Annotated in this window: 54 protein-coding genes and 1 tRNA gene; 35 read left to right on the top strand and 20 right to left on the bottom strand. The window is 62.2% G+C overall.

Translation table 11 applies throughout. From position 1 onward, the window contains the following. Positions 1-149 precede the first annotated feature (149 nt). From AC1DLV_RS09510 to AC1DLV_RS09495, 4 genes are read right to left on the bottom strand one after another with little or no spacing between them, the layout of a single operon-like run. Complete coding sequence (locus AC1DLV_RS09510; protein ID WP_476799302.1) at positions 150-938, bottom strand: rhomboid family intramembrane serine protease; 789 nt, start codon at positions 936-938, stop codon at positions 150-152. Positions 939-967: 29 nt separating this feature from the next. Continuing rightward, a complete protein-coding gene (locus tag AC1DLV_RS09505) occupies positions 968-1,549 on the bottom strand; it encodes a cob(I)yrinic acid a,c-diamide adenosyltransferase (RefSeq protein ID WP_476799301.1) in 582 nt (193 codons plus the stop codon). Between the two features lie 6 nt (positions 1,550-1,555). Beyond that, a complete protein-coding gene (locus tag AC1DLV_RS09500; protein WP_476799300.1) occupies positions 1,556-1,750 on the bottom strand; it encodes a twin transmembrane helix small protein in 195 nt (64 codons plus the stop codon). Between the two features lie 32 nt (positions 1,751-1,782). After that, a complete protein-coding gene (locus AC1DLV_RS09495; protein ID WP_476799299.1) occupies positions 1,783-2,625 on the bottom strand; it encodes an SDR family oxidoreductase in 843 nt (280 codons plus the stop codon). Between the two features lie 89 nt (positions 2,626-2,714). Here AC1DLV_RS09495 and AC1DLV_RS09490 point away from each other — a divergent pair, with 89 nt between their 5' ends. After that, positions 2,715-3,566 carry a YihY/virulence factor BrkB family protein gene (locus AC1DLV_RS09490; protein ID WP_476799298.1) on the top strand — a complete coding sequence of 284 codons (852 nt, stop codon included), beginning with the start codon at positions 2,715-2,717 and terminating at the stop codon, positions 3,564-3,566. On the opposite strand, the gene AC1DLV_RS09485 is transcribed toward AC1DLV_RS09490, so the two are convergent. Continuing rightward, entirely contained in the window at positions 3,533-4,426 is an 894-nt protein-coding gene (locus AC1DLV_RS09485; protein WP_476799297.1) for a DMT family transporter, read from the bottom strand. The genes AC1DLV_RS09490 and AC1DLV_RS09485 overlap by 34 nt on opposite strands. Before the next feature lie 212 nt (positions 4,427-4,638). On the opposite strand from AC1DLV_RS09485, the gene AC1DLV_RS09480 reads away from it, so the two are divergent. Then, positions 4,639-4,926 carry a hypothetical protein gene (locus AC1DLV_RS09480; protein WP_476799296.1) on the top strand — a complete coding sequence of 96 codons (288 nt, stop codon included), beginning with the start codon at positions 4,639-4,641 and terminating at the stop codon, positions 4,924-4,926. Between the two features lie 577 nt (positions 4,927-5,503). On the opposite strand, the gene gluQRS is transcribed toward AC1DLV_RS09480, so the two are convergent. Continuing rightward, positions 5,504-6,379 (bottom strand): tRNA glutamyl-Q(34) synthetase GluQRS, encoded by an 876-nt coding sequence (gene gluQRS, locus AC1DLV_RS09475; RefSeq protein ID WP_476799295.1) that lies wholly within the window; start codon positions 6,377-6,379, stop codon positions 5,504-5,506. Positions 6,380-6,454: 75 nt separating this feature from the next. Between gluQRS and AC1DLV_RS09470 the strand changes: the two genes are divergently transcribed. Beyond that, on the top strand, positions 6,455-7,108 hold the full coding sequence (locus AC1DLV_RS09470) for a DNA-3-methyladenine glycosylase family protein (protein WP_476799294.1): 654 nt from the start codon (positions 6,455-6,457) through the stop codon (positions 7,106-7,108). A 118-nt stretch (positions 7,109-7,226) separates the two neighbouring features. Continuing rightward, the gene (locus AC1DLV_RS09465) at positions 7,227-7,784 is read left to right on the top strand and encodes an HNH endonuclease (RefSeq protein ID WP_476784125.1); all 558 of its coding nucleotides are present in this window, start codon (positions 7,227-7,229) and stop codon (positions 7,782-7,784) included. 156 nt (positions 7,785-7,940) lie between these two features. On the opposite strand, the gene AC1DLV_RS09460 is transcribed toward AC1DLV_RS09465, so the two are convergent. After that, complete coding sequence (locus AC1DLV_RS09460; protein WP_476799293.1) at positions 7,941-8,456, bottom strand: disulfide bond formation protein B; 516 nt, start codon at positions 8,454-8,456, stop codon at positions 7,941-7,943. 22 nt (positions 8,457-8,478) lie between these two features. Then, on the bottom strand, positions 8,479-9,066 hold the full coding sequence (locus AC1DLV_RS09455) for a YqaA family protein (protein ID WP_476784127.1): 588 nt from the start codon (positions 9,064-9,066) through the stop codon (positions 8,479-8,481). 259 nt (positions 9,067-9,325) lie between these two features. Here AC1DLV_RS09455 and AC1DLV_RS09450 point away from each other — a divergent pair. From AC1DLV_RS09450 to AC1DLV_RS09440, 3 genes are all read left to right on the top strand, one after another. Then, positions 9,326-9,410: transfer RNA gene (locus AC1DLV_RS09450), tRNA-Leu, on the top strand. Between the two features lie 181 nt (positions 9,411-9,591). After that, on the top strand, positions 9,592-10,437 hold the full coding sequence (locus tag AC1DLV_RS09445; protein ID WP_476799292.1) for a rhamnan synthesis F family protein: 846 nt from the start codon (positions 9,592-9,594) through the stop codon (positions 10,435-10,437). Positions 10,438-11,019: 582 nt separating this feature from the next. Continuing rightward, positions 11,020-12,651: an AMP-binding protein gene (locus AC1DLV_RS09440; RefSeq protein ID WP_476799291.1), complete on the top strand. Its 1,632-nt coding sequence runs from the start codon at positions 11,020-11,022 to the stop codon at positions 12,649-12,651. Here AC1DLV_RS09440 and AC1DLV_RS09435 read toward each other — a convergent pair. Together AC1DLV_RS09435 and AC1DLV_RS09430 are read right to left on the bottom strand one after the other, a co-directional pair. Further along, a complete protein-coding gene (locus AC1DLV_RS09435) occupies positions 12,648-13,931 on the bottom strand; it encodes a GNAT family N-acetyltransferase (protein WP_476799290.1) in 1,284 nt (427 codons plus the stop codon). The genes AC1DLV_RS09440 and AC1DLV_RS09435 overlap by 4 nt on opposite strands. Continuing rightward, positions 13,931-15,340, bottom strand: coding sequence for an oligosaccharide flippase family protein (locus tag AC1DLV_RS09430; protein WP_476799289.1), 1,410 nt, complete (start codon positions 15,338-15,340; stop codon positions 13,931-13,933). The genes AC1DLV_RS09435 and AC1DLV_RS09430 overlap by 1 nt, the downstream gene beginning before the upstream one ends. Positions 15,341-15,435: 95 nt before the next feature. Between AC1DLV_RS09430 and AC1DLV_RS09425 the strand changes: the two genes are divergently transcribed. Both AC1DLV_RS09425 and AC1DLV_RS09420 read left to right on the top strand, forming a co-directional pair. After that, positions 15,436-15,666 (top strand): hypothetical protein, encoded by a 231-nt coding sequence (locus AC1DLV_RS09425; RefSeq protein ID WP_476799288.1) that lies wholly within the window; start codon positions 15,436-15,438, stop codon positions 15,664-15,666. Positions 15,667-15,768: 102 nt separating this feature from the next. Further along, positions 15,769-16,101, top strand: coding sequence for an antibiotic biosynthesis monooxygenase family protein (locus AC1DLV_RS09420; protein WP_476799287.1), 333 nt, complete (start codon positions 15,769-15,771; stop codon positions 16,099-16,101). A gap of 62 nt (positions 16,102-16,163) precedes the next feature. On the opposite strand, the gene secA is transcribed toward AC1DLV_RS09420, so the two are convergent. After that, positions 16,164-18,887, bottom strand: a complete 2,724-nt coding sequence (gene secA, locus AC1DLV_RS09415) for a preprotein translocase subunit SecA (RefSeq protein WP_476836156.1) — start codon at positions 18,885-18,887, stop codon at positions 16,164-16,166. Positions 18,888-19,124: 237 nt separating this feature from the next. Here secA and AC1DLV_RS09410 point away from each other — a divergent pair, with 237 nt between their 5' ends. Next, on the top strand, positions 19,125-20,039 hold the full coding sequence (locus AC1DLV_RS09410; protein ID WP_476799285.1) for a peptidylprolyl isomerase: 915 nt from the start codon (positions 19,125-19,127) through the stop codon (positions 20,037-20,039). Positions 20,040-20,128: 89 nt separating this feature from the next. Here AC1DLV_RS09410 and AC1DLV_RS09405 read toward each other — a convergent pair whose 3' ends face one another. Beyond that, the gene (locus AC1DLV_RS09405; RefSeq protein WP_476799284.1) at positions 20,129-20,734 is read right to left on the bottom strand and encodes a TetR/AcrR family transcriptional regulator; all 606 of its coding nucleotides are present in this window, start codon (positions 20,732-20,734) and stop codon (positions 20,129-20,131) included. Between the two features lie 97 nt (positions 20,735-20,831). Between AC1DLV_RS09405 and AC1DLV_RS09400 the strand changes: the two genes are divergently transcribed. The 6 genes from AC1DLV_RS09400 to AC1DLV_RS09375 all read left to right on the top strand — a co-directional run bounded on the left by AC1DLV_RS09400 (position 20,832) and on the right by AC1DLV_RS09375 (position 24,352). Next, positions 20,832-21,065, top strand: coding sequence for a hypothetical protein (locus tag AC1DLV_RS09400; RefSeq protein ID WP_476799283.1), 234 nt, complete (start codon positions 20,832-20,834; stop codon positions 21,063-21,065). A 102-nt stretch (positions 21,066-21,167) separates the two neighbouring features. Next, the gene (argJ, locus tag AC1DLV_RS09395; protein ID WP_476799282.1) at positions 21,168-22,409 is read left to right on the top strand and encodes a bifunctional glutamate N-acetyltransferase/amino-acid acetyltransferase ArgJ; all 1,242 of its coding nucleotides are present in this window, start codon (positions 21,168-21,170) and stop codon (positions 22,407-22,409) included. A gap of 8 nt (positions 22,410-22,417) precedes the next feature. After that, positions 22,418-23,191, top strand: coding sequence for a GNAT family N-acetyltransferase (locus AC1DLV_RS09390; protein ID WP_476799281.1), 774 nt, complete (start codon positions 22,418-22,420; stop codon positions 23,189-23,191). 1 nt (position 23,192) lies between these two features. Then, positions 23,193-23,606 carry a (deoxy)nucleoside triphosphate pyrophosphohydrolase gene (locus tag AC1DLV_RS09385; protein ID WP_476799280.1) on the top strand — a complete coding sequence of 138 codons (414 nt, stop codon included), beginning with the start codon at positions 23,193-23,195 and terminating at the stop codon, positions 23,604-23,606. Between the two features lie 109 nt (positions 23,607-23,715). Continuing rightward, positions 23,716-24,030 (top strand): hypothetical protein, encoded by a 315-nt coding sequence (locus AC1DLV_RS09380; protein WP_476799279.1) that lies wholly within the window; start codon positions 23,716-23,718, stop codon positions 24,028-24,030. 151 nt (positions 24,031-24,181) lie between these two features. After that, positions 24,182-24,352 (top strand): Flp family type IVb pilin, encoded by a 171-nt coding sequence (locus AC1DLV_RS09375; RefSeq protein ID WP_476799278.1) that lies wholly within the window; start codon positions 24,182-24,184, stop codon positions 24,350-24,352. A 9-nt stretch (positions 24,353-24,361) separates the two neighbouring features. Here the strand turns inward: AC1DLV_RS09375 and AC1DLV_RS09370 are convergent, their stop codons facing one another. Beyond that, complete coding sequence (locus AC1DLV_RS09370) at positions 24,362-25,234, bottom strand: methyltransferase domain-containing protein (protein WP_476799277.1); 873 nt, start codon at positions 25,232-25,234, stop codon at positions 24,362-24,364. A gap of 56 nt (positions 25,235-25,290) precedes the next feature. On the opposite strand from AC1DLV_RS09370, the gene AC1DLV_RS09365 reads away from it, so the two are divergent. Genes AC1DLV_RS09365 through AC1DLV_RS09345 form a run of 5 tightly spaced genes read left to right on the top strand, consistent with a single transcriptional unit; the run spans position 25,291 to position 28,377 of the window. Next, on the top strand, positions 25,291-26,076 hold the full coding sequence (locus AC1DLV_RS09365) for a ComF family protein (protein ID WP_476836168.1): 786 nt from the start codon (positions 25,291-25,293) through the stop codon (positions 26,074-26,076). A gap of 26 nt (positions 26,077-26,102) precedes the next feature. Continuing rightward, complete coding sequence (grxC, locus tag AC1DLV_RS09360) at positions 26,103-26,366, top strand: glutaredoxin 3 (protein ID WP_476799276.1); 264 nt, start codon at positions 26,103-26,105, stop codon at positions 26,364-26,366. Positions 26,367-26,381: 15 nt separating this feature from the next. After that, complete coding sequence (locus AC1DLV_RS09355) at positions 26,382-27,248, top strand: carbon-nitrogen hydrolase family protein (RefSeq protein WP_476799275.1); 867 nt, start codon at positions 26,382-26,384, stop codon at positions 27,246-27,248. Beyond that, the gene (locus AC1DLV_RS09350) at positions 27,245-27,670 is read left to right on the top strand and encodes a DUF1178 family protein (RefSeq protein ID WP_476799274.1); all 426 of its coding nucleotides are present in this window, start codon (positions 27,245-27,247) and stop codon (positions 27,668-27,670) included. The genes AC1DLV_RS09355 and AC1DLV_RS09350 overlap by 4 nt, the downstream gene beginning before the upstream one ends. 5 nt (positions 27,671-27,675) lie before the next feature. Next, on the top strand, positions 27,676-28,377 hold the full coding sequence (locus AC1DLV_RS09345; RefSeq protein ID WP_476799273.1) for a hypothetical protein: 702 nt from the start codon (positions 27,676-27,678) through the stop codon (positions 28,375-28,377). Positions 28,378-28,441: 64 nt separating this feature from the next. Here the strand turns inward: AC1DLV_RS09345 and ubiG are convergent, their stop codons facing one another. Then, positions 28,442-29,188: a bifunctional 2-polyprenyl-6-hydroxyphenol methylase/3-demethylubiquinol 3-O-methyltransferase UbiG gene (ubiG, locus tag AC1DLV_RS09340; protein WP_476799272.1), complete on the bottom strand. Its 747-nt coding sequence runs from the start codon at positions 29,186-29,188 to the stop codon at positions 28,442-28,444. Positions 29,189-29,383: 195 nt separating this feature from the next. On the opposite strand from ubiG, the gene AC1DLV_RS09335 reads away from it, so the two are divergent. The 8 genes from AC1DLV_RS09335 to AC1DLV_RS09300 all read left to right on the top strand — a co-directional run bounded on the left by AC1DLV_RS09335 (position 29,384) and on the right by AC1DLV_RS09300 (position 40,888). Further along, positions 29,384-30,637 carry an aspartate kinase gene (locus tag AC1DLV_RS09335; RefSeq protein ID WP_476799271.1) on the top strand — a complete coding sequence of 418 codons (1,254 nt, stop codon included), beginning with the start codon at positions 29,384-29,386 and terminating at the stop codon, positions 30,635-30,637. Between the two features lie 76 nt (positions 30,638-30,713). Then, a complete protein-coding gene (gene ptsP / locus AC1DLV_RS09330; protein ID WP_476836155.1) occupies positions 30,714-32,990 on the top strand; it encodes a phosphoenolpyruvate--protein phosphotransferase in 2,277 nt (758 codons plus the stop codon). After that, positions 32,987-34,066, top strand: a complete 1,080-nt coding sequence (gene prfA / locus AC1DLV_RS09325) for a peptide chain release factor 1 (RefSeq protein WP_476799269.1) — start codon at positions 32,987-32,989, stop codon at positions 34,064-34,066. The genes ptsP and prfA overlap by 4 nt, the downstream gene beginning before the upstream one ends. Then, positions 34,059-34,913 carry a peptide chain release factor N(5)-glutamine methyltransferase gene (gene prmC, locus AC1DLV_RS09320; protein WP_476799268.1) on the top strand — a complete coding sequence of 285 codons (855 nt, stop codon included), beginning with the start codon at positions 34,059-34,061 and terminating at the stop codon, positions 34,911-34,913. The genes prfA and prmC overlap by 8 nt, the downstream gene beginning before the upstream one ends. 309 nt (positions 34,914-35,222) lie before the next feature. Then, the gene (locus AC1DLV_RS09315) at positions 35,223-36,056 is read left to right on the top strand and encodes a DUF4167 domain-containing protein (protein ID WP_476799267.1); all 834 of its coding nucleotides are present in this window, start codon (positions 35,223-35,225) and stop codon (positions 36,054-36,056) included. Between the two features lie 216 nt (positions 36,057-36,272). Beyond that, positions 36,273-38,876 (top strand): ATP-dependent chaperone ClpB, encoded by a 2,604-nt coding sequence (gene clpB, locus AC1DLV_RS09310; protein WP_476799266.1) that lies wholly within the window; start codon positions 36,273-36,275, stop codon positions 38,874-38,876. Positions 38,877-38,902: 26 nt separating this feature from the next. Beyond that, positions 38,903-39,265 carry an MmcQ/YjbR family DNA-binding protein gene (locus AC1DLV_RS09305; protein WP_476785083.1) on the top strand — a complete coding sequence of 121 codons (363 nt, stop codon included), beginning with the start codon at positions 38,903-38,905 and terminating at the stop codon, positions 39,263-39,265. Positions 39,266-39,496: 231 nt separating this feature from the next. Further along, positions 39,497-40,888: a L,D-transpeptidase family protein gene (locus AC1DLV_RS09300; protein WP_476799265.1), complete on the top strand. Its 1,392-nt coding sequence runs from the start codon at positions 39,497-39,499 to the stop codon at positions 40,886-40,888. Positions 40,889-41,228: 340 nt separating this feature from the next. On the opposite strand, the gene AC1DLV_RS09295 is transcribed toward AC1DLV_RS09300, so the two are convergent. Beyond that, on the bottom strand, positions 41,229-41,534 hold the full coding sequence (locus AC1DLV_RS09295) for a hypothetical protein (RefSeq protein ID WP_109578304.1): 306 nt from the start codon (positions 41,532-41,534) through the stop codon (positions 41,229-41,231). A 158-nt stretch (positions 41,535-41,692) separates the two neighbouring features. Between AC1DLV_RS09295 and AC1DLV_RS09290 the strand changes: the two genes are divergently transcribed. From AC1DLV_RS09290 to AC1DLV_RS09275, 4 genes are all read left to right on the top strand, one after another. Continuing rightward, positions 41,693-41,866 carry a hypothetical protein gene (locus tag AC1DLV_RS09290; protein ID WP_476799264.1) on the top strand — a complete coding sequence of 58 codons (174 nt, stop codon included), beginning with the start codon at positions 41,693-41,695 and terminating at the stop codon, positions 41,864-41,866. Between the two features lie 668 nt (positions 41,867-42,534). Next, entirely contained in the window at positions 42,535-43,014 is a 480-nt protein-coding gene (locus tag AC1DLV_RS09285; protein WP_476799542.1) for a hypothetical protein, read from the top strand. 3 nt (positions 43,015-43,017) lie between these two features. Then, positions 43,018-44,250 carry an HlyD family secretion protein gene (locus AC1DLV_RS09280; protein ID WP_476799263.1) on the top strand — a complete coding sequence of 411 codons (1,233 nt, stop codon included), beginning with the start codon at positions 43,018-43,020 and terminating at the stop codon, positions 44,248-44,250. Positions 44,251-44,365: 115 nt separating this feature from the next. Then, positions 44,366-45,709 (top strand): hemolysin family protein, encoded by a 1,344-nt coding sequence (locus AC1DLV_RS09275; RefSeq protein ID WP_476799262.1) that lies wholly within the window; start codon positions 44,366-44,368, stop codon positions 45,707-45,709. Here the strand turns inward: AC1DLV_RS09275 and AC1DLV_RS09270 are convergent. From AC1DLV_RS09270 to AC1DLV_RS09255, 4 genes are all read right to left on the bottom strand, one after another. Beyond that, a complete protein-coding gene (locus AC1DLV_RS09270) occupies positions 45,684-46,211 on the bottom strand; it encodes a DedA family protein (protein WP_476799261.1) in 528 nt (175 codons plus the stop codon). The two genes, AC1DLV_RS09275 and AC1DLV_RS09270, sit on opposite strands and share 26 nt — an antisense overlap. 205 nt (positions 46,212-46,416) lie before the next feature. Beyond that, complete coding sequence (locus AC1DLV_RS09265; RefSeq protein ID WP_476799260.1) at positions 46,417-46,980, bottom strand: hypothetical protein; 564 nt, start codon at positions 46,978-46,980, stop codon at positions 46,417-46,419. A 138-nt stretch (positions 46,981-47,118) separates the two neighbouring features. Beyond that, entirely contained in the window at positions 47,119-48,492 is a 1,374-nt protein-coding gene (locus tag AC1DLV_RS09260; protein WP_476799259.1) for a cation diffusion facilitator family transporter, read from the bottom strand. Between the two features lie 383 nt (positions 48,493-48,875). Continuing rightward, the gene (locus tag AC1DLV_RS09255) at positions 48,876-50,066 is read right to left on the bottom strand and encodes a DUF937 domain-containing protein (RefSeq protein WP_476799258.1); all 1,191 of its coding nucleotides are present in this window, start codon (positions 50,064-50,066) and stop codon (positions 48,876-48,878) included. 488 nt (positions 50,067-50,554) lie between these two features. On the opposite strand from AC1DLV_RS09255, the gene AC1DLV_RS09250 reads away from it, so the two are divergent. Further along, a complete protein-coding gene (locus tag AC1DLV_RS09250; protein ID WP_476803627.1) occupies positions 50,555-52,096 on the top strand; it encodes an MFS transporter in 1,542 nt (513 codons plus the stop codon). Between the two features lie 154 nt (positions 52,097-52,250). Continuing rightward, complete coding sequence (locus AC1DLV_RS09245; protein WP_476803626.1) at positions 52,251-53,000, top strand: diguanylate cyclase domain-containing protein; 750 nt, start codon at positions 52,251-52,253, stop codon at positions 52,998-53,000. 2 nt (positions 53,001-53,002) lie between these two features. Here the strand turns inward: AC1DLV_RS09245 and AC1DLV_RS09240 are convergent, their stop codons facing one another. Continuing rightward, the gene (locus AC1DLV_RS09240) at positions 53,003-54,970 is read right to left on the bottom strand and encodes a M23 family metallopeptidase (protein WP_476803628.1); all 1,968 of its coding nucleotides are present in this window, start codon (positions 54,968-54,970) and stop codon (positions 53,003-53,005) included. Positions 54,971-55,507 lie beyond the last annotated feature (537 nt).

Here is a 55,507-nt window from a genome sequence, read left to right as displayed (position 1 = left end):
GCCGACATATTGGGCGGAAAAACAGACTTGATCTCACGCTTTTGGTGGCGGGAGGCTGCCGCAAGCGGGCGGAACGTAGTTGCGGCTAACGTTAGCGTCAATATCTGCTTCAAGCTCAAATCGTTTGAAACGAACTGTGCTCACGAGCGCTATTGCCGGCCCCAGCGCGGCGCCGGTTGTGCAGCCGGTGGTTCGGGTGTCGCGGGTTCGGGCATGACAGCCGCCTCGGCCTTGTCATGGGGCGGGCTTGCGTCTTCCGCATCGGCAAACAACGGCACGTCGCGCCGCCGCAGGATGAGCACCAGAATGGCACCGGCGATGATACCGCCGACATGGGCGGCCCAGCTGACTTCGTCATCGCCGCCAATGGCGATCATCAGGAACTGGAAGCCGACCCACAGGACCAGCGGTATCCAGGCCGGGATGCGCAGCGGAATACGGGCGAAGGCCAGAACCCAGATCTTCACCCGGGGATAGAGGATCAGATAAGCGGTTACGATGCCGGCAATGGCGCCCGAGGCGCCGATCAGGGGCATTTCGGAGCCGGGCAGGATCAGCCCGTGCAGGAAGGCGCCGGCAACCGCGCAAAGCAGGTAGAACACCAGGAAGCGGAAATGGCCGAGCGCGTCTTCGACATTGTCACCAAACACCCACAAGAACAGCATGTTGCCGCCGAGATGGAAGATGTCGCCATGCAGGAAGGAATAGGTGAGATAGCTCAGGTCTTCGGGAATGACGACAAGATCGGGCGACAGGTCCGCAAGATCATGAACCACCGCGGGAATGTATCCCCATCCGAGTACGGTCGCCTGGGTAAATTCCTCGCCGCCAATCGTCGTCACCAGATAGACGATGACGTTGATCGCGATGAGCGCGAACGTCACATATTGCAGCCGGATGTGGCGCAGATGATTGGAATCGTAGAGCGGAATGAACATGCGGCTCGCTTCCGTCCTTCGGGGTCAAATCAGCGGTTCTTGCCGGGCACCCATAGCACATCGGCTTTTCCGTTGTCATTGACGACGCGGGCGGCAACAAACAACAGGTCGGAGACGCGATTGATGTAGCGGATGCCCTCGCGGTTGACGTGTTCGTCAGGGTCCTGGGCCAAAGCCACCATGTCACGCTCGGCGCGCCGCGCGACGGTGCGGGCGAGATGCAGCGCTGCGGCTGCCGGCGAGCCGCCATTCAGCACGAAAGATCTGAGCGGGGCGAGATCGGCATTGAGCCGGTCGATGTCGGCCTCGATGCGCGCGGTCTGGCTGGCGATGATGCGCAGTGGTTCGTAGCCCAGATCCTTGCTGGTGTCGGGCGCCGACAGGTCGGCACCAAGGTCGAACATGTCGTTTTGGATGCGGCCGAGCATGGCGTCGATTTCGGCATGCTCGGTCACCGTGTGCACGCGCGCCATGCCGATACAGGCATTGGCTTCGTCGACCGCGCCATAAGCCTCGACGCGCAGGTCCGACTTGAGCCGCCGTTCGCCGGTGCCGAGACCGGTGGTGCCGTCGTCGCCGGTGCGGGTGTAGATCTTGTTGAGCTTGACCATGTCCGACTAACCGCCGCGGGTGAAATAGAGCGTCAGCATGATGAACACCAGCGCCACCGCCTGCAGCAGAACGCGCGCCTGCATCAGCTTGTTGGAGGTGTTGGATGAACCGCCGCGCAGCATGTTGATGAGGCCGCGGATCAGAACGACCACGACGGCGAACATGAAGGCGATGGCGATGATGTGGAATACGGTTGCCATGTTAGGTTCCAGTTCTGTTGGCCGTTGCCGGCTCAGCCTTGCCGGGCCAAAATCTTGTAGAGCAGCGAGGCGGGCAAGATCCGCTTCAGCACGACGCCGATTCTCGCCGGGATCGTGACAACATAATGCGGACGCGGACGCGGCGACAGCAGGGCGTGTCGCAATACCGCATGAACCGCCTCGGGGCCAAGTTTCAGCCGCGATTTGGAGCCGCCGCTGGTCAGCCTGTCGAGCTGGGCGCGGTAGGCTTCGTGGTGGGCTGAGTTCTCGCGGTCGATGTAGCGCAGGAACCAGGTCAGCCCATTGGTGGCGATCTTCGACTTCACCGGTCCCGGCTCGATCATCGAGACATGGATGCCGGTGCCGTCAAGTTCCTGGCGCATGCACAGCATCAGGCCTTCGAGCGCGTGCTTGGAGGCGGAATAGGCGCCGCGGAAGGGCACGGGCGTCAGCCCGAGGATCGACGAGCAGTTGACGATGCGGCCATGCCCTTGCGCGCGCATGACAGGAACAATACGCCGGGTCAGGTCATGCCAGCCAAAGAAATTGGCCTCGAACTGGTCGCGCAGGGCCGCCATCGGCAGGTCTTCGACCGCGCCCGGTTGGGCATGCGCGCCATTGTTGAACAGCGCGTCGAGCCTGCCGCCGGTACGTTCCAGCACGGTTGCGACAAGCGCTTCGATCGACTGGGGTTCGGTGTAATCGAGATAGAGCGCTTCGAGACCGTCGGCCTCAAGGGCCGCCAGATCTTCGGCTTTGCGGGCGGTGGCAAATACGCGCCAGCCCTCGGCCTTCAGCGCACGCGCGCAATAAGCGCCGATACCCGACGATGCGCCGGTCACGATTATCGTGCGTAACTCCTTGATCGGGTTCACTTCGCTGCCGCCAACACTTGCCAACTGGGGCAAACCCTTCCCATATTCGCGCCCTGGAAACAATCGGACGGAGCGGTAATCTGGACCTGATGCGCAGGATCGTCGCCACAAGGCGGGTGCTCTTTGACGCAGCCGGCCATTTCCATGACGACGACGGCTGGGCGATGGCCAGTCATCTCGCTATCTCCTCGCTGATGGCGCTGTTTCCGTTCCTCATCTTCGCCACCACGCTTGCAAGCTTCCTCGGCGCCGACGCCTTTGCCGAAACCGCCGTGCATCTGGTCTTCGACACATGGCCCGACCAGATCGCCAAGCCCATCGCTCGCGAGGTGGTCAACGTGCTCACCGTGCAGCGCACCGACCTTTTGACCTACGGCGTGGTGCTTGCCGCCTTCTTCGCCTCCAACGGCGTCGAGGCGTTGCGCACCTCGCTCAATCGCGCCTACCGCGTCACCGAAACGCGCACGATCTGGTTTAGGCGCACCCAGAGCCTGTTTTTCGTGCTCATCGCCACGATCAGCTTCGTTGCCATATCGGTGCTGCTGGTCTTCGCACCGATCATCGCGCGCATCCTCGAAGCCAAGTTCGTATGGATCCAGCCCTATATGGGCACCATCACCGTGTGGCGCTTCACCATCGCCTCGGGTGTCATCGTCTTTGGCCTGTTTGCCGTGCATATGTGGCTGCCGGCAGGGCGCCGCCGTTTCCTCAGCATCATACCTGGCATCGTCTTCACGCTGATTGCCTGGCTCATCGGCTCGACGATCTTCGCAGCCTATCTCGACACCTTCGCGTCCTACGTCACCACCTATGCCGGCCTCGCCTCGATCATGATCGCGGTGGTGTTCCTCTACATCATCTCGGCAATCTTCATCCTGGGCGGCGAGCTTAACGCCGCGATCAGCCGTTACCTCGAAGCTCGCGCCCGCGTTCCGGGTTGAGCCGTCGCAAGGCCGACGCCCAGCGTGGCGATCGCCATGCCAACCAGCTGGACCAGTGTTAGCTGCTCGCCAAACAGCAGCCAGGCGATGACGGCCGTCACCGATGGCACGAGGTAAAACAACGATGCGACCTTCGACATCGCGCCGTCGCGGATCATCACCATCAACAAGAAGATGGCACCGATCGACAGCACGAAGACCAGCCAGGCCATGGCGAAGATCAGCTCGCCATTGATCGTCATCTGGCGTGTCTCGAAGATCATCGAGGCGGCCGCCATCAGGATTGCTGCACCGACATATTGCCAGAAGGTGCCGGTCACCAGGTCGCCGGTCGAGCCGACGCGCTTTTGCCAGATGGTGCCGGCGCTGATGCCAGCCATGGCGATGACGGAGGCGGTCAGCGTCTGCCACGTCACTCCGCCGCCGAGCGTGCCGAGCTTCGGCGACAGCACGATCATCACGCCGACGAAGCCGACAGCAAGTCCGACCCAATGGCGCGGTCGGATCTCTTCGCCGAGCAGCTTGCCGGCCAGCACCGCCGTTACCAATGGCTGGAGGCCGGCAATGAGTGCTGAAAGCCCCGCTGGCAGACCTTGGTGGATCGCCCAGAACACGCCGCCGAGATAGACCCCGTGCAGCAGCATGCCGATGAGCACGGCATGAAGGGCCGCGCGCCGCGAAAGCCGCCCGGAGCCCCGCACCAGCATCACCACGCCCAGCACCATGAAGGCCAGAACGAACCGCACGGCGAGGAAGGTGAACGGCTCCGCCCATGGCATGGCGTAGCGCGCGCCGATGAAGCCGGTCGCCCACAGCAGCACGAAGGTCGCCGGGATCAGCCGCTTTGTAGTGGAGGTCATGGATGCCCCGAGCGTCGCCGGACGCCGCGCCCGGAAAGGAAGTTTATCGAAATCGCTCTAATGCCGAATAATAGGACAAGCAAAATGAAACGATTGATCCATAGATTCACCGGACCTGATCTGACGACCCGATCCGGATGACGCGTGCCCCGGAAGCGGCCCGGTAGAACCGCCCCTTAGATCTGCATTGTCGGCCTGTGAAAGGACCGCGAATGTTGTGGAATCTGGATCCGGGCTGGTTGATGATGGCGGTCGCCTTCGTCGCCGTCATGGCGTTCTTCTTCGGCGCAGCCCTCGACGCCATCATGAAGGAGGACGGGTTCGGCCCGACCGGCAACATGGTGCTGTTCACCGCCGGCTTCTTCGGCGCGGTGCTGGCCGCCAACAGCTACGGCATCACTTTGCGCAATCTGAGCCTGGCGACCGCCTGGGGGCTTGGCGGCGCCTTCGTCTTCATCAGCGTTTTGGCTCTGCTCAAGGCAGCCGTTGCGCGGCTTTGAGCGGCCTGTTCCGAGGGGCCGGCTGAGGCGAGGTTGCTTGGCCGTGCGTCCTTCGACAAGCTCAGGATGAGGGATGTAGGCGCTGACATTCGCTTTGGGAGCATTTCGCCCCGGAACTGGCAACACCGACGGTCCTCATCCTGAGCTTGTCGAAGGACGCACGACCGAGCAACCGCGCCGCTCAGCTGAAGGCAGGTGTTCTGCGCTGCCACTGATATCTTCATCGTAACGGCATGGATCCCCGACACTCTCCGCTCGCTGTGCTCGCTGTGCTCGCTCTCGAGGTCGAGGTCGAGGATGACGGACTGCGGGGGGCGTTTCCGCTGAAATTGAGCGTCGGCGGCTGGGGAGGCGTAGGCCTTGGCGATTGACGGAAGCGCAGGCTTTGGCGATTGGCGGAAGCGCCGGCTTGCCGGTTGACCGAAGCGTCGACCTTGGCCATTGGCTGAAGCTGCCCATGAAGTCCGTCATCCTCGACCTCGTGAGCGAGCGAAGCGAGCGGAGAGTGTCGGGGATCCATGCCGTGACCTGGGTGAAGCCCATGTCGGTCCCATGCTGAAGCTAAAGCGCAGCCGAACTAAAATCCCAGCAGTTGCCTGACGCCCTCAGGCGTCTCGCCGGCCTCACGCAACGCGCTGAGGCCGGTGTCGCGTTGACTTTTCGACAACTTGCGTCCGTCCGGCCCAAGAACCAGCCTGTGGTGGAAATAGGTTGGCTGGGGCAGTTCGAGAACTTCCTGCAGCAAGCGCTGCACCGAAGTCGCGAAATAAAGATCTTGGCCACGCACGACGTGGCTCACCCCTTGAAGCGCGTCATCGATTACCACCGACAGGTGATAGCTGGTCGGAATCTCCCGCCGCGCGATGATGACGTCGCCCCATTGCCGGGGATCGGCGGCGACCTCGGACGATGCGCCCATGTTCTCGCTTGTCCATTCGCGCCAGCTCAATGGACCTTTCAGTCGCTTGAGCGCTGCCTCCGTGTCGAGCCGCCAGGCAAAGGGGGCGCCCACATCGATGCGCCGCTTGCGCTCGCGCGCCGACAGCGCCTTGTCATTGCCGGGATAGACCGGGGCGCCATCGGGATCGCGTGGCCAATCTTGCCCGGTGGCTTCATGATCCATGATCGCGCCACGAATGTCGCCGCGGCTCATGAAGGCGGGGTAGACCAGCCCCTCGCGTTGCAGCCGCTCCAGCGCTGCTTGATAACGCCCGAAATGCTCGGACTGGCGCCGCACCGGCTCTTCCCAGCCGAGCCCAAGCCAGGCGAGATCGCGAAAGATGCCGGCGTCGAATTCCGGCGTGCAGCGGGTCACGTCGATATCTTCGATGCGCAGCAACATCCGTCCGCCGGCTGCCTTGGCCATGCGCTGGTTGGTCAGGGCCGACAGCGCGTGGCCCAGATGCAGTTCGCCGTTCGGGCTCGGCGCGAAGCGAAAGACAGGAGCAGTCATGAGCGTTGCGGTTTCGGATTGAACGGTTGCGTTGCCGATTGCTACGTTGCCCGTCGCAACCTAACAAGTGACGCCATGCGCCGGATCTCCAATCTCGACGACGTCAATCTCGGTCTCGACGCGCTTTGCGCGCTCGATCCGCGGCTCGTGGCCGTGCGCGACATGGCCGGCGACGTGCCGCTCAGGCTGACCGAGCCAGGTTTTGCCAGCCTCGCTTCGATCATCGTTTCCCAGCAGGTGTCGACCGCGAGCGCCAGGGCGATCTTCGGCCGCTTCACCGCGCTTGTCGATCCACTGACACCGGAGGGGTTGCTCGCTGCTGGCGAAGATGTCTTCCGGGAGGCCGGACTGTCCAGGCCCAAGCAGCGGACATTGCTGGCAGTGGCCCAGGCTGCCAGCGACGGTCTCGACCTCGACGGGCTCTGCCGGCTCGACGCGCAGGAAGCGATGGCCGCGATGGTCGCCATATCAGGCATCGGGCCGTGGACGGCGGAGGTTTATCTGCTGTTTGCCGCTGGCCACCCCGACATTTTCCCCGCCCGCGACGTCGCGCTGCAATCGGCTGTCGGCCATGCGTTGGGCATCGATCCGCGCCCCGGCGAAAAGGCACTGATTCGGCTTGCCGAATCATGGGCGCCGTGGCGAGGGGTCGCTTCGCGGCTGTTCTGGGCGTATTATCGCGAGACCCGCGGTCGCGATGGTGCACCGCCGGCCGGAAATCCTGCTTAAATCCGCGAAATCGCGATTTTTTGACAGGCTTTATGACCGACTAGGCGCTTCACATTCCTGTCACCTCGGGCTTACAGTATTCGCACCGTTAGGTTCGAGGACCGAGGAGGTAGTGGAAGTGACGGTCGCCGTGTCTCCGGATGGGCTCCCAGCACTGGTGCTGAATGCGGATTACCGTCCGCTCAGCTACTACCCCTTGTCGCTCTGGTCCTGGCAGGACGCGATCAAGGCGGTCTTCCTCGACCGCGTCAATATCGTTGCCGAATACGATCACGCGGTCTCCTCGCCGACTTTTTCGATGAAGCTGCCCAGCGTCGTCAGCCTGAAGCACTATGTGAAGCCGTCGCGCTATCCCGCCTTCACGCGTTTCAACGTGTTCCTGCGCGATCGTTTCCAGTGCCAGTACTGCGGCACGCCGGAAGATCTGACCTTCGATCACGTCGTCCCGCGCCACAGCGGCGGGGCGACGACCTGGGAAAACGTCGTTGCCGCCTGCTCGCCCTGCAATCTCAGGAAGGGTGGGCTGATGCCGGCGCAGGCCAAGATGTGGCCGCTGCAAAAGCCGTTCCAGCCGACGGTGCACGATCTGCACAACAATGGCCGGCTGTTCCCCCCCAACCATCTGCACGAAAGCTGGATGGATTATCTCTACTGGGATGTCGAGCTGGAGCCTTAGAGTTCACCGACAATTCGCCGGGCTGGCCGACTGACGCGGTTTTCTGCGCTTCCGGTGCTCACGGACTTAATGTCCGCTGCGCTCCGGTTCTCGAAAACCACGCCATTCGACTCACCCTGACGAATTCTTGGCGAACTCCGAGCGGCGCTGTCTTATTCAAGCCTTCGCGAACGCGCCGCGGAAGGCGATCGCAGCCAGGAACGCACTGGCGAGCACGTTCCAGCCGGCGAAGGACAGGCCGAGCACGCGCAGGGCCGCATCTTCGCAGCGCGGCGGCACGACCTCGTTGAGAATGCCCAGCAGGCCCTTGCCGCCGGTGTCGATCACACCGCTGACCGCCGCGCAGTCGGTCGGGCCGGGCCACCAGCGCCATTCGACGCCGGCATGATAGCCGCCGAGATAGAGCCCGTAGAGCATCAGCAGCCCGCCGATGACCAGCAGGCCGCGCGTCAGCCACGCCGGCCCGCGCATGACCGACGACAGTGCCGCCACCGCCATCAGCGGCACGCCGACATAATAGGGCATGCGCTGCTCGAGGCAGAGCTTGCAGGGCATGTAGCCGCCGATGTGCTGGAAGCCGAGTGCCGTGCCGACAGTCGCTGCCATCGCAACCGCAAGGAAGGAGGCGGTCAACGTCTGGGTGCGGCCGGTTTCAGAGGCAAGCGAAGTCATGTCATTGGTCCGAACTGTTGTGTCAGTGCAGGTATCTGACGAGAAGATAGAGCAAAATAAGGGCAGCCGCCGCGAGGCCGGCCAGCAGGCCAAGGCGCTTTTCGATGAAGTTCCTGATCGGTTCGCCATAGGTCCTAAGCAGCCAGGCCAGGAACAGGAAACGTGCGCCACGCGCGATGATCGCCGAGACGATGAACCAGCCGAGCGGAAAGCCGATGACGCCCGACAGGATGGTGACCACCTTGATCGGCGGCAGATGCGAAAGGCCCGACGTCACCAGCATCAACAAGATGATGCCGGTGCCTGACGACAGCTTCAACGCTTCGAATTCGTCATATTTGCCATAGAATTCGAGCACCGGCTTGGCCACCGCCTCGAAGGCGTAGTGGCCGATATACCAGCCGGCTATGCCGCCAAGCACCGAGGCCACGGTTGCCACGATCGCATAGCGATAGGCGCGGTCCGGGCGCGACAGCGCCATCGGCAAATAGAGCACGTCGGCGGGCACGAGGAAGACCGAGCTTTCGACGAAGGCGATGAAGGCCAGCCACCATTCGGCGGATTTCCTTGCCGAGAGCGACAAGGTCCAGTCGTAGAGTCGGCGAAGCATCGGGCCCCCTTGAAATGTGCGCTGCCTGTTTAGGAAGAATTGCTGGGGCGCACAATGCTTGGGGCCTTCACGAATGCACAAGCTGGGGTAACCGGCACAATCTGTCGCATCACCGCACCCAATGGCACCGCTGCCACTGATGACGGCCTGGCTGAGGGCGGCGAGATTGTGACGTCAAGTTGAACAAAGACACGTTTGCCCAGTTGACGGAGGGCGGCTCAACCGTATAGTCCGCGACCATTCTGTCCATCTAGGACAGGCCCCTATGGCGGAATTGGTAGACGCGCTCGACTCAAAATCGAGTTCCGCAAGGAGTGCTGGTTCGATTCCGGCTAGGGGCACCATTTCCCACTACAACTTTCAACCGCATAAGCGTTTGCCGGCCAACGGCATTCGGGGCGTTTTACGATCCATGCTATTCCGCTCGTCTCTGGGGCAGATGGCGTGCACGTGCACCTGGCTTCTTGACGATGCCATCGCGGCACTGCATCGAGGGACGTATTGGCTAGGGACAAGGCGTCGCGCATGCATGACGAGCTCAAGGTTGCGATAGTCATCCATGCATTCCACATGGATACGTTCGACGAGATCCTCGACCTCGTGCGAGCTCTTCCTGTGCGACACAAGCTGTTTGTAACGACGGTACCTGGACGCGAGGCGGACGCACGTTTGCGGCTCGATGCAAGTGGCCGAGACTTTGCCATTCAAGTGACTGAGAATCGAGGTCGGGACGTTCTTCCTTTCCTCAGGATATTTCCGGCTGTCTGCGCCGAAGGTTTCGACCTTGTCGTCAAGGTTCACACCAAGAAATCCTCGCATCGGGCGGACGGGGATACTTGGCGCCGCGCCATGCTTGAAGCCCTCCTTCGTCCTGACGTACTGGAGCGCTCGATCGGCGCTTTCGCGAGCGACCCCTCCTTGGGGATAGTCGGGCCTGACGGCCATTTCCTGTCGATTGCCAAGTACATTGGCGGAAATCGAACTACGGTCTTGTCGATCGGCTCTCGCCTGGGATTGACCGAGCAACAGGTTCTTGAGGCGGGCTTTTTTGCCGGAACCATGTTCGTGGCTCGCGGCGATGCCCTCCAGCCGATCATCGATCTGAATTTCCAAGATGGCGATTTCGAAGCCGAAGACGGGCAAGTGGACTGCACGCTGGCGCACGCGCTGGAGCGCAGCATGATGCTGGGTGCCTTGGCGCGCGGACAAAGGATCGCTTCCAGCGCCGATCCGACTGGCAAAGCCATCCTCAACGATCACTACGATTTCGCGCGCAAGACCAGCTCAAGGGGGCTTATCGGTCGGTATCGAAGGCAAGCGCGGGACAAAATCGGAAGCGTTCTTCGTCGCATCCGCAGGCCGAAGCCGTAGATCTTTGGTTTTGATCTTGGCGGTCTCCGGCTACCAAGCTCGGCCCGTTGGTCGCTGTTTCCAGAATATTCCGCACAACCAAACCCACACCTCTTGGGTCACCACAAGAGGTGCACTTGCCTTCTTGGTCGACGGACAGCGAACTTACGTCAATTGGGCTTCGTAACCGTCATTGCCGCAGACGCCGGCCTCATCTCGGACGGCCAGTCGGCAACTCGGTCGACTGGCGACCCTGTGTTAGTGTGGACTGCCCGCGATCGGCGGCAGCGCGCCCCTTGTCGCCAGCGGGAGGATCCTTCTTCTTGCCGTTTCCAATGATCTTGAAGTCGGTAGTAGTACTACTACCTGCGCCCTGGGCCATCGCACGCGCGACAGGCGATAAAGTCTTCGACTTCATGGCGTTCCCCTTTTTCAGCAGATGAAGGGCAGTACTCTATCACGAAAGCCTCGCCGCGTCAGTCAGGGGCATGTTACTCGCGCCACTTGACGGGTCGTGGGGGCAGGGGCTACGCGACAAGCCTGTTCACCAAGGCATTGTGCCTGACGCCAAATCCACTCGCGGAGGAGCGGAGACGACCGTCCATGCTCGAACGGCGCGACACCTACGACGCCCTATACCGCGACTTCCGATGGAAAATCCCGCAAAAATTCAACATCGGCACCGCCGTCTCCGACCGCTGGGCATTAGTCGACCCTGAACGCACGGCTTTGCTCGACTACCGCGTAGACGGGGTGGCCGAGAAGCTTTCCTTTGGTGAACTGTCGCGCCGCTCCAATGCCTTTGCCAATGCTCTGCGCGCCAAGGGCGTGCGCCGTGGCGACCGCGTGGCCCTTTTGTTGCCGCAGAGTTTCGAGACGGCCATCGCCCATGTCGCGATCTACAAGCTTGGCGCCATTGCCGTGCCGCTGGCGTTGCTGTTCGGCGTTGAGGCGCTCGAATACCGGCTGCAAACCGCTGGCGTCCGGGCAATCGTCACCAATGAGGCCGGTTTCGCCAAGGTGAGCCAGATCGGCGGCCGGCTGCCCGAACTCGAGACCGTCGTTGTGGTTGGCGGTGGCAATATCGACGATTTCCATCGCCTGCTTGCCTCGCATTCGCCGGTCTTCGAGGCCGAAGGCACCGGCCCCGACGATCCTGCGATGATGATCTTCACCTCCGGCACCACCGGCCCGCCCAAGGGTGCGCTGCACGGCCACCGAGTGCTGCTTGGCCATCTGCCGGGTATCCAGATGGCGCATGAATTCCTGCCGCAGTCGGGCGATCTGATGTGGACGCCAGCCGATTGGGCCTGGGCCGGCGGGCTGCTCAATTTGCTGCTGCCCGGCCTCTATCTTGGCTTGCCGGTGGTTGCCGCCCGTTTTGACAAGTTCGATCCCGAAGCAGCGTTGCTGTTGATGGAGAAGATGAGGGTGCGCAACGCCTTCATCCCCCCAACTGCGCTGCGCATGCTCAAGGTGGTGCCCGACATCCGCAGACGCTTCCGGCTCGATCTGCGCAGCATAGGCTCGGCCGGCGAAGCGCTTGGCCGCGAGACATATGACTGGGCGGCCGCCGAGCTCGGGCTTGTGGTCAACGAGTTCTACGGCCAGACCGAATGCAACGCGGTGCTCGCCTCTTGTGCCGCACTTGGCGTCAGCCGTGGCGGTGCCATCGGCAAGGCCGTGCCTGGCCATCGCGTCGCGATCATCGACGGCGAGGGTCGCCGCGTGCCCGCAGGCGTCTCAGGCCAGATCGCCATTGCCCGGCCCAATCCGGTGATGTTCCTCGAATATTGGCAGAGCCCGGAGGCGACCGAGAAGAAGTTCATCGGCGAGTGGATGACGACAGGCGACCAGGGCATCGAAGACAAGGACGGCTATGTCGCCTTCTTTGGCCGCGACGACGACGTCATCACCTCGGCCGGCTTCCGCATCGGCCCAGGCGAGATCGAGGATTGCCTGACCGGCCATCCCGCTGTGGCGCTCGCGGCTGCCGTCGGCAAGCCCGACGTGCTGCGCACCGAGATCGTCAAGGCCTATGTCGTGCTCAAGGATGGCGTTTCGGGCGATGCTGCACTCGCCGAGGAGATCAAGCTTTGGGTGCGCGAGCGGCTGTCGGCGCATGAATACCCACGCGAGGTCGAGTTCGTCGATTCCATGCCATTGACCACCACCGGCAAGGTCATCCGCCGCATTTTTCGCGACCGGGCAAGGCGCGAAACGAGAAAAGCCTAGCGCTTCTTGAGCAGGCCGCGCACCCGGTCGCGCAGCTTGGCTGCTAGCTTGCGCGTCTCGCGATAGAGATGCAGCTGCGAGGCGGCCTGGCGCGTGGCGCGATCAGCGTCAGGCGTCAGCCCAACGACGAAGGTGCCCATCGGCTTGCGCTCGCTCCACATCTTGCCGACCATCGGGTGATCCGGCACCGCGCAGGAATCGGTCATCATGATGTTGGGGTCTTCGAGGTGCTGGGCGGTCACCGCCATCATCAGCAGCACACCCGGCGAATAGGCCGACAGCGCCTCGTCATAGGCGGTCTTCCAGGTGTAGGCAATGCCGGCCTCGACGAAGACGACAAGGCTGGCGATAGTGCGGCCGTCGAGCGTCAGCGAGTGGATGCGGCACATATCCTGTTCCGACATCCGGTGCACCGCCTCTCGCGCGAAGGCGGCGCGGTAGCGATCGATCGCCATGGCGGTGCGCTGGCGGCCTTTCCAGCCGGATGCCTCCAGCGTCAGGAACTGCTCGATGGCGTGGCGTACGTCGTCCTGGGTGCGCGCGACCTTGTGCTCGACCACGCCCTGCTCAGCCAGCCTGCGTCCAAGCCGGCGAAATTCCTTGTAGTGGCGGGTGCCGAGCGATGCCTTGAGATACTCCTCGCCCTCGGCCTCGCTTTCGAGGAAAGGGCGCTCGAACTGGCCGGTGACGACCAGCGGCAGCCCCCGGCTTTCGGCGGCAGCGCTCAGCAGGCGTGCCACAGCACCGTCGAGGCGCATGTCGGGCAGCACGAACACCTTCGGCAGCTTGAGATGGGGCCTCGCCAGCATGGCGAAGAAATCGGCGATCACGCCTTCGGGGTCATCACGGTCAAGGAGCGGGGTGCCGAGCGGGCCGAACGGGCTCGACCAGGTCCGCATCACCGGAACGCCGAGCGGTATCGCCGGGCGTTCGACCGAATAGGGCGCAAGCAGCCTGAGCCGGCTACGGAATTCGGTGCCGTCACGGATGACGGCAAGGCGCACCTCGCGGTCTTCGAGCCTGGGCATGGCTGGTGCCAGGAAGCGCGGATTGAAGAAGACGTTGGGCTCGATGGTGCGGGTGCAGAGGTGGTCGAGTTCCTCGACTAGGTCGAAGCCGGCGGACGCCGGATAGATCGCAAGCCGCCTGAGCGGCCGCTCGCTGGCGGTCAGTTCAAGATGGGCGAGATCGGCGACGTCGGCTGGAACGCCGGCGATGCCGGCAATCATCGACCCGGCTGGGCCGCCACTGGTCTCTTCGAGAAGCGGGATGGCCGCCATCAGGCTTTCTCCGGCGTGCGTCGGACAGGGATGAACAGGACCATGACGATGCCGAGCGCGCGCCATACGGTGAATGAAAGTGCCGTGGCCTCGAAGATCATTGCCGCCGAGGTGGCGATCGCAGCCCCCCACAGTCCGAGCGTGGGGATCAAGACGACGTTGAGGCCGATGTTGAGGGCAAGGGTTGCGGCATAGACCATGGCGCAGACATTCTGGTAACCGCTCATCGTCAACAGGCTTTCGCATGGCCCGACCGCCGAGCGCGCGACCACCGCTGCCACCAGCAGGAACAGCAGCGGATAACCTTCATCGAAGCCGGGCCCGAACATGCTAATCAGCGGCTGGCCAAGCAACAGCACCAGAATTCCCATCGCGAGCGACGGCCAGAACGTCCAGGCAACCGTCTCGCGGGCGAAGCCGGCCAGTTTTTCCGGCTCGCTATGGGCAATCTGCGCGTAACGCTGGGCAACGCCGGCCTTGACGGCGAAATAGACGAAATGGACCAGCGCCAGCGTCTTCACCGTCGCGAAATAGATCGCGACCTTGTCGGGGTCCATGTAGAAGCCGACCATCAGCACATCGGCATTGGTGAGCAGGAAAAAGAAGCTCTCGACCAGAAAGATCGGCAGCGAAATCTGGAGCCAATAGCCGAGCCGGATATTGCGCGGACCTGCCGGGATGCGCTTGTCGGCGCGCGTGGTGACACGGGCGAACTGGGCAAGCGTTGTGACGTAGGTCGCGGCGATCGAGGCGATGACAGCGGTTTCGGCCGTTGGCGCCAGGCCTGCCATTACGGCTGCCGCCATGAAGACGAGGATCAGCACGGGACGTATGATGTAGGTCGGCACCAGCGCCTGGAATGCCCAGGCATTGGCGCGCGCCAGCCCTTGCAGGACGTCCGACAGCGCCAGCATCGGCAGGCAGAACATGCCGAGGAAGAACGGCACGACGTAGTAGCTTTCGATCCTGCCGGAGAAAAGCCAGACGCCTGCGATGCCGATGGCTGCGATGACGGTCGAGGCAGCCAGCACGAAAAGCCGGCTGGCCAAAAGCACGCCGCGCAATTCGGCGAGCATGCCTTTTTCGCGGTATTCGGAGATGAAGCGGATGATCGAGGTGTGGAAGCCGAAGCACGACAGGGAGCCGACGATGACCATCGTCACCCAGACCAGCACGAAGATGCCGTATTCGAAACTGCCCATCCAGCGCGCCAGAAGCACCTGGCTGACGAAGGCGATGGCCGCGCTGACGATGCGCACGGCAAAGGCAATGAGCGACATGCGACCGGCTTCGCCGCGTCCGTCGGGGCTGAAAAGTATCGCATCGACGCGGCGCAACAACGGCGTGACGCGCGAGGCAATATGCCCCGGCAACCACCGCTCAGCCGTCATCGCTGCGGAAAAACGCACCCAAACACTCCATCTTCCGCGGTTTTCGCTGACAGCATGTAGTTGAGAGCCATTAAGAAACGGTTGGACGGCTGTTTTGGGGCAGGGGAGGTGACATGATTTCGCAAGACGAACGCAGATCGATGCTGCGCGCCCATTCGATCGGACCAACGATGATCCGCTATCTCGAAGAAATCGGCATCGAGCGGCTTGCCGACCTGCGCGGTGCTGATCCGCAGCAGATAGCCATGCGCATCGACATCGCCATCGGGCGCAAGCACATCAACAGCCTGGGCGTGGTTGCTCTGCGCAATCTCATCGAACTGGCAAATAACGAGCCGTTCTGAGCTGCTTCAAAAATTCTTCGGTGGCTTGCGAAATTGCTCTTGACCTCAACTTTGGTTGAGGTCGCACAAATCGTTCCCGTTGAAGCAAGGAGAGCAAGAAAGATGGATCAGAACGCAAGCAAGGCACAACGCGTCTACAGAGTCGACAGGTTCGCGGTCCCCGATCAGGCGCGCGCCGAATTTCTCGGCAAGGTCCAGCAGACGCACGAACTGCTGAGGGTGCAGCCGGGCTTCCTGCAGGACATGCTGCTGGAGCAGCCGTCAGTGCCAGGCGAACTCAACGTCATCACGATCGTCGAGTGGGAAAGCGAGGCCGCAATCGCGCCGGCCAAGGCGAAGGTCCAGGCCATGCACGCTGAAGCGAATTTCAACCCGCAGGAGTTGATCGCGCGGCTCGGCATCAAGGCCGACATCGCCAACTACAGGCACATCTAGAGCCCAGAAACAGCAACGGCGACCCGTTAGGTCGCCGCTGATTTTTTCAAGCCTGCCTGCGATCAGGCAAATGTGCCGTGGCAGTGCTTGTATTTCTTGCCCGAGCCGCAAGGGCAGGCTTCGTTGCGTGAAACCTTGCCCCAGGTCGAGGGGTTGTTGGGGTCGCGGTCTTCGGCAGCGACAACGCGAGTATCTTCCAGCACGGCAACCGAGCCTTCGCCGAAATCGTCCTCGCCGGTCGTGCCGTCGATATGATGACCGAACATTTCAGGCGCTTCGGGCGGCGGGGCATCGGCGGCCTGGCGCACCAGTTCGACGCGCATCAGCTGCGCGGTGACTGCCTGGCGCAGATTGCCAAGCATCGCCTGGAACAGTTCGAAGGCCTCGCCCTTGTATTCGTTGAGCGGATCGCGCTGGGCGTAACCACGGAAACCCACGACCGAGCGCAAATGGTCGAGATTGACCAGATGCTCGCGCCACAGATGGTCGATGGTCTGCAGCACGACCGAGCGTTCCACATAGGTCATGACGTCGGGACCGAAGCGCTCGGCGCGGTCGGCTGCTGCCTTGTTGACCTCTGTGGTGATGCGCTCGCGGATGTCTTCGTCGGCGATGCCCTCTTCCTTGGCCCATTCTTCGATCGGCAGGTCGAGGTTGAGATACTGGATCACGCCTTCCTTGAGGCCGGTGACATCCCACTGCTCGGCATAGGCCGTCTCGGGAATGTGCTTGGTGACGAGATCGTCGATCACGTCCTGGCGCATTTCGCCGACGATCTCGGTCAGGCTTGTCGCGTCCATAAGCTCGAGGCGCTGCTCGAACACCACCTTGCGCTGGTCGTTCTGGACGTCGTCGTATTTGAGCAGGTTCTTGCGAATGTCGAAGTTGCGCGCCTCGACCTTCTTCTGGGCCTTCTCCAGCGCCTTGTTGATCCAGGGGTGGATGATGGCCTCGTCGTCCTTGAGGCCGAGCTTCTGCAGCATGCCGTCCATGCGTTCGGAGCCGAAGATGCGCATCAAATCGTCCTGCAGCGACAGGAAGAATTTCGACCGGCCCGGATCGCCCTGGCGGCCGGAACGGCCACGCAGCTGGTTGTCGATGCGGCGGCTTTCATGGCGTTCGGTGGCAAGTACGTAGAGGCCGCCGGCGGCGAGCGCCTTTTCCTTGAGGCGGGCCACATCCTCGCGGATCGCCTTTTCCTTGGCGTCGCGCTCGGGGCCGGCCGGCATGTCGGACAGCTCCTCGGCAATGCGCATGTCGGCGTTGCCGCCGAGCTGGATGTCGGTGCCGCGGCCGGCCATGTTGGTGGCGATGGTGATGGCACCCGGCTTGCCGGCCTGGGCGACGATCGACGCTTCGCGTTCGTGGTGGCGGGCGTTCAGCACTTCAAAATTCTTGAAGCCATCCTTGCGCAGCCGCTCGGCGAGCTGCTCTGACTTCTCGATCGAGGTCGTGCCGACCAGGGTCGGCTGACCCTTGGCGTTGGCTTCCTTGATCTCGCGGACGATCGCCTTGTATTTCTCCTCGACCGTCCGATAGACCTCGTCGTCCTCGTCGAGGCGCCTGACGGGAACGTTGGTGGGAACTTCGGTGACGTCGAGATTGTAGATGTTGCCGAACTCTTCCGCTTCCGTCAGCGCCGTGCCGGTCATGCCGGCGAGCTTTTCGTACATGCGGAAATAGTTCTGGAAGGTGACCGACGCCAGCGTCTGGTTTTCCGGCTGGATCGCCACGTGTTCCTTGGCTTCGAGTGCCTGGTGCAGGCCTTCGGAGAAACGGCGACCCGGCATCATGCGGCCGGTGAACTCGTCGATGATGACGATTTCGTTGTCCTTGACGATGTAGTCCTTGTCCTTCTGGAACAGGCGGTGCGCCTTGAGCGCGTTGTTGACGTGGTGAACCAGGGCAACGTTTTCGATGTCGTAGAGCGACTCACCCTTGAGCAGCCCTGCATCGCGCAGCATGTTCTCCATCTTCTCGGTGCCTTCTTCGGTGAAGATGGCGGTCTTCTGCTTCTCGTCGACTTCGTAGTCCGACGGAATCAGGTTGAGAAGGAAGGCGTCAACGGTATTGTACATTTCCGAACGGTCTTCGAGCGGACCGGAAATGATCAGCGGCGTACGGGCTTCGTCGACCAGGATCGAGTCGACTTCGTCGACGATCGCAAAGAAGTGACCGCGCTGCACCATCTGGGCGCGCTCATACTTCATGTTGTCGCGCAGATAGTCGAAGCCGAGTTCGTTGTTGGTGGCGTAGGTGATGTCGCAGGCATAGGCCGCGCGGCGCTCTTCGTCGGACAAGCCGTGGACGACGATGCCGACCGAAAGGCCGAGGAATTTGTACAGCCGGCCCATCCATTCGGCGTCGCGGCTGGCGAGGTAGTCGTTGACGGTAACGACGTGCACGCCCTTGCCGGTCAAGGCATTGAGATAGACGGGCAAGGTGGCGACCAGCGTCTTGCCTTCACCGGTACGCATCTCGGCGATGCCGCGACCGTGCAGCACCATGCCGCCGATCATCTGGACGTCGAAGGGACGCATGCCAAGCGCGCGCTTGGCACCTTCGCGCACTGTGGCGAATGCCGGGATCAGCAGGTCATCGAGGGAGGCGCCGTTGGCGATATCCTGGCGGAACTGCTCGGTCCGCGCCCGAAGCTGGTCGTCGGTCAGCGCCTGCAGTTCATTTTCCATTGCGTTTATCGCTTCCACCCGGGGCCGGGTCGACTTGACGCGGCGGTCGTTGGAGGAACCGAAAATCTTACGGGCGAGACCGCCGAGACTGACCATCAAGTGGCCCTTTCAATTCGAATGAAGCCGACTGTCCGCCGGCCGAACCTGCCGGGGATAGCGCGGTGGCAGGTTCAACACGAAAAGCGCCCGGAAAACGGTTCTGGACGCGAAGACGATGGACAGATAAGAGGGGGCACAACTTATGTCAACGTCGCAGAGAGCCTGCCGAAGACGCCAAATTCCGCCACATTTAGGTTGATTTGGAAGCGCGGTCATCCCCACCGGAGAGTTTAGATGCCTTTTTCGTTCCGTAGCGCCTCGCTTGCCAGTCTCGGACTCGCAGCCGGTCTCGTGGCGCTGTCGTCGCTGCCACTCGTCGCGCAGGAAGCTGCGCCCGCGGCCCAGACCGCAGCTCCCGCCGCTGCTCCTGTCGATCCGAATGCGATCGTGGCCACCGTCAATGGCGAGAACGTCACCGAAGCCGACATCACCTTGGCCGAGCAGGACCTTGGCCAGCAGTTCGGCAATCTGCCGCCCGAACAGCGCCGTGCCGCAGCTTTGTCGTCGATCATCGAGATCAGGCTGATGGCTGCCGCGGCAGTCGAAAAGGGCCTCGACAAGGACGCCGACTTCCAGCGTCGCCTGGCCTTCCTCGACCAGCGCGCCCTGCATGGCGAACTGGTGGAAAAAGAAGTCGCCGGCAAGATCACCGACGATGAGATCCGCGCCCGCTACGACAAGGAAATCGCTGGCCAGACGCCGGTCAACGAGGTCCATGCCCGCCACATCCTGGTCAAGACCAAGGAAGAGGCCGACGCGATCATCAAGAAGCTCGATGGCGGCGAGGACTTCCAGAAGCTCGCCAACGAAAACACCACCGACCCGAGCGGCAAGACCTCTGGTGGCGATCTCGGCTTCTTCGGCCCCGGCCAGATGGTGCCGGAATTCGAAAAGGCGGCACTCGCCCTTGAAATCGGCGCCTATTCCAAGGAGCCGGTGCAGACCCAGTTCGGCTGGCACATCATCAAGGTCGAAGACAAGCGCGCCCAGCAGCCGCCGGCATTCGACACCGTCAAGGACCAGGTCCGCTCGCTTCTGATCCGCGAGAAATATATCGAGCTGGTCAAGCAGATCCGCGCCGCCGGCAAGGTCGAAGTCACCGACCCGGCGCTGAAGACGGCGATCGACGCCATCGACGCGCAGAAGTAAATTTTCCAGTTCATGCTCAAAGGGCGGCGCCAATGGCGCCGCCCTTTTTGTTTGTCCGATTTTTGAAAAATCGCGACGCGCGGGTAAAATCAGCTGGGCGCTTGGGCCTTAATGCCGTGCACGATCACCCGGATCGCCGCACGCAAGGTCGCATCGTCCTCGTCGAGCCGGTCTGTGAGCAGGTGCACCCAGGCATAGGACGAGACCATGTCGGCGATTTGGGTCGGATCTACATCGGCAGCCACTTCGCCGCGCGCCTTGGCCCGCTCGATGATCTTGCCGGTATTGGCCCTGCGCCCAGCCGCATATTCGGCCAGCGCTTCAGCTGCGGCAGGATCGGATTGGGCCTCGGCCACCAGCGAGCGAAAGATGCCACCCGAGGGTGTTGTGCGCCAATGAGCAAACAGGCTCCTGGCGAAACCGAACAGGTCTTCTTCAATGCTGCCGCTGTCTGGGTAGGCGACATCGCCCTTCTGGCGTTGATAAACCTCGAGAAGCAGGGCCGTCTTGCTCGGCCACCAGCGATAGATCGTCGGCTTGCCGGCGCGCGCGCGGCGCGCGACCGCCTCGATCGAGAATCCGGCATGGCCATTTTCGCGCAGCACGGCTTCCGCCGCCTCAAGGATCGCCTCGGCGCTTTCAGGGCTCCGCCTCGCGCCGATCGATTTCCGCGCGCTGTCTGCTTCAATGCTCATCTCGTTCTCCGGTTCAGCAATAATCCTATACGACCTCTTGACGAAACGAAACGGCCCGTTTTATATAACGAAACGTTTCGTTCCGATGGAGATGGAAATGACTGCTTCTTCAACCCGCTTTTCCCGTCCTCGTTTCGCCCTCATGGTTTTGCTCGGCGTTTATCCGCTGATCACCGCACTTCTCTACGTCATCATGCCTTTGACCAATGGATGGTCGATCTGGCAGCGTACGCTTCTGATCGCCCCGCTGATGGTGGCGACGATAATCTGGGGTCTGATCCCAGCCATCCAGCGCCTGTTCCGAAGCTTCCTTAATCCAGCGGTGCATTGAGGTGGACCACGTCTTCGTGAGGTGAAAACGCCTTGCGAAGCCTCGCGCTATCGGGCAAACGGGGCCTGCATTCACCGTTTCCCGAGCCCGCAGAGGTTCCTCATGTCGACTACCGTTTCCCCGCTCGCACCGAAGAAATACCCCAAGATGCCCGCCATTGAGGGCGTGCGCATCGCGACCGCCGAGGCTGGCATCAAATATAAGGGCCGCACCGACGTGCTCGCCATGGTGTTCGACGAGGGTACTGCGGCGGCAGGCGTGTTCACCCGCTCCAAGTGCCCCTCGGCACCGGTCGACTTCTGCCGGGAGAACCTTACGGGCGGCAAGGCGCGCATCCTGGTGGTCAATTCGGGTAACGCCAACGCCTTCACCGGCAAGAAAGGTCGCGAGACTACCACGCTGACCGGCCAGGCAGCGGCCAAGGCCGCCGGCTGCACGCCAGGCGATGTCTTCTTGGCCTCGACGGGCGTGATCGGCGAGCCGCTCGACGCCGGCAAATTCAGCCACCTGCTGTCCGGCATGGTCAAGGATGCAAGGCCCGACCAGTGGACCGAGGCCGCCAAGGCCATCATGACCACCGACACCTATCCCAAGGTGGTGACGGCGACCGTCAAGCTCGGCGACACAGACGTCACCATCAACGGCATCGCCAAGGGTGCCGGCATGATCGCCCCCGACATGGCGACCATGCTGTCTTTCGTCGCCACTGACGCTCCGATTGCAGCTGAAGTGCTCCAGGACATGCTGTCGCGTGGCACCGCCAGCACCTTCAATGCGGTGACCGTCGACAGCGACACCTCGACTTCCGACACGCTGATGCTGTTTGCCACCGGTGCTGCGGCCAAGCGCGGCGCGCCGAAGATTTCCGATCCCAAGGACGCGCGGCTCGCATCGTTCCGCCGTGCGCTCAACAAGATGCTCAAGACGCTCGCGCTTCAGGTCGTGCGCGACGGCGAAGGCGCGCGCAAGCAGGTCGAAGTCACTGTCACCGGTGCCAAGTCGGCGCGCTCGGCCAAGCGCATCGCGCTGTCCATCGCCAATTCGCCGCTGGTCAAGACAGCGGTGGCCGGCGAAGATGCCAATTGGGGCCGCGTCGTCATGGCCGTCGGCAAGGCCGGCGAGCCGGCCGACCGCGATCTCTTGTCGATCTGGTTCGGCGACAACCGCCTTGCCCACAATGGCGAGCGCGATCCGAGCTATTCGGAAGCGGCGACCTCTGCCTATATGAAGGGCGATGACATCGTCATCCGCGCCGACATTGGTATCGGCCGCGGCAAGGCGACGGTGTGGACCTGCGACTTGACCAAGGAATATGTCGCCATCAACGGCGACTACCGGAGCTGATAGCCCACGTGAACCAGAACCGTCCGTCGCACGAACTCGCAATCGTCCGCCGCTACGAAGCGGCGGGTTTTCGCGCCTGGCCGGCGGCGGCTGTCCACTATGACGGCACCTGGCTGGTCAGGCTGACCGCGGGCCACCCGGCCAAGCGGCTCAATTCGGTCAATCCGCTCGACCCCGCCGACATCCGCAACATTCCCGACCGTATCGCGCGCGCCAGCCGCCGCTTCGAGGCCTATGGTCGGCCGCTCACCTTCCGCATGTCGCCTTTGTCTGGGCCAGCGATCGCTGCCCATCTCGATCGTGAGCACTGGACCACCTTTTCGGAATCGCTGGTCATGCGGCTGTCGCTCGATGATGGCCTCGTCGACCACGCGATGGACCAGATCCCGCTCAAGGACATTGGCCGCTTTGTCAGCGCCTCCATGGCGGTGCACGGCATCGATGCGTCGCTGAGGCCGGGCCTGTCCGAGATCATCGGCGCGATCCAGCCGGAGGCCGGCCTTTTCGTCCTGGAGCAGGACGAGCAGCCGGTAACATCGGTGATCTGCGTCCACGACAACGACCTTGCCGGCCTGTTCGAGATTGCCACCACCCAAGCCGAGCGCGGCAAGGGTTTTGGCCGCCGGCTGATCCTCTCGGCGCTGAAATGGGCGCGCCTGAGGGGTGCCCGTCAGGCCTGGTTGCAGGTCGAGGCCGCCAATGAAGGCGCCATTCGCCTTTATACCAAGATGGGCTTCAAGGAAGTCTATCGTTACCACTATCGCCGCCCGCCGGAGGCCTGATTTGACCGAACAGGGAAAACGCCTGCTCCTGGTGGCGGCTTGCGCGCTGGTGGATGCCGACGGCCGTGTGCTTTTGGCCCAGCGACCTGAAGGCAAGTCGCTGGCTGGCCTGTGGGAATTCCCCGGCGGCAAGGTCGAACAGGGCGAAACGCCCGAGCAAACGATCGTCCGCGAGCTGCTTGAAGAAATCGGTATCGAGACCAAGGCCGCTTGCCTGGCCCCGTTGACCTTTGCCAGCCACACCTATGAAGATTTCCACCTGCTGATGCCGCTTTATGTCTGCCGCCGCTTCTGGGGCATACCCGAGCCGAGGGAGGGCCAGGTGCTGAAGTGGGTGCGGCCGAAGCAGATGCGCGACTACCCGATGCCGCCTGCCGACGAGCCGCTGATTCCATTCCTCATCGATCTGTTGTGATCCGGCCATATTAGCCAGCGTTAAGGCAAAGTTTATCCAATCGTGAAAAATTGAATGGCAGCCGGCGGTGATCGGCTGCGCATCGACACGGCGTTGGGGGGCTTCGCCTATGCAGGCTGATAAGGAGTGGGACCTGATCCGCCCCGAGCGCCAGTCTTCGGCCGTCAGGGCGAGTGCTGGCATCCTGCGTGTCGCGTTGCTGTTTGGCTTTGCCGCAATTGCCCTTGCGCTTATCGCTACGCCTTATCTCGACGGCAAGGCGCGCATGCAGGTCGGGCAGGTGCGGTTCGATGGGCTCGACTACACCCCCACCGGCTCGATTCACCGCAACTCGAGCTATACGCTGCGCCGCAGCGTGCTGCAGCAATCGCCCCAATCGGTTTGCGTCATCTCAGAAAACGGCGCGCGCAGCGGTCAGTGCTGACGACGCTCTAAGTCTTTGAATCTGCACACCGTGCATTTCGAAAATCGATTCCGATGCGCTGGCGGCTTCATCGCACGTTAAGCCTATGCCATTAACCTTTCTTAATCTGTCAAAGCTATGGTTTCTCCAACGAGAGGGGTGGGCGCGACCGATGATCTGGCGATTTCTGAGGGACGAAAAGGGTGCCACGGCGATCGAATACGGGTTGATAGCAACCCTGATCGCGGTGGCCATTGTTGGTAGCTTTGGGCAACTTGCAAGCCAGCTGGAATTCCTTTGGGGCGACAACGACAGCGAGCTTCAAAAAGCGCTGAACAAGTAGTGATTGACGCTACTTCTTGCCTTCCTCGCCAAGCACCTTGGTGAGCGACACCTGTGCTGAACCCGGTTTGAGCGGCTTTTGCTGCGACGGATCAGGCGCCCATCCCGACAGCCAGATGAACGAAAAGCTTGCCCGCACGCGCCCGTCAGGGTCCGAAAAGCGTTCGGCATAAATCTCTGCAGCACGCTGGAACAGCCGCCTTGTCGCCGGCTTGCGCGACCGGTCGGAAAGCGAGCTGGTAACCCCCATCGCCCTGAGATCGGCCATCAGCCCGAACATCGTGTCGTAGCGCACCGTCACCGTATCGACATCGGCGACGGGCAGGGCAAATCCCGCGCGTTGCAACAGCCCGCCGGCATCGCGAACGTCGGTGAAAGGAATGACGCGCGGACTTGCGCCGCCCAAAATTTCCGTTTCCGCCGCAAGCAGGCTCTCGCGCAACTCGACGAGCGTGCCCGCCCCGGCCAGAACGCCAAGAAACAGCCCGTCCGGCTTCAGTGCGCGGCGGATCTGGATCAGCTGGCCCGGGATGTCGTTGGCCTCCTGCAACGCCAACAGCGACACCGCGAGGTCGATGCTGGCCGGTTCCAGCGCGATGGTCTCGGGATCGGAGACGATACCCGGCCCGCCACCGAGAAAGCTCTTGTCGGCCTCGACGCGAACCAGTTCCTTGACCTTGCCGCTGGCAGCGAGCACCGCCATCGCCGCCGGGCTGACCGAGAAAATGGCCGCACCGCGCTCGAATTTGCGCTCGACCGTCGAAAGCCGCTCAGTGAGGTCTTCGGCGGCGCGTGCCATCAGGAAGTCGGCGCCGGCCACTGCTTGTGCCAATGCGCGCCGGCGGTGGGCGATCACGAGGTTGGCGTCGAAAATGGCTTGCACGTCAGGATGTCCTTGTTCGCCGGGTTTCTGTTATGGTCGCCCGACCTCGAACTGTCGTGGCCGATCCGATGCCGGAGATCAAGGGCCTCGCTTTGTCAGTCGCCGCTTGGCCGGCGCGGATGCTGTTTCCGCCGGTATGCGCCGGCTGCCGCCGTCAGGTGACGCAGCCAGGCGCGCTATGCGGCGCTTGCTGGCCAAAACTGCGGTTTCTTGAAAAGCCTTGGTGCGAGGTGATGGGCACGCCGTTCAGCCATGATTTCGGCACAGGCTTCCTTTCCGCCGAGGCAATCGCCGATCCACCGCCTTTTGCCAGGGCGAGGGCCGCCGTCACTTACTCCGGTGTCGCCCGCCGCATGGTGCAGGGCCTGAAGTTCCATGACCGCACCGATCTGGCTCCATGGATGGCGCGCTGGATGCTGCGCGCGGGTGCCGAACTCGTCGCCGACGCGGAGGTCGTGGTGCCGGTACCGCTGCATTGGCGCCGTTTCTTCTGGCGCCAGTTCAACCAGTCGGCGGAGCTTGGCCGCACCATTGCTTCGCTCTCCGGCGTGCCTTTCGCGCCGACCACAGTGCGCCGCGTCAAGCGCACGCGCCAGCAGATCGGCCTTGGCCAGCGCGAGCGCGAAGACAATGTGCGGGCGGCCTTCGCTGTGCCCCTTGAGGCCGAGATCGACATCAGGGGCAGGCGGGTGCTCGTCGTCGATGACGTCTACACCACTGGTGCCACAGTTGCTTCGGTTACCCGCGCGCTCAAGAAAAGCGGGGCGAGTGCCGTCGACGTGCTGACTTTCGCGCGTGTGCTGCCAGGGGACTTCCGGCCCGACGAGGCAGACACTATATAGTCGACCAAGGACAACGGATTTTCGCCATGGTCGATGTGACTATCTATACGCGCATGATGTGCAGCTACTGCACGGCGGCAAAGCGGCTTTTGGAACGCAAGGGCGTTGCATTCACCGAACATGACGCTAGCTTCTCGCCTGAGCTTCGGCAGGAAATGATCACGCGCGCCAATGGCCGCGCGACGTTCCCGCAGATTTTCATCGGCAACACCCATGTCGGTGGTTGTGACGACCTGCATTCGCTCGATGCGCAAGGCAGGCTCGACGACCTTTTGGCAACCGGCGCATAGAACTGAGGACGGACCATGGCGATTTTCAAGGCGGCAGCAGTGCAGATGCGTTCGGGCAAGGAGCCTGAGCGTAACGCACGCGATTTCGAAGCACTGGTCCGCGAGGCAGCTGGCCTCGGTGCCACCTATGTGCAGACGCCCGAAATGACTGGCGCCATCATTGGCGACAAGGATGCGCGGGCCGCGGCCTTCACCTCGGAAGATCGCGACGTGATCGTTGCGAGCGGCCGCAAGCTCGCCGCTGAGCTCGGCATCCACCTGCATGTCGGGTCGACGGCCATCGTGCGCGCCGACGGCAAGCTCGCCAACCGCGCCTTCCTGTTTGGCCCGGATGGCTCGACACTCGCCGTTTACGACAAGATCCACATGTTCGACGTCGATCTCGACAATGGCGAGAGCTGGCGCGAATCCTCGGCCTACGAGCCCGGCACCGAGGCTGTCGTCGCCGACACCTCGCTTGCCAAGATCGGCTTTGCCATCTGCTACGATTTGCGCTTCCCCCAGCTGTTCCGTGCCGAGGCTCTTGCTGGCGCCGAGCTGTTGACCGCTCCCGCTGCATTCACACGCCAGACTGGCCTTGCCCATTGGCATGTGCTGTTGCGCGCGCGCGCCATCGAAAACGGCGCCTTCGTCATCGCTTCGGCCCAGGGTGGCAAGCACGAGGACGGCCGCGAGACCTTCGGTCACTCGCTGATCATCGATCCGTGGGGCCGCATTCTCGCCGAGGCAGCGCATGACGAGCCCGGCGTCATCATAGCCGAGATTGATACGCGTCATTCTGCTGACGCGCGCAAGAAGATCCCGAACCTGAAGAACGCGCGCGAATTCGCCGTGTCGCTTCGCCGAGCCGGCGAGGGGGCGCTCAGAGGAGCCGCATCTTGATCCGCTTTTCGCTTCATTGCGACCATGCGCATGACTTTGAAGGCTGGTTCCGCAGCAACGACGACTTCGAGACCCAGCGCAAGCGCGGTTTTGTCTCTTGCCCCGAATGCGGCTCGCAGAAGATCGAAAAGGCGCTGATGGCGCCTGCCGTCTCGACCTCGCGCAAGCAGGAAAAGGTTGCGCTCGCCATGGGCGAGCAGCAGCGCAAGATGATGGCGGCACTCAAGGAGCTGTCCGAAAAGGTGCGTGAGAACGCCGAAAATGTCGGTGACAAATTCGCCGAAGAAGCGCGCAAGATCCATTTCGGCGAGACCGAAGCGCGAGGCATCTACGGTGCTGCGACCATCGACGAGGCCAAGGGCCTCGCCGAAGACGGCATCGACTTCATGCCGCTCCCGGTATTCCCCGACGACCGGAACTGACGTTCATGGCCGAAGGCGCCGGGGAAATGCTGAAACCTCAGCAGCCAGCGGCTGCCTGCAAGCCCAAATCAGCACGTCCAAGCATCGTCTTTCCGTTCCTGCAGTGGCTGATATCTAAGTCACACCACACGCGCCGTATCGACGGCGTGCAGGTCCTCGCATCGGAGATGGCCAATGTGGAGCGAGTCGAGACTGCCTTAAATCTTATCCGCGATCATGATCCCATTCGCTATAGCCGCCTGATCCGCGACTTGGAGCAGATTTGGGTGTGGGCGATCCCCGGAAGTGTCGGCCGCTTCAGGCACTTAGGCTGGACCTGCGATCTCGACAAGCAATTCGTGGAAACGACAGCACCCGATTTGATTGCCTCGGTCATCGTGCACGAAGCAACCCACGCGCGCTTGTTTCGTATGGGGGTTGGCTACGAGGAGGCCGTCCGGGAACGGGTCGAACAAATCTGCCTGCGCAGAGAATTGGCGTTTGCGCGTAAATTTCCGGATGGGATCGACAGCCATGGGGTCGAGGCCATCCTCCATTCGTTGCCGGACCTGAGTAACGAGGGCTTTGATCGGCGACGTAGCGAAGACTACCGCGCGGTTTTCCTGCGGAATGGCGTGCTAGGGTGGCTGGTCAATTTCGTTATTGTGACAGGCAGTTGGCTGCATCGGCGAAGAGCCAGAAAAAGGAAGTCAGCTGGACCTAGCTGAGCCTGGCTAGGAAGCGGCCACTCGACGCCTGATCCCGAACTTCGCTGCAACGGGAGAGGCGGCCTCAGGCCGCCTTTTCCGCCAGCACCATGTAGTTGACGTCCATGTCGCGGGATTTCTGCCAGCGATCGGAGAGCGGGTTGTAGGTCACCCCGGTGCGGTCGATGGTGGCGAGGCCAGCGCCCACAAGCGCCTTGTCGAGCTCTTCGGGGCGTACCAGCTTGCCGTATTGGTGGGTGCCGCGCGGCAGCCAGCGCAGCACATATTCAGCGCCGACGATGGCAAGGCCGAGGGCCTTGAAGGTGCGGTTGATGGTGGCAACGAACATGATGCCGCCGGGCTTGACCATTTCGCCGCATTTCTTGACGAACAGCTCGACATCGGCGACGTGCTCGACGACTTCCATGTTGAGGATGACGTCGAATTTTTCGCCCGCATCGGCCAGGTCTTCGGCTGTCGTGGCGCGATAATCCACCGTCACGCCGGCTTCGGCCGCATGGATCTTCGCTACTTCGATGTTGGTCGCGGACGCGTCGGCGCCGACAACTTCAGCGCCCAGGCGCGACATTGGCTCGCACAACAGGCCGCCACCGCAGCCGATGTCGAGGATGCGCAAGCCTTCGAATGGCCGCGCGGCGTGGGTGTCGCGGCCAAAGCGTGTCGCGACCTGATCGCGGATATAGCCCAGGCGCACGGGATTGAACTTATGCAGCGGGCGGAACTTGCCGTTGGGGTTCCACCATTCGGCGGCGAGTGCTGAGAACCGCTCGACTTCTCCGGCATCGATGGTCGATGGGCGGGGATCTGGCATTGATGTGGTCTCCTTCGAGCGCAAGGAAGTCGGGTCTGGCGCCCGGATTGTCAAGGCGACAATTTCCGCGCCTTGCGGAAGCTGACGGTTTTGGCTATGCAGGCCGCGCATTCGGCACCGTGCCAAGCATCGGTGTTTTCACTCATTTTCCGGCCCCCTTGGGGCCGGCGTATATGGCAAGGGCATTTCGCTTCTATGGCGCGCATCGTGATGAAATTCGGCGGGACATCCGTCGCCGACATCGCCCGAATCCGCAACGTCGCGCGCCATGTCAAACGTGAGGTTGACGCGGGCCACGAGGTTGCCGTCGTTGTTTCGGCCATGTCCGGCAAGACCAACGAACTGGTCGCCTGGACCCGCGACGCCTCGCCGATGCACGATGCCCGCGAATATGATGCCGTTGTCGCCTCGGGCGAACAGGTGACCGCCGGTCTTTTGGCCCTTGCGCTGCAGAACATCGGCGTCAATGCGCGCTCCTGGCAGGGCTGGCAGATCCCGATCAAGACCGACAACGCCCATGGTGCGGCCCGCATCCTCGACATTGACGGCTCGTTCCTGATCAAGCGTTTCCAGGAAGGCCAGGTTGCTGTCGTCGCCGGCTTCCAGGGCATTGGCCCGGACAATCGCATCTCCACGCTCGGCCGTGGCGGTTCCGACACCTCGGCTGTCGCAATCGCTGCAGCGGTGAAGGCCGATCGTTGCGATATCTACACCGATGTCGATGGGGTCTATACTACCGATCCGCGCATCGAGCCCAAGGCGCGCCGCCTGTCGCGCATCTCGTTTGAAGAAATGCTCGAAATGGCTTCGCTCGGCGCCAAGGTGCTGCAGGTCCGCTCGGTCGAACTCGCCATGGTGCACAAGGTCCGCACCTTCGTGCGTTCTTCCTTCGAGGATCCCGATGCGCCCGGCATGGGGGATTTCCTCAACCCGCCTGGTACTCTCATTTGTGACGAGGATGAAATCGTGGAACAGCAGGTCGTCACCGGAATTGCCTACGCCAAGGACGAAGCTCAGGTCTCGCTGCGCCGTGTCGCTGACCGGCCGGGTGTCGCCGGCGGGATCTTCGGGCCGCTGGCCGAGGCCAACATCAATGTCGACATGATCGTCCAGAACATCTCCGAGGACGGCAAGTTCACCGACATGACCTTCACCGTGCCTTCGGGCGACGTGAACAAGGCACTCGCCGTGCTTGAAAAGATCCGCCCCGACATCGGCTATGACGCGGTCCAGCACGACGAGGGCATGTCCAAGGTGTCGGTCATCGGCATCGGCATGCGCAGCCATGCCGGTGTTGCCGCAACCGCCTTCCAGGCGCTGGCGGCCAAGGGTATCAACATCCGCGCCATCACCACCTCCGAGATCAAGATTTCCATCCTGATCGACGGTCCCTACACGGAACTTGCTGTTCGCACTTTGCATTCCGTCTACGGTCTCGATAAGCAGTAGTATTAGGAGTCGAGCGTCACCGCGTTGCCGGCGTGCAGCATGTGCAGCGCCGGGTCCAAACCATTGGAGACGGTGAATGATACGTGACATGGCCGCTGGGCCGCGCGTACTTCTGAAACGGCTCCGCGAGTTGATGGCGGAGCCCCTCGAGCCACAGGAACGGCTCGATAGGATCGTGCGCGATATCGCCGCCAACATGGTGGCCGAAGTCTGCTCGCTTTATGTGCTGCGCGCCGACTCGGTGCTTGAGCTCTACGCCACCGTCGGTCTGAACCCGAACGCCGTTCACCTTGCGCAATTGCGTCTGGGCCAGGGCCTGGTCGGTACGATCGCGGCGAGTGCGCGCGCGCTCAACCTGTCCAACGCCCAGGAACATCCCGCCTTCGCCTATCTGCCGGAGACGGGCGAGGAGATCTACCACTCCTTCCTCGGCGTTCCGGTGTTGAGGGCAGGGCGCACGCTCGGCGTCCTGGTCGTCCAGAACAAGACCATGCGCCACTACCGCGACGACGAGATCGAGGCGCTCGAAACCACCGCCATGGTCATCGCCGAAATGATCGCATCCGGCGACATCGGCCGCCTGAGCCGTCCTGGCCTTGAACTCGATATGTCGCGCCCGGCGAGCTTCACCGGCATTGCCTTCAACGAAGGTGTGGGCCTTGGCCATGTCGTGCTGCACGAGCCTCGTATCGTCGTCACCAACCTGTTTAACGAAGACAGCGACGAGGAACTGCGCCGGCTTGAGGATTCGCTCGGCTCGCTGCGCCTGTCCATCGACGACATGCTGGAACGCCGCGACGTCGCCTTCGAGGGCGAGCATCGCGAGGTTCTCGAAGCTTATCGCATGTTCGCCAACGATCGCGGCTGGGTGCGGCGGCTCGAAGAGGCGATCCGCAATGGCCTGACGGCTGAAGCTGCCGTCGAAAAAGTGCAAAGCGACATGCGTGCGCGCATGCTGCACATGACCGATCCTTATCTGCGCGAGCGGATGAGCGATTTCGACGATCTCGCCAACCGCCTTTTGCGCCAGCTCATGGGCCGTGGCCCCGAGACGATCGCTGAATCTCTGCCTAAGGACGCCATCATCGTTGCGCGCTCGATGGGAGCTGCCGAACTGCTCGACTATCCGCGCGACAGGCTGCGCGGCCTGGTGCTGGAGGACGGTGCGCCGACCAGCCACGTCGTCATCGTGGCGCGCGCCATGGGCATTCCCGTCGCTGGCCAGATGAAGGGCGCCGTTTCCATGGCGGAAAACGGCGACCCCATCATCGTCGATGGCGTCGAGGGTACGGTCCATCTGCGCCCGCAGGCCGACCTGGAAGCCGCCTACGCCGAAAAAGTGCGCTTCCGCGCCCGCAGGCAGGAGCTCTATCGCGAGCTGCGCAAGAAGCCTTCGCAGTCCAAGGACGGCATCGCTGTCGACCTTTTGATGAATGCCGGCCTTGCCGTCGACCTGCCGCAGCTCGCCGAGGCGGGTGCCGCGGGCATCGGCCTGTTCCGCACCGAGTTGCAGTTCATGGTCGCCTCGACCTTCCCGCGCGCCGAAGCGCAGGAAAAGCTCTACCGCGACGTGCTCGACATCGCGCGCGGTCGTCCCGTCACCTTCCGCACCATCGACATCGGCGGCGACAAGGTACTGCCCTATTTCAAGGGCTCGGGGCAGGACGAAGAAAACCCCGCCCTTGGCTGGCGCGCCATCAGGCTCACGCTCGACCGTCCGGGCCTCTTGCGCACGCAAGTCCGCGCGCTGCTCAAGGCGGCCGGTGGGCGCGAGCTCAAGGTCATGCTGCCGATGGTCACCGAGCTTGGCGAGATCGCCCAGGCACGCGAGATCATCGACCGCGAGGTTAGGCACCTGTCGCGCTTCGCTCACCATCTTCCGACGAGCCTCAAGCTCGGTGCCATGGTCGAAGTGCCGTCGCTGTTGTGGCAGCTCGATGAGCTCATGCAGGCGGTCGATTTCGTTTCGGTCGGCTCCAACGACCTGTTCCAGTTCGTCATGGCCGCCGACCGTGGCAACACGCAGCTTGCCGATCGCTTCGACCCGCTGTCGGTGCCCTTCTTGAGGGTGCTCAAGCAGATCGCCGATGCCGGTTTGCGCAACCACACGCCTGTCACGCTGTGCGGCGAACTTGCCGGCAAGCCGATCTCGGCGATGGCGCTGCTTGGTCTTGGCTACCGTTCGATCTCCATGTCGCCGGCCTCCATCGGGCCGGTCAAGGCCATGCTGACCGAGCTTCCTCTCGGTGAGTTGAAGTCCTTCTTCGACGATAACCTTTCCGGTCCTGCCGCTAGCCTGCCGATGCGCGCGCTGCTTCAGGCCTTTGCGGACGACCGTTCCATACCATTATGATCAGCCTGCCCCATGACCGAATGAACCAAGTCGTCAAGAACTTCGAGATGCTCGAAGCGCAGATGGCTGCCGGGCCTGCGCCCGACGTCTATGTCAAACTCGCGTCGGAATATTCCGACATCCAGGAGCTTGTCGCCAAGATCCGCGAGCTGCGCGGGGCCGAGCAGGAGCTTGCCGATCTCGAGGCGATGCTGTCCGACAAGGGCACCGATGCCGAAATGCGTGCGCTTGCCGAAATGGACAAGCCCGAGGTTAAAGACCGCATCGAGAGCCTCCAGCAGGAAATCCAGATCCTGCTTTTGCCCAAGGACGCAGCCGACGAGCGCAACGCCATCCTCGAAATCCGTGCCGGCACCGGGGGCGACGAGGCGGCATTGTTTGCCGGCGACCTCTACCGCATGTATGAGCGCTACGCGGCCTCGCGTGGCTGGCGCTTCGAAGTGGCGTCCGCCAGCGACGGCGACGCCGGTGGCTTCAAGGAAATCATCGCCACCGTCTCGGGCAAGGGCGTGTTTGCCCATCTGAAATTCGAGTCCGGCGTCCACCGCGTCCAGCGCGTGCCGGCGACCGAAGGCAGTGGCCGTATCCATACCTCCGCTGCGACGGTTGCCGTTTTGCCGGAAGCCGAGGAAGTCGATATCGACATCCGCCCCGAAGACATCCGCATCGACACGATGCGCGCCTCGGGCTCAGGTGGCCAGCACGTCAACACCACCGACTCGGCCGTGCGCATCACCCATTTGCCCACCGGCATCATGGTGGTGCAGGCCGAAAAATCGCAGCACCAGAACCGCGCACGCGCCATGCAGATCCTGCGCGCGCGCCTCTACGACATGGAGCGCAGCCGCGCCGATGAGGAACGTTCGTCATCGCGCAAATCGCAGGTCGGCTCTGGTGACCGCTCAGAGCGCATCCGCACCTACAATTTCCCGCAAGGGCGCCTGACCGACCACCGCATCAACCTGACGCTCTACAAGCTCGACCGGGTGATGATGGGCGAACTCGACGAAGTCATCAACGCGCTGATCTCCGATCATCAGTCCAAGCTTCTGGCTGATATGGGCTCGGATGGCTGAGCGCCCACTCGGCGAACTCCTGCGCCACGCACGCCAGCGGCTCGCCGGCGCGGGCATAACCGACGCGGCCTTTGATTCACGGCTGATCGTCGAACATTTTTCCGGCACGACGCGCACCGATGCGATTTCGTCGCCCGACAGGCTCGTCGGGCAGGTCGCCGAGATCGAAGCAGCACTCGATCGCCGTATCGCAGGCGAACCCGTCCACCGCATCTTGGGTTATCGCGAATTCTACGGCATGCGCCTCAACCTCTCCGCCGAGACGCTGGAGCCGCGCCCCGACACCGAGACGCTGGTCGATGCGGTCTTGCCCTTCGTCCACGAGACTGCGGCGCGCGCGGGCATCTGCCGCATTCTCGATCTCGGCACCGGCACCGGTGCGATTGCGCTCGCGCTGGTCACCCAGGAGCCGAAAGCCGTGGCGATCGGCGTCGACGTTTCCGACGATGCGCTGGCGACCGCGGCGGCCAATGCCGCCCAGCTCGGCGTTGCCGCGCGCTTTTCAGCAAAAAAATCCGACTGGTTTGCTGAGATTCATGGTCTTCACCATTTAATAGTCTCAAATCCTCCCTATATAGCTTCACTAGAGATCGAGGATTTGCAGAACGAGGTTCGCAATTTTGATCCGCGCCGCGCGCTCGACGGCGGCCCGGACGGTCTTGAGCCATACAGAACAATCGCGTCGGGTGCCGCGCGCCATCTTGAAAAAGATGGTCTTGTCGGGCTCGAAATCGGGCACGACCAGCGGCGCGACGTGACTGAGATATTCGAGCAGGCCGGTTACATTTTGTTCGCCCAGCACAAGGACTTGGGTGGCAACGACCGGGTGCTCGTATTCCGGCGCTGACCATGGCCTTTCGGCACCGCAAAAAACCGCTTGGCAAGGAAAGTGAATGCCGCTAGGTTCCGGCAACCGGATGAGACGAAGCAGGCAGTGCTGTTAACGATTCGGTTTCCTTCGAAACTAGCTGCCTTCTTGCGTAGACGACGCTCTAGCTTCGTGCGGGGATCGTCCGGCAAGTGACATGAAACCGAAACAGGATGGCATGTGGCGCCGACGCAAGAATGTTGCGGGCGATCACCGGCGGAAAGTTACGAAACGGCAGGCCGCCTAAGTGCCCCCGTTCGGGTTAGACTTCAACACAAAGAGAATCTGATGAGGCCACAACAGCAGAATAGGCGCATGCGCGGTCGTAATAACAATAATAACAATAACAACAATAACAATAACAACGGCAACAATAACAACCGCAAGGGTCCCAACCCGCTTACGCGCAACTATGAGAGCAACGGTCCTGATGTAAAGATCCGTGGCTCCGCGCAGCAGATCGCCGAAAAATACACCACTCTGGCGCGAGACGCGCACAGCTCCGGCGACCGGGTGATGGCCGAAAACTATCTCCAGCACGCAGAGCATTACAATCGCATCATTGCCGCCGCCATGGCGCAGATGCCGATCCAGCAGCAACAACAGAGCCGCGACGAGTTCGATTCCGACATGGATGACGAGCGCGACGACGATATGAGCGGCAACAACTTTGCCGAGGCTCCGGCCCAGCAGGTTCATGTCCAGCCGCAGCCGGTTGTCAACGGCACCGGCCCGCAGCCTGACATCGAAGGCACGCCGGCAGAGGTCGCCCTCAATCCGGAAGCTGCCGGCGAAGTCCAGCCGCGTGAAGGCCGCCGCGAGCGCCGCCCCCGCAATGAGGGCCGTCGTCCCGAACGTCGCCAGCCTGACCAGCAGGCAGAGCCCCAGCAGGCTGAAGTTGAAGCCGTGCAGGCGGTTCAGGCAGCGCCGGTCGAGGCAGCGCAGGTTGAAGCTGCACCGGTGGTCGAGGCACAGGCGATTGTGGCAGCTGAAGGCGAAGTGGAAGTTCCGCGTCGCAGCCGCCGTCCTCGCCGTGGCGAACGCGCCCGCGCCGAAGGCGAAGCTGCGGTAGAGGGCGAAGCGCCCGCTGCCGACACCGGACTTGCCGCCGTCGAGAGCTAAAGCTTGGCCGGGTAACCGGAACATCGTGAAATCGTCAAAACGGCGGGGGAGAAATTCCTCGCCGTTTTTGTTTTTTGACTTCGATCAATGCACCTTGAGGGATATCGTCCTACTCACCATATCACGCTCAGTTGGGTCCGGCCCTTTTGGGCGGATCCGTCACCTTGAGCCTAACCGGTGCCGCCAAGCGGGCCGGGTACGGAATGGAGACATAGAATGAATCTTGAGAAATACTCCGAGCGCGTCCGCGGCTTTATCCAGTCCGCCCAGACGATGGCGCTTTCGCGCAACCACCAGCAGTTCACCCCCGAACATATCCTCAAAGTCCTTGTCGACGACGACGAGGGCCTTGCCGCCTCGCTGATCGAACGCGCCGGCGGCCGCGCCGGCGACGTCAAGCTTGGCGTCGAGGCAGCGCTCGATGCGTTGCCGAAGGTCGAGGGCGGCAACGGCCAGCTCTATATGGCCCAGCCGCTCGCCAAGGTGTTTTCGACAGCAGAGGACCTTGCCAAGAAGGCCGGCGACAGTTTTGTCACCGTCGAACGTCTGCTGACTGCGCTTGCCGTCGAGAAGTCGGCCAAGACCTCCGAGATACTCGCCAAGGCGGGCGTCACGGCGCAGGCGCTCAATGCCGCGATCAATGAAATCCGTAAAGGCCGTACCGCCGACTCGGCAACTGCCGAGCAGGGATACGACGCCTTGAAGAAATACGCCCGCGACCTGACGGCGGATGCCCGTGCCGGCAAGCTCGATCCGGTCATCGGCCGCGACGACGAGATCCGCCGCACCATCCAGGTCCTGTCGCGCCGGACCAAGAACAATCCGGTGCTGATCGGCGAGCCGGGCGTCGGCAAGACCGCCATCGCCGAGGGCCTTGCTTCGCGCATCGTCAATGGCGACGTACCGGAATCGCTGAAGGACAAGCAGCTGATGGCGCTCGACATGGGCGCGCTGATTGCTGGCGCGAAGTATCGCGGCGAGTTCGAGGAGCGGCTGAAGGCCGTGCTTTCGGAAGTCACCGCGGCTGCCGGCGGCATCATTTTGTTCATCGATGAGATGCACACGCTGGTCGGCGCTGGCAAGGCTGATGGCGCGATGGACGCGTCCAACCTTCTGAAGCCCGCCCTTGCGCGCGGCGAGCTGCATTGCGTTGGCGCCACCACGCTTGAAGAGTATCGCAAGCATGTCGAAAAGGATGCCGCCCTTGCCCGCCGCTTCCAGCCGGTCTTCGTTTCGGAGCCGACCGTCGAGGACACCATCTCGATCCTGCGCGGGCTGAAGGAGAAATACGAACAGCACCACAAGGTCCGCATCTCGGATTCGGCGCTGGTCGCAGCCGCCACGATGTCCAACCGCTACATCACCGACCGTTTCCTGCCCGACAAGGCGATCGACCTGATCGACGAGGCAGGCTCGCGGCTGCGCATGCAGATCGATTCCAAGCCCGAGGCCCTCGACGAGATCGACCGCCGCATCATGCAGCTGAAGATCGAGCGCGAAGCGCTCAAGATCGAGAAGGATGACGCCTCCCGCGATCGTCTCGAACGGCTCGAAAAGGAGCTGGCCGGGCTCGAGGAAGAGTCGACCCAGGTGACCAGCCAGTGGATGTCGGAAAAAGAAAAGCTCGGGCTCGCCGCCGACCTCAAGGGCAAGCTTGAAGAAGCACGCAACGAACTCGCCATCGCTCAGCGCAAGGGCGAGTTCCAAAAGGCGGGCGAGCTTGCCTATGGCCGCATCCCCGAGCTCGAAAAGAAGCTCGTCGAGGCCGAAGCGCTCGAAGGCCGCGGCACCATGGTCGAAGAGACCGTGACGCCCGAGCATATCGGCCATGTCGTGTCGCGCTGGACCGGTATCCCTGTCGACAAGATGCTGGCAGGCGAGCGCGAGAAGCTGTTGCGCATGGAAGACGAGATCGGCGTTCGCGTCGTCGGCCAGGGCGAGGCCGTGCAGGCCGTGTCCAAGGCGGTGCGGCGCGCACGTGCTGGGCTGCAGGATCCGAACCGGCCGATCGGCTCGTTCATGTTCCTGGGGCCGACGGGCGTCGGCAAGACGGAGCTCACCAAGGCGCTCGCCGACTATCTGTTCGACGACGAGCATGCGCTGGTGCGCATCGACATGTCCGAGTTCATGGAAAAACACTCCGTGGCCCGGCTGATCGGCGCGCCTCCCGGCTATGTCGGCTATGAGGAAGGCGGCACGCTGACCGAAGCCGTGCGCCGCAGGCCTTACCAGGTGATCCTGTTCGACGAGATCGAAAAGGCGCATCCCGATGTCTTCAACGTGCTGCTTCAGGTGCTTGACGACGGCCGCCTGACCGACGGTCAGGGCCGCACCGTCGACTTCCGCAACACGCTGATCATCATGACCTCCAACCTCGGTGCAGAATATCTGGTGGCACTGGGCGAGGGCGAGGATGTCGACAAGGTTCGCGACGACGTCATGGGCGTGGTCAAGTCGTCGTTCCGCCCTGAGTTCCTGAACCGCGTCGACGAGATCATCCTGTTCCATCGCCTGCGTCGCCAGGACATGGGCAAGATCGTCGAGATCCAGCTCAAGCGGCTCGAAAAGCTGTTGTCCGACCGCAAGATCACTCTGTCGCTCGACAAGGACGCGATCGATTGGCTCGCCAACAAGGGCTACGACCCGGCCTATGGCGCACGCCCGCTCAAGCGCGTCATGCAAAAGGAGCTGCAGGACCCGCTCGCCGAGAAGATCCTGCTCGGCGAAATCCTCGACGGCTCGACCGTCAAGATCACGGCGGGCTCGGACCGGCTCAACTTCCGCTCCAAGCCGACCGTGGTGACGGAAGCCGCAGCTTAAGTGTAGCAATACTGGCGGGGCGCAGAATGACCTTGGACGAATACAACGGCTTCTGCGCCTCGCTGCCCCACACCACCCATGTGGTGCAATGGGGCGGCGCTCATGTCTGGAAGGTGGGCGGCAAGGTGTTTGCCATCGGCGGCTTTGGCGGTGGCGAAGCGCTTGCCGTCACCTTCAAATGCTCCGAAATGGCCTTTGACATCCTCAAGGAGCAGCCCGGGCTCAGGCCCGCACCTTACCTCGCCTCGCGCGGCATGACATGGATCCAGCGCCAGAACGACGAGAGCATGGATGGGGAAGGTCTCAAGGACTACCTCCGCGAAAGCCATCGTCTTATCGCCGCAAAACTTCCCAAGGCAACGCGCAAGCAGCTTGGCTTGCCCGCATAGAGCATGATGCCCGAAAGGCGGGAACCGGTTTTCGGAAAAGATCATGCTCCACCAAGAAGATAGAGCCCCATTCCGATTCTATCGGAATGAAACAGGCTCTAGAAATGCGGTCATTTTCATGCCGCGTTCATGTTGGAAGGGTTAGCAGATCGTTATTTGATGACGGTGGATAATCATGATTCCACCGGGATCGCCTTGGGGGCGGTCGAGATTCGGAGAGATTTGGGGACCATGCTGCGCAAGATTATTGTGCTTTCTGCCGTGGCGACCGGGCTGTCGGTGCTTCAGGCCATGGCTGCGGTTGCACCTGTTGAAGGGCGCTTCGAGCCGCGCCGCGTGGCGTCAGAGCCGCAGGCGATCCGCCTGGCGCAGGACACCGACGTCGAGATATTCTACGATGGCCGGGGTAACCGCGTGCTTGTCGATCCCTATACCGGCAAGGTCATCGCCGTGCAGCCGCCGGAGACCCAATACAATCGCCAGGCGCTGCGCCGCGAACTGCGCCGCCAGCAGCTGCAACAGGATTATCGCCAGGGCGACGAGTTGCTCGGCCCGGTGCAGAACGGCGGTTACTCCGACGATGCGCCTGCCATGCCTTCGGAGCCCTTTGGCGGCGGCGACGATTATTACAACAATGATCCCAACGCCTTTCCCGAGGCGCCGGGCCAGCAGCTTGTCGAGCGCGAGCCGTTGCCCAATCCCGACGACCAGCTGGCGCTTCCCGAAAACCCGATGCGATCGGGGGGCGGCGCGTCCATCGAGCCGTCCATCGGCGTGAAGGGCCGCGAGGACGTCGCTGGCCTGCAGATCCTGCTTGATCGTGCCGGAGCTTCGCCTGGTGTCATCGACGGACGCTTCGGCTCCAATGTCGACAAGGCGCTCGCAGCCTATAATGAAATGACGGGCACCAGCCTCAAATCGACTGACGCTGCTGGTATCAAGCAGGCGCTGCTTGAGACCGGCGGCGACGCATTCGGCTCCTACACGATCACGCCGGAAGACGCGGCCGGACCGTACGTTGCGTCGATTCCCACCGACTATAGCGAAAAGGCGATGCTTGAGCGCATGGCCTTCACCTCGGTCACCGAAATGCTGGCCGAGCGTTTCCACATGGACGAGACCTATCTCAAGGCGCTCAACCCGGAGGCCAATTTCAACCGGCCCGGCACCATCGTCAAAGTCGCCAATTTCGGCAAGCTGGTGAACAAGCCGGTCGCGCGCATCGTCGCCGACAAGGGGTTGAAACAGGTCCGCGCCTACAATGAGGCAGGCCAGCTGGTCGCGGCCTATCCGGCGACGATCGGGTCGGGCGACACGCCGTCGCCGACGGGCATCCATGCGGTGTCGCGGATCGCGCTTGATCCCAACTACACCTACAACCCGAAGATCAATTTCAAGCAGGGCGAAAACGACAAGGTCCTGACCATTCCGCCGGGGCCGAACGGTCCTGTCGGTTCGGTCTGGATCGCCTTGGACAAGCCGACCTACGGCATCCACGGCACGCCCGATCCGTCCAAGATTGGCAAGACCGAAAGCCATGGCTGCGTGCGTCTGACCAACTGGGATGCGCGCGAACTCGCCAAGATCGTCAAGGCAGGCGTGCCGGTCGAGTTCATCGAATAGGGCAGCGTCGTCCCGAAAAGGGGTGCCGGTCTTCGGTCGGAATGGAACAGGCTCTAGGGCAGGGCTGTTCTGGCCGAAATCGGCTCAGGGCTCGGTGACGAGCCCCATGATGGCGTACACCAAGGTCACGTTGGCGAGCAGGATAAGGGCTGAGTAGGCGATTGCCGCTTTGCTGATTTCGGTCATGAGTTGCCTTTGTTGGGGCGCTTTTTGCCGGTTGTTCTCGCTCTCTGATTATGTTGGAGCGTAACCAGCCGTTATGGCGGGGGCAACCCACATTGTATCACGTTATTCTGATGTTCCCCGGCGGAGTGTCCACGCGGCTCCCTGGAGCCCTACTTCACAGCTGGTCGTTGTAGGGTTCCTTCATCTGGCCCACCATTCGGGCCAGGGCGGAGAACGAGGGGATATCCGCTTCGGGCTGGCAGCGGTTGGCCAGTTCCAGCAGTCTGATGGGGAAGTTGATGGCGTCGCGGTTCGACGACGACATGCCGTCGGATCGCTCCTCGGCTGTTTCGCTCGCTTCGGCCCTGCGCAAGGCGATGTCGATTTCCTCGGCCGACAGCACGCCCTTGCGGACAAGCACATGATTGATCGATGCAATGGCCATCAACAGGCCTTCGAGCTGCAGGTTGGCGACGTTCATTGATCTGGCTCCCATTCGCTACACAAACGCGCGAAGGGCTGATGCGATCCCGAAGGAGGCTCGATCCCTGCAAGTCAGTCCTCATGTCGCAGGTGCGCAATATGGGCATTTCAAGTGCAAGTGGTTAGATTACTGGGAAAGCGAAAGGATTGAGTCCCATGATCGAAATCGTCCGAAAAAGGCTTCTGTTGGCGTTGATAGTGGTAGCTGCCTTGGTTGCAGTGGTAGCGGCAGGTGCCACTATCGGGGTTATCCAAACCATCACCATGATCGCGGTAATCGCCACTTTCGTAGTTATGGGCGCTATCGTTATCGGATCGGTCGCGAGATAGGCTTGCACCGCCGATCGAGTGGCATACAAGCCGTAGCCTTCTCGATCAGCGACCCCATGTGCGTCAGCCAGGTAGAGGCACCATACCTGACGCGGTTGCGGGCTACGGTCCGCAACCTCGACTCATCACAAATGAGATTTCTGTCGGGCCGGGCCAATGGAAGCTCGCGCCACTCCACTCGCGGCTTTAGGCGCATTGCGCCGGCGCCTCTGAACTCCACGACAATGAGAGCAAGGCCAGATGGCAGTCGGCAACTAACCGACAAGTGGCGGCGAATGCCCATGCCACAAAGCTTTTGGCGCGTTGCTGGCGGCTTCCAGCTGCATTCTCAGCGGTTTTTCAGCCTGGCTTGCATTTCGCTATTGGCTCCATCAAAAATTTGCGCCTAATCTGGCGAAATCGGAGCCGCATCGCGCCGTCGACGCAATCGTCAACGCACGAACTGCTCATCTGAACAGGGAATTCGCCACGCCGCTTCGATATCGACCGTCATGACTCTTCTTCCACAGCACTGCAGCGTTCCAATTGAAGCCGGTCGCCGCGCCTGGCTTGCATAGAGAGGCAGTAGGACAATGTCATCGTTCATGCGTTCGGCACTTCCGGCGGCAGTCCTCTGGATACCCAGCCTGCTCTTCAGCTCCGTCGCCTTTGCCCAGGAGCTGCCGCCGATGCATCCGGTGGCGATCGAACATCTGCCGTTCTTCATCACTGCGCCTGGACAAACGGATATCCTTTTCAACGTGATGGTCGTCTTCTTGCTGGTGGTCGTCCTGGCTATCGGCAATCTGTACTTCCAGCTCCATGCTGTGCCGGAGCGCATGTCGCATCGCACCAGCAAGGTGCAGATGGAACTTGTGGCAGTCCTGGCGCTGATTTCCCTTATCACGCACAATCACCTGTTCTGGATCGCAGCGCTGCTGTTAGCGATGGTCGAGTTTCCTGATTACTCCACGCCGATGCAGTCGATTGCCAACTCTCTCGAAAAGCTAGTTGGAAGACGCGATATCGAGCAGGCAATGGCGACCGGCTCTGCGCCTGTCGGTGCCCCTGAGGCATTCGTCGAGCCGCCCGAAAGGCCGGCACTAGAACACGATCCCCATCGAGCCGGTTCGACAGGTGGTGCGCATGCGCCGAAAGAGGGAAACTGAGCCATGCTTGAGTTGATGCTCTGCTCGATGCTCACGATCTTTCCGGACTACCTCTATCGCCGCTACGTTCAGGGCAAGCGGATCAGGCATGAGATCACGCTCTACACCATGTGGTACGAGCTGCGCTGGGGTATCACGGCCTGCCTGATCCTGACGATTTCGCTGATCACCCTTATCTTCTACTTTCATCCCTCCACGTCGAATGTCACGGCCGTGTTCCGCACGGTTTCGGTCCTGCCCGAGTCCGGCGGCCGCGTTGCCGAGGTGTTCGTCACCTTGAACCAGAAGGTGGAGGCCGGCCAGCCGCTGTTTCGGCTTGATAGTTCTCAGCAGGAGGCGGCGCGCGAGTCGGCGCGTCGGCGTATCGCCGAGATCGATGCAGAGACGACCGTGGCGCAAACCGAGCTGGCGGCGGCGGACGGCGTGATCGCGCAGGCACAGGGCGCGTATCAGCAATCGCTCGACGAGCTTGAGACCAGGACGGAGCTGAGGCGGCGCGATCCAAATGTCGTCGCCGTGCGCGAGATCGAGCGTCTGCAGGTGGCCGCCGATGGCCGCAAGGGCGCGGTTGATTCCGCCCTATCCAACAAGCTGACCTTGGAAACGAAGATCTCTTCGCTTCTGCCGGCCCAGAAGGCGAGCACCGAAGCCGCGCTGGCACAGGCGCAGGTCGAGCTGGACAAGACCTTGATACGTGCCGGCATCGCCGGGACGCTCCAGCAATTCACGCTTCGGCCCGGCGACGTCGTCAATCCGCTGCTGCGGCCCGCCGGCATCCTCGTCCCGGCGGAGGCGGGCAAGGTCGCGCTCATCGCAGGCTTCGGGCAGATCGAAGCGCAAGTGTTGAAGGTCGGCATGATCGCCGAGGCCACCTGCATCGGCAAGCCCTACACCATCATTCCAATGGTGGTGACCCAGGTCCAGGATGTCATCGCCGCCGGCCAGGTTCGCCCGACGGATCAGCTTGTCGACGTCCAACAGATGGCGCAACCAGGAACGATCACGGTTTTTCTGGAGCCGCTCTTTGCCGGGCAGCTCGAAGGCGTGCCGCCTGGAGGCAGCTGCATCGCCAACGCCTATACCAACAATCACGATGCGCTCGCCGACCCAAGCATAAGCACGCCGCGCTGGTTGTTCCTGCATGTCATCGACACAGTCGGCCTGGTCCATGCGATGATCCTTCGTTTGCAGGCCATACTCCTGCCCATGCAGACTCTGGTCTTCGGAGGGCACTGACGGGCACTCGGCATCGTAGGCGTCCCGGGGCGCAATCGTAGCAATACGACAAAGCCATGCTATAGGTGGGTTTCCCATCCACAGCCCGTGGCGGCCTGCCGCCCAAAAGGAGACCATGTCTAGTTCCGATGGCAGTATGTCCGATTTGCTCGGCATACTGGCCGTACTTCTGCTCGTTGCCGCCAACGGTTTTTTTGTCGCGGCGGAATTTTCTCTCGTAGCCGTCCGCCGCAGCCGGGTGACCGAACTGGTCAATGCCGGCAGGCACAATGCCTCCGCCTTGAAGCGCGCGGTCGACAATCTCGACGCCAATCTCGCGGCCACCCAGCTCGGTATCACCATATCGTCGCTTGCGCTGGGTTGGGTCGGCGAACCCGCACTCGCCCATTTGATCGAACCATTGTTGAGCGCGTTGCCAGGGCCGCTTGCAACGGTAGGTTCTCACGCCTTTGCGGTTGCGATTTCCTTCATCATCATCACCACGCTGCACATCGTCCTGGGTGAACTCGCGCCCAAGAGCCTTGCCCTTCAACGCAGCGAAAGTACTGCCCTTTGGGTCGTGCGTCCGCTCGGCCTGTTCCTGCTTTTGCTCCGTCCGGCAATCATCGGGCTCAACGGACTTGGCAATCTCGTCCTGCGCCTTTGCGGTCTGCGTCCGGGGACGGGGGAGGGGTCGCTGCATTCACCCGACGAGCTCAAGCTTCTCGTTGCGGCGAGCCAGGAGGCGGGACTGTTGCACCAAGCCCAGCAGGAGGTCGTTGATCGCGTCTTCAACATCGGCAACCGGCGTATCGCCGACATCATGACGCCGCGCCGCGACGTAAATTGGATCGACGCCGACGATAGTCCCGAGGAGATGCTGCGCACGATCCGCGAATGCCGCCACGAGCAGCTTCTTGTCGGCCGCGGCGACGTCGACGAACCGCTGGGCATGATCTTGAAGAAGGACCTTCTCGAGCAGGTGCTCGACGGCAAGGCTCTCGATCCTATGGCTGTGATCCGCCAGCCAGTCACCGTTCACGAGGGAACGGCGATCTTCCGCGTGCTTGAGCAATTCAAGAAAGCACCGGTGCGCCTGGCTATCGTCATCGACGAATATGGCAGCCTGGAAGGCATCGTCACGCAGACCGACCTGCTCGAAGCCATCGCCGGCGACCTGCCTGGCGTGGAAGGAGAAGAAGCAGACATCGTCGTGCGCGAGGATGGTTCGCTTCTGATCGACGGCATGATGCTGGCGCACGACGCGTTTGCGCGCCTGGGCTTCCGATCAGGTTCGGCGGAAGGCGATTTTCACACGATCGCCGGCTTTGCCCTGTTCCAGCTTGGCCACCTTCCGGAAGCGGGTGAAACCTTTGCCTATGAGGGCTGGCGCTTCGAGATCATCGACATGGACGGCAAGCGCATCGACAAGCTGCTCGCTCGCCGGGGGCCGTTCACATCGCCGCCTTCATCAATTTGAGCCCGAACGCCCCGGGAGCCAGGATGCCGGTCGCCCACACCAGGGCCGAGGTGACATTGGCAATCTGAAACTTCAAAGCGGGCATCTCGCAGATGCCCGCCACCAGCGGCACGGACGCGCGCAAGGGACCAAAGAAGCGCCCGAAGAACACGCCCGCCACGCCCCACCGCTCGAAGAACCTGTGACCGCGCGGGATGAGGTCGGGGTGGCGCGAAAGCGGCCAGTAATTGCCGACGCTGTCCTTCAGCTTCGTGCCGATCCAGAACGAAAGCCAGTCTCCCAGTGCCGCTCCAGCGGCTGCCGCAAGCCAGAGCGGCCAGAACGCGATGCCACTTTCGCCGATGAGGACGCCGACACCCAGCAAGATCACGGTTGCGGGCAGCAACAGGGAAATGAATGCCAGCGATTCACCAAAGGCCAAAACAAAAACCAGCGGAACGCCCCAATGCTCGTATTCCCGAATGAAGGCGATGATCGCCAGCGTTATGTCATCAAGGTTCATTCATTACTTTCCAAGTCGCGCCCAAGCGTGTGAGCGACCATAAACGTCTTGCCAAAAATTGACACGACCGGGTTGAGATTTCGCCAGCTTCCGGAAGGCGCAACGTCGCCTTCAACATGGGCAAGAAACAACAAGGACCGGCAGCGTGGCAGGATCGTGACGAGATCCTCAGTGGAACCCCATCAGCGAAGAGATGCGACCGTCTTCAGGACAAGGGGATCCGCGGCTCCTGGACAAGATAGAACAGCGCCGCCGGCGAGAAGTTGGTCACCAGGAACGAAAACGAAGCCGTTTCGCGCGGGTCAACTTTGCCTTTGAGGAAAAGCAATCTGTCGTATGGTTCGAATTCACGGTGGAACTCAGCGAAACTGTCGGACCGGATCATGTCCGTCTGGCGAAGGGCCTGATCGAACGATAGCCCATCGCCGAAATCGCTTGGCCGATTGAGAATGCTTTGCAGCTCAAACTCAAATTCCGTCCAGGCGTGATCGCTGTTGTTGAGAGCGACAATCCTCAGCGGGACGAAACCGGTCGCGTAGTTGCCGGAAGTGCCGGGCGGCTGGACCGGCCGGATGGCGCGTATGGTGAGCGTGACCGGGTTTGCCGTATCAAGTTCTTCGGTGATCGTGAAGGGATCGGCCGCTGTTCCGGCTCCCGAAGCGGCAATGATCCGGAAGCCGCCGAGTTCGTCGGAAAACGAGTAGGCGCCGGCCTGAAAGATTCCGGGCTTTGCGTCGCCGGCGTATGCGCGGAGCCCGCTCGCCGCCAACGAGGCCGCCAACGCTGCTGCAAGGCGTGCGCCTGACATCCGGATCGACGGACGGTGCCACATGGCTTGATTATGCAGGACAATGCCCGAGCCGCATACTGGAAAGGTGCCCCTTCCACCAAACCGCCGCTTCGACGGCTATGTCTGCCGCGCCGGTTCGGCGTGGCCTATGATGCGGCCGACATTTGGATGCAGGGACCTGATTTCCCGCTCCAACTGGTCGACGGCGGCATGCGCCTCCGTCACCGGCATGTCAGGCGGAAGCCTGCAATGAAAGTTCACGATCAGCCCAATACTCGTCGCGCGGATGCGAACATTGTGGACGTCTTTTACAACCCCTACCTGCGCCGCGGACGCGACCAAGGAGCGCTCGATGTCGCGATGCTCCTCGTTTGAAGGCGCCCCGCCATCCAGCCATTCGGCCGTCTTGGGTTCGATATGGGTGTCTATTTCGGTATCTTTGCCGACTTCCTGGCGGATTGCGGCCTCAAGGTCGCTTGCGACCGCATGGGCCTGGTCGAGGCTGAGCTCGGCGTCCACTTCAATGTCCAGGCTGATCGACAGGTCCTTGCCGACACGCTGCACGGTCAGCCGATGGATGGCCGCGCCCCGGTTCGCCGCGATGATGCGAACCTGCGTTTCGATGCTTTCGTCGTCAACCGACCGGGCTTCGGTTTCGACAGTCACTTCGGCGTTCGGAAATCCCTCATGCACGGCGCGGACGACGTCAGCCTTGACGCTGGCGAGGCGCTCGGGCGACAGCGCCCGGGAGACGGCGACGAGCACTTCGACGAAGGGGGCGGCACCTGCCATGCGCACCCGCGTGCGAATGACTGCAACAACATCGGGAACCTTGCTCACTGCCGCTTGGATCGTCGAATCCATGCCCTGCGGTGCTGCATCGACCAGCGATGCGAAGGCGCGGCGACCAAGCTTGACCGCAGCCACGACGATGAAGCAGGCGACAATCAACGCAGCGATGGCGTCGGCCGACAGGTAGCCAAGGGTGACGAGAATGATGCCGATCAGGACGACACCTGAGGAGAGCATGTCAGCCAAAAAATGCAAGGCGTCCGCCTCAAGCGCAGGACTGCCTGTCGCTATCGCGACCCGGCGCAGCGCCCGGACACGCCAAAAATCGACGATGATCGACACCACCAGCACCGCAATCGCGATCGGGGCGGCTTCGATCTGGTGTGGTTCACCGAAAAGGCGTTTGATGGCCTCGAACCCAATCCAGCCGGCAGCGCCAAACAGCAGCAGGACCTGGAACAGGGCGGCCATGCTTTCCATCTTGCCGTAGCCGTAGTGATGAACTTCATCCGCCGGCTTGTTGCTGACGCGCACGGCCCACCAGGTGACAAGCGTCGCGACAAAATCCAACGACGAATTAACGCCTTCCGAAATGAGACCGATACTGCCGGTCAGAAAGCCGATTGCGAATTTCGAAAGGGCAAGAAACGCGCTCGACAGCATCGAAACGAGCGCCACCCGTTCTTTGTCTTTTTGCATGAAATTTCTCTTTTTCGGACAAGCGGCGACATCGATTGTCGTGCGCCTGGAGGTTGATCGACCTCGGTCTTGCAGAGCCGGTGAAACACCGACCGAGCGCGCCACGCGGCTTGCGCGAGCATGTTGACGCGCTCCCGCCTGCAGGCGGTTGCTACTCCCCGATAGGCAGCCAAGTAAGCCGCAGGTTGTAAAAAGTCAACAATTACAATTGCTTGCTGTTGAGAGCCATTTGCATGTGTGCATTTTACGCGCCGAAAGGAACGGCCGCGCGGCAGCAGCGCCAGGCATTTGGTCGGCACAAGCTGCCCCCGCCGGCAACGGCCGGCTAAGGCGTGTCATCGAAACCAAACGCAGCGACCGAGGGTAAACCCGGGTGCTGAGGCTTAAGCCGGAGCCTTGGCCAGGGTCTCCAGATTGGTGCGCAGCGCGTCGACAGGTTGCTGCAGGATCGCTGCGACGCCAGGTATCGACAGGACCTGATCGAGATGCTTGTTGATCGTCGGCATTGAGGCCGTGATGACGGTGGCGAGCGCACCACGCCCTGCCGTCGGCAGCTGCGCGGCAAGTCCGCCAATCTTGCCGAATTGCGCCTGCGCATCCTGAAGCTTGGGCAGGGCGGTCTCGGCGGTCGCGGCATCCCTGACCCCATTCAAGGAGTTGTTCAGCAGGTCGAGCGCCGAAGTGGTCTGGTTTGCAATGTCGGTCCCACCGGGCACGCCCTTGAGTACTGTCAAAGCCTGCATGGCGCTGGCTGCCAGGCCGCCTGGGGCAACGGATGCTGTCGTTTCCGGGGAGGCCGCCATCGGCTGGGTTTGCGTTCCGGCCTGTTCCCTGACGGGCGGTGTCGTTCTATGGCCGAACATCCACCATCCGGCGGCCAGAACGACGGCAAGCGGGATGGCCCAATATGCCCAGTTCATCGACGATGCTGTGGATGCGGCTGCTCGCGAAGCCGGCTGAGGGGCATAGGTTGCGGTTTGCGGCGCCGGGCTTGCGGCGCGGGTGGTCTGTCCGGCCACGCCAGCAATATCGCCGAGCAAGCCTGATCCCTTCAGGAGGTCGCCAAATCCGGCGGGAAGTGCAGCCTGGATGTTGGCTTTTTGCGAACTCAACATCCGGGCCAGGCCAGATGCATCAAGATTGCCGGCGGTGGCCTGCGTTGCCAGTGCGCCTGTAACCACGGGGGCGAGAAGTCCGAGCAAAGACGAGGATGCGCCGGGGTCGACGCCGGCAAATCTGGATATCGTGCTGGCAAGCGTTTGCGTGGTCGAGCCTCCGAAAAGAGATGAAACCATGTTTAGTCCGTTTTGTTCTAGGGTCTTTTGGCCCGATCCGCCGAGTACGCTGTTCAAGCTGTCCAGGATGCCAGGCGACTGTTGCGACACCGTATCATAGAGTTTTCGCGCACCATCAGGCGTGGCGGCCACCTTGGCGAACCCTCCGAACAGCGCCGGCACTGTTGCCGCGGCGACCTTCTGCGTTGCGTTGGCGTCCAGGCCAAAAACAGTCGCGATCCTGCTGATCATGTCGGGTGTCAGGGATTGCATTACGAGCGAGATGAGATTTGTTGCCACGATCGTCCTCCTCCTGTGTTGGGAGTGTAGGGGACCTCGGCGATCATGAGTGCACGGGAAACCGCCGTGGTCGGGCTATTGGACGGCTAAGTCCAGCCACCGAGTTTAACAGCCGTGCGGTCGTATCACCAGTTGTATTTAAGATCATGCTAATTGAAGGCGGTAGGCGGCGCCGCGAGCAGTATCAGGTGATGAGCCCCCAAGCCCGGGCCTTGCGGCGGCTGGCGGTGAAAGCCGAGGCGACTGAGCGGGGCAAGAACACCGAGCGGGGCGCGAACGTCGCGCCACATACATAAACTAGGAAGGCACGGCCTCGCGCCCCGCTTCCCGAACTTTCCTCATCCTGAGCCTGTCGAAGGATGACAATGGCCAGACCGGAAACGGGGCGTGGCGACGAACAGGCACGCGCTCTTTTCCCGCGCCTGGCTCCGCGAAATCATTTCCCTTGGTCACTTCCCGCGCAACCTTCACGCACATAGTCTCGCTCCATGGACACATCAGACACCGTGCCAAACAACAACCACGTCTTTTGCCCGCCCGAGGCCCGGCGCTATGTGCTGGTGTCGGCGATCCTTGCATCCAGCATGGGCTTCATCGACGGTACGGTGGTGTCGCTCGCCATGCCGATCATCCGCGCCGACCTCGGCGCGTCGCTGGTCGACGCCCAGTGGATCAGCAATGGCTACATGCTGTTTTTGTCGGCGCTTGTTCTGCTTGGCGGTGCCGCCGGCGATGTCTTCGGCGTGCGCAACATCTTCGCCACCGGCATTTTGCTGTTCATGGTCACGTCGGCGGCCTGCGCGCTGGCTGTCGATGCCGACATGCTGATCATCACGCGCGCCGCCCAAGGCATAGGTGCGGCACTGATGGTGCCGGGCAGCCTCGCCATCATCGCAAAAGCCTACCCGACTGAGACACGCGGCAAGGCGATCGGCCAATGGGCGGCATTCTCGTCGCTGACCACCGCCATGGGACCGTTCGTTGGCGGCATGGTGCTGTCTTTCGGCGCCGAATGGATGTGGCGGCTGATCTTCGCCATCAACGTGCCGATCGGGCTTGTCGCCCTCGCCATGATCTTTGCCAAGGTGCCGCGCGACCGGCCGTCCGCCAAGCGCAAGCTCGACATCGCAGGGGCGGCCCTTGCGACCGCCGGCCTCGGCCTGATGGCCTGGGGGCTGACAGCTTTCGGCCTGCCTGTTGAGGCAAGGGCCGTCTCGCCATGGGGCTGGATCGCGCTTGGCAGCGTAATCTTCGTCGGCTTCATTGCTTGGGAAAAGCGCGCGCGCGCACCGATGGTCAAGCTTGGGCTGTTTGCCTCGCGTGCCTTCGCCGGCGCCAACCTCTACACGCTGATCCTGTTTTTCGCCTTCAACGCGGTGCTATTTTTCCTGCCGATGACCGTCGTCTCAGGCTGGGGCGTCAAGGAATGGGAGGCGAGCCTGCTGTTCTTGCCGCTGTCGTTGTTCATCGCCGGCCTGTCGAGCTATTCGGGCAGGCTGTCCGACGCGATCGGGCCGCGCTGGCCACTGACCATAGGCGCTGCGATCGTCGGCATCTCTTATGTGGGCCTCGCGCTCACCATGCCGCTGATGATGCTGTGGCAAGTGACTTTCCCGATCCTGCTGCTCAAGGGGCTAGGCATGGCGATCGTGGTTTCGCCGGTTTCGGCGGCAGTGATGCGGGCGACGCCAGAAGAAGACACAGGGCTTGCCTCGGGCATCAACAACGCGCTTGCGCGCGCCGCCGGCCTGATGGCGGTCGCTTCGCTCGGTGCCGTCGCCGGCGTCGTCTTCGCCAAGGTTTTGGGAACGGCCGCACCCGGTGCGGAGTTCGGCGCCTTTGTCGCGTCACCGCTCGATGCCGCCGCCGAGGCGCTCAGGGTATCGGCGACCAACAGTGCCTTTTCAGTGATTGCCGCCATTTCGGCCGCAATGTGTTTTGTTGCGGCAGTGGTTGCCTGGTTCACCCAGCCGTCATGGAAGAGGGTCGCCGAAAAGCCCGGGACAACTGTTCAGACAGTTGCCGATTGATGCAATTGTATGAGCTGCGCTAGCACCTTGTTAAGGCTTTGGAGGCATGTCTTTGGTTTCGAAAAAGGCGGAAATCATGTCGGCAATCGACAAGCGTAGGCACCAGGGCCTGGGCGAGGCCACGTCGTGGCGAACCGCTATCTGGCGAGGATACATGCCCTACGGAATCTGGCTGCTGCTATGTGTCGTGCTGTTTGCGATAGACACTCAGGTCAACCTTTTCGAGCAGCTCTATCAGGCAACGCGCACCTATGAAGACTGGCAGCTGGACGAATTGCTGTCGCTGCTGCTTTGTGCCGGTATCGTTGCCCTTGTCATGCTCGGCATTCGCACCCGGCAGCTCTCGCGTGAGATCGCGCGGCGCGAGGCAGCCGAACGCCTTGCTCATGATACCGCCCGCCATGACCCGCTCACTGGCCTTGCCAATCGCCGCCGCTTCCGCGAGGAAATCCACGCCTCGATCGGCCGATCCAGCGGCTCGCCTTCCGGTTGTGCCGTGATCTATATCGACCTGGACGGGTTCAAGCCGGTCAACGACAGGCACGGCCATGCCGCTGGCGACGCGGTGCTGGTCGAGGTGGCGCAGCGGATCGCAACTGCGGCGCCGAAAGGGGCGACTGTTGCCCGGCTCGGTGGCGACGAGTTCGGCGTGGTGCTGCATGATGTCAGCAATCCCGAAGCGCTGCTGTTCCTGAGCCAGCGGCTCCAGCGCGACATCGCCAAGCCCATCGAAGCGGATTCGCTGCAGCTGATTGTGGGCGCCACGATCGGCATCGCGGTCTTCCCCGACGACGGGGGCGATCCAGAAGCCCTGATCGCGGCTGCGGACCGGGCCATGTACATCGCCAAGCGGGCCAAATACGACGCACTGGCAAGTGACGGCATCGCAAGCGTCGCGAGCTGAGCTTAGCCGCTGGTCTTTGCGGTGCTCGCGACCTTGAGTGCGTCTTTGTTTTCGTCCTTGAGCAGATCGTCGATGCGCTCGCGCTCGCGCTTGAAGGCCGTCAGTTCGTCGCCAGTCAACGCACGCCCGGTGGGCAGGCGCACACGCATCGGGTCGACCTTGGTGCCATTGACGATCAGCTCGTAATGCAGATGCGCGCCGGTCGATAGGCCGGTGGTGCCGACATAGCCGATGACCTGGCCCTGGCGGACGCGGGCGCCCGGAACGACCTCACCTGCGATGCGGCTCTGGTGATTGTAGGATGTCTCGTAGCCATTGGTATGGCGGATGATCGTCTGCTTGCCGTAGCCGCCGGCCCAGCCAGCCTTTTCGACGATGCCATTGCCCGACGCGATGATCGGCGTGCCGGTGGGGGCTGCCCAATCGACACCGGTGTGCATTTTGACATAGCCGAGGATCGGGTGCTTGCGGCCGCCGAAGCCGGAGCGGAACCTGCCATTGGGCAATGGGTTGCGCAGCAGGAACTGACGCGCGCTGCGGCCGTCCTCGTCGAAATAGTCGACCGCGCCGTCGTCCATCTGGAAACGGTAGAAGTTGCGGGTGTTGCCGCCGAAATTCGCCGAGACATAAAGCAGCTCGGAATCGTCTGATGCCTTGTCGTCGCCGTCGGGCTGGGAGAAGAACACCTCGATGCGGTCGGACGGATTGAGGCGCGACTGGAAGTCGACGTCGGAACTCAAAAGCCTGACCAGCTTCTTGGTCATGTCCTGCGACATGCCGTAGGAATAGGCCGCCCGATAGATGCCGTCATAGACCGTGGGCAACGCACCACGCGACGTCGACACCCTTGGCGTGTCATCGAAGGCGGTGGCGATCTCCGGGTTCGGCTCCGGCTCGTCGCCCGGTACGAACTGGTTTCGGTCGTCGAGCGCGATGGTCAGGATATGCTGGGCGCGGTCGTAGACGCTGGTGCGCACGATCTTGCCGACATCGCCGCGAACCTCGAGGCCGATGCGCAGCACGGTGCCGGCTTTGAGTGCCGTGGCGTTGAGCAGGCGCGAGATTGCTTTCGCCATGCCTTGGGCGTCCTCGCCGGCATAGCCTGAGTCAGCCAGCGCATCGACGATCTTGCGGTCTTTTTCGAAGGCGATGATGTCTTCGGCATAAGAAAGTGTTTCTGGATCGACGTCGGCGCGGGACGAGACCGAGACATTCTCCGGCACGATCTTGATGCCATAGGAACCGGCGAGCGTCTGGTCGGCGAAGGCGTCGCCGAAACGCTGCGGGTCGATATAGTGCAAGGACGCGACCTGGATGTCGCCTTCGGTGAGGTCGCCGCCGGCGTCGCGCACCACCTTTTCGACCTCATTGGCGGAAAGGGCCGAGGTCTCGTCAAAGGTTGCGGTCTCAACTGGGAAGTCGACGGTCTTGAGGCTCATCTCGCTCTCGACCTTGACGCCGTAGATCTGGCCGGTCGCAGCCGCGGGTGCCGCCGGCTGAGCGGGGCCATCTTCAGCAAAGACCGTCAGGGGATCGAAAGCGGGGTAGCTACGTGTGGTGGGATGGCTTGCTGCCAGCGCCATCTTGATCTGCACGAAAGGCATGGTGCGGATCACGTCGCGGTCACCTTGCTTGGTGACCATCGACACTTCCATGCGCCGTCGGTCCTTGGCCTTGGCGATCTGGCGCAGCGGCGCAAGGCGCGTGGTCTTGGCCTTCTGGCCGGCGTCGCCGCCAGCGGCAAGCGTTGCGAGTTCGGCGATCTCAGGTGGGGTCGCAAGCTGCTCGCGTCCGTCGAGGGCAGCAAAAAGTGCCACGCCCATCAAGACGGAGGACGTTACGCCGGTGAGGAAAGTGCCTGACAGCCAACGTGCCGAGACCTCGCGACGGTCCGGGGGACCGGCGCGGCCATCCGCGATAAGCGGCGGCTCATTGCCGAGCTCGGCTATGGTCTGGTCCGTATCCTGCATCAAGTACGGTAAATATCCCCGACGCTTTGCGCCCGCTTGCTTTTAGTTGCCAAGACATTTGCCTGTCATGGCGCTCCAAGTCAACGAACCGCGATCCGTCAGCCTGCCCCTCTCTATATATAGGGTGCGCGTACAGACTCATTCCGCGCCAAGGCCGCTTCGAGACATCTGCGCGTATTGGGGCGGGAATAGGGCTTCGTGAGCAGCATGGGCCTTTGTCCATGCGATAAGAGAAAGCGGAAAGCTGCCGGGCACTCTTCTTACATATAGCGGCGCACGGATGGAGCCTGTTTGGTGTCCGCAGTCAGCTGGCCAGAGCGCCCGCGTGAATCGGCCCTGAATCATTTTTGCCGGTCGATTTCGGGCGTGGCCGCCCGGCTTTGTTCGTCCGATTCCGTTTGTTTTGGTGTCATTTCGCGTCTGACGAGCCATTGCCGCCTTGGTTTTCGCGTTGAGATTGAATGGGTTGGGTGGGTTGGGCTGTGGCGGTGGTTGGATTTGGGCGGGTTTTGATTTGTTTAACTTTTGCTTCCGCAG

It is taken from the genome of Aminobacter sp. 01T433 (genome assembly GCF_056398585.1).
The sequence above is the reverse complement of the archived record's forward strand: the minus strand, read 5'-3'. Positions and strand labels throughout refer to the sequence as shown.

What these genes read in the sequence shown, in the direction of transcription:
- AC1DLV_RS09510 (WP_476799302.1), bottom strand. Translation starts at nt 938, where the DNA reads ATGTTCATTCCGCTCTACGATTCCAATCATCTGCGCCACATCCGGCTG.
- AC1DLV_RS09505 (WP_476799301.1), bottom strand. Translation starts at nt 1,549, where the DNA reads ATGGTCAAGCTCAACAAGATCTACACCCGCACCGGCGACGACGGCACC.
- AC1DLV_RS09500 (WP_476799300.1), bottom strand. Translation starts at nt 1,750, where the DNA reads ATGGCAACCGTATTCCACATCATCGCCATCGCCTTCATGTTCGCCGTC.
- AC1DLV_RS09490 (WP_476799298.1), top strand. Translation starts at nt 2,715, where the DNA reads ATGCGCAGGATCGTCGCCACAAGGCGGGTGCTCTTTGACGCAGCCGGC.
- AC1DLV_RS09485 (WP_476799297.1), bottom strand. Translation starts at nt 4,426, where the DNA reads ATGACCTCCACTACAAAGCGGCTGATCCCGGCGACCTTCGTGCTGCTG.
- AC1DLV_RS09480 (WP_476799296.1), top strand. Translation starts at nt 4,639, where the DNA reads ATGTTGTGGAATCTGGATCCGGGCTGGTTGATGATGGCGGTCGCCTTC.
- gluQRS (WP_476799295.1), bottom strand. Translation starts at nt 6,379, where the DNA reads ATGACTGCTCCTGTCTTTCGCTTCGCGCCGAGCCCGAACGGCGAACTG.
- AC1DLV_RS09470 (WP_476799294.1), top strand. Translation starts at nt 6,455, where the DNA reads ATGCGCCGGATCTCCAATCTCGACGACGTCAATCTCGGTCTCGACGCG.
- AC1DLV_RS09460 (WP_476799293.1), bottom strand. Translation starts at nt 8,456, where the DNA reads ATGACTTCGCTTGCCTCTGAAACCGGCCGCACCCAGACGTTGACCGCC.
- AC1DLV_RS09455 (WP_476784127.1), bottom strand. Translation starts at nt 9,066, where the DNA reads ATGCTTCGCCGACTCTACGACTGGACCTTGTCGCTCTCGGCAAGGAAA.
- AC1DLV_RS09445 (WP_476799292.1), top strand. Translation starts at nt 9,592, where the DNA reads ATGCATGACGAGCTCAAGGTTGCGATAGTCATCCATGCATTCCACATG.
- AC1DLV_RS09440 (WP_476799291.1), top strand. Translation starts at nt 11,020, where the DNA reads ATGCTCGAACGGCGCGACACCTACGACGCCCTATACCGCGACTTCCGA.
- AC1DLV_RS09435 (WP_476799290.1), bottom strand. Translation starts at nt 13,931, where the DNA reads ATGGCGGCCATCCCGCTTCTCGAAGAGACCAGTGGCGGCCCAGCCGGG.
- AC1DLV_RS09425 (WP_476799288.1), top strand. Translation starts at nt 15,436, where the DNA reads ATGATTTCGCAAGACGAACGCAGATCGATGCTGCGCGCCCATTCGATC.
- AC1DLV_RS09420 (WP_476799287.1), top strand. Translation starts at nt 15,769, where the DNA reads ATGGATCAGAACGCAAGCAAGGCACAACGCGTCTACAGAGTCGACAGG.
- secA (WP_476836156.1), bottom strand. Translation starts at nt 18,887, where the DNA reads ATGGTCAGTCTCGGCGGTCTCGCCCGTAAGATTTTCGGTTCCTCCAAC.
- AC1DLV_RS09410 (WP_476799285.1), top strand. Translation starts at nt 19,125, where the DNA reads ATGCCTTTTTCGTTCCGTAGCGCCTCGCTTGCCAGTCTCGGACTCGCA.
- AC1DLV_RS09405 (WP_476799284.1), bottom strand. Translation starts at nt 20,734, where the DNA reads ATGAGCATTGAAGCAGACAGCGCGCGGAAATCGATCGGCGCGAGGCGG.
- AC1DLV_RS09400 (WP_476799283.1), top strand. Translation starts at nt 20,832, where the DNA reads ATGACTGCTTCTTCAACCCGCTTTTCCCGTCCTCGTTTCGCCCTCATG.
- argJ (WP_476799282.1), top strand. Translation starts at nt 21,168, where the DNA reads ATGTCGACTACCGTTTCCCCGCTCGCACCGAAGAAATACCCCAAGATG.
- AC1DLV_RS09380 (WP_476799279.1), top strand. Translation starts at nt 23,716, where the DNA reads ATGCAGGCTGATAAGGAGTGGGACCTGATCCGCCCCGAGCGCCAGTCT.
- AC1DLV_RS09375 (WP_476799278.1), top strand. Translation starts at nt 24,182, where the DNA reads ATGATCTGGCGATTTCTGAGGGACGAAAAGGGTGCCACGGCGATCGAA.
- grxC (WP_476799276.1), top strand. Translation starts at nt 26,103, where the DNA reads ATGGTCGATGTGACTATCTATACGCGCATGATGTGCAGCTACTGCACG.
- AC1DLV_RS09355 (WP_476799275.1), top strand. Translation starts at nt 26,382, where the DNA reads ATGGCGATTTTCAAGGCGGCAGCAGTGCAGATGCGTTCGGGCAAGGAG.
- AC1DLV_RS09345 (WP_476799273.1), top strand. Translation starts at nt 27,676, where the DNA reads ATGGCCGAAGGCGCCGGGGAAATGCTGAAACCTCAGCAGCCAGCGGCT.
- ubiG (WP_476799272.1), bottom strand. Translation starts at nt 29,188, where the DNA reads ATGCCAGATCCCCGCCCATCGACCATCGATGCCGGAGAAGTCGAGCGG.
- AC1DLV_RS09335 (WP_476799271.1), top strand. Translation starts at nt 29,384, where the DNA reads ATGGCGCGCATCGTGATGAAATTCGGCGGGACATCCGTCGCCGACATC.
- ptsP (WP_476836155.1), top strand. Translation starts at nt 30,714, where the DNA reads ATGATACGTGACATGGCCGCTGGGCCGCGCGTACTTCTGAAACGGCTC.
- prfA (WP_476799269.1), top strand. Translation starts at nt 32,987, where the DNA reads ATGATCAGCCTGCCCCATGACCGAATGAACCAAGTCGTCAAGAACTTC.
- prmC (WP_476799268.1), top strand. Translation starts at nt 34,059, where the DNA reads ATGGCTGAGCGCCCACTCGGCGAACTCCTGCGCCACGCACGCCAGCGG.
- AC1DLV_RS09315 (WP_476799267.1), top strand. Translation starts at nt 35,223, where the DNA reads ATGAGGCCACAACAGCAGAATAGGCGCATGCGCGGTCGTAATAACAAT.
- clpB (WP_476799266.1), top strand. Translation starts at nt 36,273, where the DNA reads ATGAATCTTGAGAAATACTCCGAGCGCGTCCGCGGCTTTATCCAGTCC.
- AC1DLV_RS09305 (WP_476785083.1), top strand. Translation starts at nt 38,903, where the DNA reads ATGACCTTGGACGAATACAACGGCTTCTGCGCCTCGCTGCCCCACACC.
- AC1DLV_RS09300 (WP_476799265.1), top strand. Translation starts at nt 39,497, where the DNA reads ATGCTGCGCAAGATTATTGTGCTTTCTGCCGTGGCGACCGGGCTGTCG.
- AC1DLV_RS09295 (WP_109578304.1), bottom strand. Translation starts at nt 41,534, where the DNA reads ATGAACGTCGCCAACCTGCAGCTCGAAGGCCTGTTGATGGCCATTGCA.
- AC1DLV_RS09290 (WP_476799264.1), top strand. Translation starts at nt 41,693, where the DNA reads ATGATCGAAATCGTCCGAAAAAGGCTTCTGTTGGCGTTGATAGTGGTA.
- AC1DLV_RS09285 (WP_476799542.1), top strand. Translation starts at nt 42,535, where the DNA reads ATGCATCCGGTGGCGATCGAACATCTGCCGTTCTTCATCACTGCGCCT.
- AC1DLV_RS09280 (WP_476799263.1), top strand. Translation starts at nt 43,018, where the DNA reads ATGCTTGAGTTGATGCTCTGCTCGATGCTCACGATCTTTCCGGACTAC.
- AC1DLV_RS09275 (WP_476799262.1), top strand. Translation starts at nt 44,366, where the DNA reads ATGTCTAGTTCCGATGGCAGTATGTCCGATTTGCTCGGCATACTGGCC.
- AC1DLV_RS09270 (WP_476799261.1), bottom strand. Translation starts at nt 46,211, where the DNA reads ATGAACCTTGATGACATAACGCTGGCGATCATCGCCTTCATTCGGGAA.
- AC1DLV_RS09260 (WP_476799259.1), bottom strand. Translation starts at nt 48,492, where the DNA reads ATGCAAAAAGACAAAGAACGGGTGGCGCTCGTTTCGATGCTGTCGAGC.
- AC1DLV_RS09250 (WP_476803627.1), top strand. Translation starts at nt 50,555, where the DNA reads ATGGACACATCAGACACCGTGCCAAACAACAACCACGTCTTTTGCCCG.
- AC1DLV_RS09245 (WP_476803626.1), top strand. Translation starts at nt 52,251, where the DNA reads ATGCCCTACGGAATCTGGCTGCTGCTATGTGTCGTGCTGTTTGCGATA.
- AC1DLV_RS09240 (WP_476803628.1), bottom strand. Translation starts at nt 54,970, where the DNA reads ATGCAGGATACGGACCAGACCATAGCCGAGCTCGGCAATGAGCCGCCG.